The sequence below is a fragment of the Bradyrhizobium iriomotense genome, assembly GCF_018130765.1.
GTDB classification, from domain to species: domain Bacteria; phylum Pseudomonadota; class Alphaproteobacteria; order Rhizobiales; family Xanthobacteraceae; genus Bradyrhizobium; species Bradyrhizobium iriomotense_A.
Window position 1 is genome coordinate 114,676 of the sequence record NZ_JAFCJZ010000006.1, and the last position, 56,206, is coordinate 170,881.

General features: G+C 65.7%; 50 protein-coding genes (1 of these 50 cut by a window edge). 20 read left to right on the forward strand and 30 right to left on the reverse strand.

Going from position 1 to position 56,206, the window contains the following annotated elements:
• Both JQ635_RS13315 and JQ635_RS13320 read left to right on the forward strand, forming a co-directional pair.
• A protein-coding gene (locus JQ635_RS13315; RefSeq protein WP_211410323.1) for a Y-family DNA polymerase crosses the window boundary here: on the forward strand, nucleotides 1-1,081 show its 3' portion. Its footprint begins 572 nt before the window's first position; only the last 1,081 of its 1,653 coding nucleotides appear in the window; the start codon falls outside the window, past its left edge; its stop codon occupies nucleotides 1,079-1,081.
• Complete coding sequence (locus tag JQ635_RS13320) at nucleotides 1,078-4,557, forward strand: error-prone DNA polymerase (protein WP_211410324.1); 3,480 nt, start codon at nucleotides 1,078-1,080, stop codon at nucleotides 4,555-4,557. Before JQ635_RS13315 ends, JQ635_RS13320 begins: the two co-directional genes overlap by 4 nt.
• A 256-nt stretch (nucleotides 4,558-4,813) precedes the next feature.
• On the opposite strand, the gene JQ635_RS13325 is transcribed toward JQ635_RS13320, so the two are convergent.
• Together JQ635_RS13325 and JQ635_RS13330 are read right to left on the reverse strand one after the other, a co-directional pair.
• A complete protein-coding gene (locus tag JQ635_RS13325) occupies nucleotides 4,814-5,584 on the reverse strand; it encodes an SDR family NAD(P)-dependent oxidoreductase (protein ID WP_211410325.1) in 771 nt (256 codons plus the stop codon).
• 201 nt (nucleotides 5,585-5,785) lie between these two features.
• The gene (locus JQ635_RS13330) at nucleotides 5,786-6,073 is read right to left on the reverse strand and encodes a hypothetical protein (RefSeq protein WP_211410326.1); all 288 of its coding nucleotides are present in this window, start codon (nucleotides 6,071-6,073) and stop codon (nucleotides 5,786-5,788) included.
• Between the two features lie 56 nt (nucleotides 6,074-6,129).
• Between JQ635_RS13330 and JQ635_RS13335 the strand changes: the two genes are divergently transcribed.
• From JQ635_RS13335 to JQ635_RS13345, 3 genes are all read left to right on the forward strand, one after another.
• Complete coding sequence (locus JQ635_RS13335) at nucleotides 6,130-7,530, forward strand: CoA transferase (protein ID WP_211410327.1); 1,401 nt, start codon at nucleotides 6,130-6,132, stop codon at nucleotides 7,528-7,530.
• Nucleotides 7,531-7,675: 145 nt separating this feature from the next.
• On the forward strand, nucleotides 7,676-8,920 hold the full coding sequence (locus tag JQ635_RS13340) for an efflux RND transporter periplasmic adaptor subunit (protein ID WP_211410328.1): 1,245 nt from the start codon (nucleotides 7,676-7,678) through the stop codon (nucleotides 8,918-8,920).
• A 40-nt stretch (nucleotides 8,921-8,960) separates the two neighbouring features.
• Nucleotides 8,961-12,077 (forward strand): efflux RND transporter permease subunit, encoded by a 3,117-nt coding sequence (locus JQ635_RS13345; protein WP_211410329.1) that lies wholly within the window; start codon nucleotides 8,961-8,963, stop codon nucleotides 12,075-12,077.
• A gap of 20 nt (nucleotides 12,078-12,097) precedes the next feature.
• Here JQ635_RS13345 and JQ635_RS13350 read toward each other — a convergent pair whose 3' ends face one another.
• The 5 genes from JQ635_RS13350 to JQ635_RS13370 form a co-directional block, all read right to left on the reverse strand.
• Nucleotides 12,098-13,060 (reverse strand): amidohydrolase family protein, encoded by a 963-nt coding sequence (locus tag JQ635_RS13350; protein ID WP_211410330.1) that lies wholly within the window; start codon nucleotides 13,058-13,060, stop codon nucleotides 12,098-12,100.
• Nucleotides 13,061-13,113: 53 nt separating this feature from the next.
• Nucleotides 13,114-13,671 carry a hypothetical protein gene (locus tag JQ635_RS13355; protein WP_211410331.1) on the reverse strand — a complete coding sequence of 186 codons (558 nt, stop codon included), beginning with the start codon at nucleotides 13,669-13,671 and terminating at the stop codon, nucleotides 13,114-13,116.
• 26 nt (nucleotides 13,672-13,697) lie between these two features.
• Entirely contained in the window at nucleotides 13,698-15,128 is a 1,431-nt protein-coding gene (locus JQ635_RS13360) for a TolC family outer membrane protein (RefSeq protein ID WP_433996563.1), read from the reverse strand.
• A gap of 188 nt (nucleotides 15,129-15,316) precedes the next feature.
• A complete protein-coding gene (locus JQ635_RS13365; protein WP_211410333.1) occupies nucleotides 15,317-16,096 on the reverse strand; it encodes an enoyl-CoA hydratase in 780 nt (259 codons plus the stop codon).
• 160 nt (nucleotides 16,097-16,256) lie between these two features.
• Nucleotides 16,257-16,934: a hypothetical protein gene (locus tag JQ635_RS13370; RefSeq protein WP_211410334.1), complete on the reverse strand. Its 678-nt coding sequence runs from the start codon at nucleotides 16,932-16,934 to the stop codon at nucleotides 16,257-16,259.
• 291 nt (nucleotides 16,935-17,225) lie between these two features.
• On the opposite strand from JQ635_RS13370, the gene JQ635_RS13375 reads away from it, so the two are divergent.
• Nucleotides 17,226-17,771 carry a sigma-70 family RNA polymerase sigma factor gene (locus JQ635_RS13375; RefSeq protein ID WP_183240945.1) on the forward strand — a complete coding sequence of 182 codons (546 nt, stop codon included), beginning with the start codon at nucleotides 17,226-17,228 and terminating at the stop codon, nucleotides 17,769-17,771.
• A 2-nt stretch (nucleotides 17,772-17,773) separates the two neighbouring features.
• Complete coding sequence (locus JQ635_RS13380; RefSeq protein WP_211410335.1) at nucleotides 17,774-18,412, forward strand: NrsF family protein; 639 nt, start codon at nucleotides 17,774-17,776, stop codon at nucleotides 18,410-18,412.
• A 10-nt stretch (nucleotides 18,413-18,422) separates the two neighbouring features.
• Here JQ635_RS13380 and JQ635_RS13385 read toward each other — a convergent pair whose 3' ends face one another.
• Together JQ635_RS13385 and JQ635_RS13390 are read right to left on the reverse strand one after the other, a co-directional pair.
• On the reverse strand, nucleotides 18,423-19,523 hold the full coding sequence (locus JQ635_RS13385; protein WP_211410336.1) for a DUF2336 domain-containing protein: 1,101 nt from the start codon (nucleotides 19,521-19,523) through the stop codon (nucleotides 18,423-18,425).
• Nucleotides 19,524-19,585: 62 nt separating this feature from the next.
• Entirely contained in the window at nucleotides 19,586-20,743 is a 1,158-nt protein-coding gene (locus JQ635_RS13390; RefSeq protein WP_211410337.1) for a GGDEF domain-containing protein, read from the reverse strand.
• 439 nt (nucleotides 20,744-21,182) lie between these two features.
• Between JQ635_RS13390 and JQ635_RS13395 the strand changes: the two genes are divergently transcribed.
• The 4 genes from JQ635_RS13395 (at nucleotide 21,183) to JQ635_RS13410 (ending at nucleotide 25,401) form a co-directional block, all read left to right on the forward strand.
• A complete protein-coding gene (locus JQ635_RS13395; RefSeq protein ID WP_018647974.1) occupies nucleotides 21,183-21,752 on the forward strand; it encodes a sigma-70 family RNA polymerase sigma factor in 570 nt (189 codons plus the stop codon).
• Nucleotides 21,749-22,444 carry a hypothetical protein gene (locus tag JQ635_RS13400; protein WP_211410338.1) on the forward strand — a complete coding sequence of 232 codons (696 nt, stop codon included), beginning with the start codon at nucleotides 21,749-21,751 and terminating at the stop codon, nucleotides 22,442-22,444. Before JQ635_RS13395 ends, JQ635_RS13400 begins: the two co-directional genes overlap by 4 nt.
• Nucleotides 22,445-22,459: 15 nt before the next feature.
• Nucleotides 22,460-24,148: a S8 family serine peptidase gene (locus tag JQ635_RS13405; RefSeq protein ID WP_211410339.1), complete on the forward strand. Its 1,689-nt coding sequence runs from the start codon at nucleotides 22,460-22,462 to the stop codon at nucleotides 24,146-24,148.
• A gap of 485 nt (nucleotides 24,149-24,633) precedes the next feature.
• Nucleotides 24,634-25,401: a TIGR03809 family protein gene (locus JQ635_RS13410; RefSeq protein ID WP_211410340.1), complete on the forward strand. Its 768-nt coding sequence runs from the start codon at nucleotides 24,634-24,636 to the stop codon at nucleotides 25,399-25,401.
• A 31-nt stretch (nucleotides 25,402-25,432) separates the two neighbouring features.
• On the opposite strand, the gene JQ635_RS13415 is transcribed toward JQ635_RS13410, so the two are convergent.
• The 16 genes from JQ635_RS13415 to JQ635_RS13490 form a co-directional block, all read right to left on the reverse strand.
• Complete coding sequence (locus tag JQ635_RS13415) at nucleotides 25,433-26,803, reverse strand: TIGR03808 family TAT-translocated repetitive protein (RefSeq protein ID WP_211410341.1); 1,371 nt, start codon at nucleotides 26,801-26,803, stop codon at nucleotides 25,433-25,435.
• Nucleotides 26,804-27,000: 197 nt separating this feature from the next.
• Nucleotides 27,001-27,651, reverse strand: a complete 651-nt coding sequence (locus tag JQ635_RS13420) for a pyroglutamyl-peptidase I (RefSeq protein WP_211410342.1) — start codon at nucleotides 27,649-27,651, stop codon at nucleotides 27,001-27,003.
• On the reverse strand, nucleotides 27,648-28,637 hold the full coding sequence (gene meaB / locus JQ635_RS13425) for a methylmalonyl Co-A mutase-associated GTPase MeaB (RefSeq protein ID WP_211410343.1): 990 nt from the start codon (nucleotides 28,635-28,637) through the stop codon (nucleotides 27,648-27,650). The genes JQ635_RS13420 and meaB overlap by 4 nt, the downstream gene beginning before the upstream one ends.
• Nucleotides 28,638-28,688: 51 nt before the next feature.
• Nucleotides 28,689-30,200: a tripartite tricarboxylate transporter permease gene (locus JQ635_RS13430; protein WP_211410344.1), complete on the reverse strand. Its 1,512-nt coding sequence runs from the start codon at nucleotides 30,198-30,200 to the stop codon at nucleotides 28,689-28,691.
• A gap of 4 nt (nucleotides 30,201-30,204) precedes the next feature.
• Nucleotides 30,205-30,696, reverse strand: a complete 492-nt coding sequence (locus JQ635_RS13435) for a tripartite tricarboxylate transporter TctB family protein (protein ID WP_027558743.1) — start codon at nucleotides 30,694-30,696, stop codon at nucleotides 30,205-30,207.
• A 123-nt stretch (nucleotides 30,697-30,819) separates the two neighbouring features.
• The gene (locus tag JQ635_RS13440) at nucleotides 30,820-31,812 is read right to left on the reverse strand and encodes a tripartite tricarboxylate transporter substrate binding protein (RefSeq protein ID WP_211410345.1); all 993 of its coding nucleotides are present in this window, start codon (nucleotides 31,810-31,812) and stop codon (nucleotides 30,820-30,822) included.
• Nucleotides 31,813-31,943: 131 nt separating this feature from the next.
• Nucleotides 31,944-32,717 carry an RsiV family protein gene (locus JQ635_RS13445; protein ID WP_211410491.1) on the reverse strand — a complete coding sequence of 258 codons (774 nt, stop codon included), beginning with the start codon at nucleotides 32,715-32,717 and terminating at the stop codon, nucleotides 31,944-31,946.
• Nucleotides 32,718-32,748: 31 nt separating this feature from the next.
• The gene (locus JQ635_RS13450; RefSeq protein WP_211410346.1) at nucleotides 32,749-33,045 is read right to left on the reverse strand and encodes a nucleotidyltransferase family protein; all 297 of its coding nucleotides are present in this window, start codon (nucleotides 33,043-33,045) and stop codon (nucleotides 32,749-32,751) included.
• 37 nt (nucleotides 33,046-33,082) lie between these two features.
• Nucleotides 33,083-35,239 (reverse strand): methylmalonyl-CoA mutase, encoded by a 2,157-nt coding sequence (gene scpA / locus JQ635_RS13455; protein WP_211410492.1) that lies wholly within the window; start codon nucleotides 35,237-35,239, stop codon nucleotides 33,083-33,085.
• A 16-nt stretch (nucleotides 35,240-35,255) separates the two neighbouring features.
• Nucleotides 35,256-35,720 carry a GFA family protein gene (locus JQ635_RS13460; RefSeq protein ID WP_211410347.1) on the reverse strand — a complete coding sequence of 155 codons (465 nt, stop codon included), beginning with the start codon at nucleotides 35,718-35,720 and terminating at the stop codon, nucleotides 35,256-35,258.
• Nucleotides 35,717-37,588 (reverse strand): methylmalonyl-CoA mutase subunit beta, encoded by a 1,872-nt coding sequence (locus tag JQ635_RS13465; RefSeq protein WP_211410348.1) that lies wholly within the window; start codon nucleotides 37,586-37,588, stop codon nucleotides 35,717-35,719. The genes JQ635_RS13460 and JQ635_RS13465 overlap by 4 nt, the downstream gene beginning before the upstream one ends.
• Nucleotides 37,589-37,669: 81 nt before the next feature.
• The gene (folK, locus tag JQ635_RS13470) at nucleotides 37,670-38,161 is read right to left on the reverse strand and encodes a 2-amino-4-hydroxy-6-hydroxymethyldihydropteridine diphosphokinase (protein WP_211410349.1); all 492 of its coding nucleotides are present in this window, start codon (nucleotides 38,159-38,161) and stop codon (nucleotides 37,670-37,672) included.
• Between the two features lies 1 nt (nucleotide 38,162).
• Nucleotides 38,163-38,531 carry a dihydroneopterin aldolase gene (gene folB, locus JQ635_RS13475; protein WP_211410350.1) on the reverse strand — a complete coding sequence of 123 codons (369 nt, stop codon included), beginning with the start codon at nucleotides 38,529-38,531 and terminating at the stop codon, nucleotides 38,163-38,165.
• The gene (folP, locus tag JQ635_RS13480; RefSeq protein ID WP_211410351.1) at nucleotides 38,528-39,388 is read right to left on the reverse strand and encodes a dihydropteroate synthase; all 861 of its coding nucleotides are present in this window, start codon (nucleotides 39,386-39,388) and stop codon (nucleotides 38,528-38,530) included. Before folP ends, folB begins: the two co-directional genes overlap by 4 nt.
• A 212-nt stretch (nucleotides 39,389-39,600) precedes the next feature.
• Nucleotides 39,601-40,008 carry a DUF4332 domain-containing protein gene (locus JQ635_RS13485; RefSeq protein WP_211410352.1) on the reverse strand — a complete coding sequence of 136 codons (408 nt, stop codon included), beginning with the start codon at nucleotides 40,006-40,008 and terminating at the stop codon, nucleotides 39,601-39,603.
• A gap of 24 nt (nucleotides 40,009-40,032) precedes the next feature.
• The gene (locus JQ635_RS13490; RefSeq protein ID WP_211410353.1) at nucleotides 40,033-40,398 is read right to left on the reverse strand and encodes a DUF2267 domain-containing protein; all 366 of its coding nucleotides are present in this window, start codon (nucleotides 40,396-40,398) and stop codon (nucleotides 40,033-40,035) included.
• Between the two features lie 348 nt (nucleotides 40,399-40,746).
• Here JQ635_RS13490 and JQ635_RS13495 point away from each other — a divergent pair, with 348 nt between their 5' ends.
• The 3 genes from JQ635_RS13495 to JQ635_RS13505 all read left to right on the forward strand — a co-directional run bounded on the left by JQ635_RS13495 (nucleotide 40,747) and on the right by JQ635_RS13505 (nucleotide 45,250).
• Complete coding sequence (locus tag JQ635_RS13495) at nucleotides 40,747-42,369, forward strand: helicase HerA-like domain-containing protein (RefSeq protein WP_211410354.1); 1,623 nt, start codon at nucleotides 40,747-40,749, stop codon at nucleotides 42,367-42,369.
• 133 nt (nucleotides 42,370-42,502) lie between these two features.
• Nucleotides 42,503-43,831, forward strand: coding sequence for a glycosyltransferase family 87 protein (locus JQ635_RS13500; protein ID WP_211410355.1), 1,329 nt, complete (start codon nucleotides 42,503-42,505; stop codon nucleotides 43,829-43,831).
• A gap of 24 nt (nucleotides 43,832-43,855) precedes the next feature.
• Nucleotides 43,856-45,250: a M20/M25/M40 family metallo-hydrolase gene (locus JQ635_RS13505; RefSeq protein WP_211410356.1), complete on the forward strand. Its 1,395-nt coding sequence runs from the start codon at nucleotides 43,856-43,858 to the stop codon at nucleotides 45,248-45,250.
• Nucleotides 45,251-45,586: 336 nt separating this feature from the next.
• Here JQ635_RS13505 and JQ635_RS13510 read toward each other — a convergent pair whose 3' ends face one another.
• The gene (locus JQ635_RS13510) at nucleotides 45,587-46,366 is read right to left on the reverse strand and encodes a class II aldolase/adducin family protein (RefSeq protein ID WP_211410357.1); all 780 of its coding nucleotides are present in this window, start codon (nucleotides 46,364-46,366) and stop codon (nucleotides 45,587-45,589) included.
• A gap of 236 nt (nucleotides 46,367-46,602) precedes the next feature.
• The gene (locus JQ635_RS13515) at nucleotides 46,603-48,252 is read right to left on the reverse strand and encodes a glycosyltransferase family 39 protein (RefSeq protein WP_211410358.1); all 1,650 of its coding nucleotides are present in this window, start codon (nucleotides 48,250-48,252) and stop codon (nucleotides 46,603-46,605) included.
• 312 nt (nucleotides 48,253-48,564) lie between these two features.
• Between JQ635_RS13515 and JQ635_RS13520 the strand changes: the two genes are divergently transcribed.
• A complete protein-coding gene (locus tag JQ635_RS13520; RefSeq protein ID WP_211410359.1) occupies nucleotides 48,565-49,422 on the forward strand; it encodes a DUF308 domain-containing protein in 858 nt (285 codons plus the stop codon).
• 169 nt (nucleotides 49,423-49,591) lie between these two features.
• The gene (locus JQ635_RS13525; protein WP_211410360.1) at nucleotides 49,592-50,005 is read left to right on the forward strand and encodes a MucR family transcriptional regulator; all 414 of its coding nucleotides are present in this window, start codon (nucleotides 49,592-49,594) and stop codon (nucleotides 50,003-50,005) included.
• A gap of 122 nt (nucleotides 50,006-50,127) precedes the next feature.
• Here JQ635_RS13525 and JQ635_RS13530 read toward each other — a convergent pair whose 3' ends face one another.
• Entirely contained in the window at nucleotides 50,128-50,556 is a 429-nt protein-coding gene (locus JQ635_RS13530) for a SufE family protein (protein ID WP_211410361.1), read from the reverse strand.
• A gap of 69 nt (nucleotides 50,557-50,625) precedes the next feature.
• Nucleotides 50,626-51,069, reverse strand: a complete 444-nt coding sequence (locus tag JQ635_RS13535; protein ID WP_211410362.1) for a DUF5330 domain-containing protein — start codon at nucleotides 51,067-51,069, stop codon at nucleotides 50,626-50,628.
• A gap of 411 nt (nucleotides 51,070-51,480) precedes the next feature.
• Between JQ635_RS13535 and JQ635_RS13540 the strand changes: the two genes are divergently transcribed.
• The 4 genes from JQ635_RS13540 (at nucleotide 51,481) to JQ635_RS13555 (ending at nucleotide 54,821) form a co-directional block, all read left to right on the forward strand.
• The gene (locus JQ635_RS13540; RefSeq protein ID WP_211410363.1) at nucleotides 51,481-53,346 is read left to right on the forward strand and encodes a PAS domain-containing sensor histidine kinase; all 1,866 of its coding nucleotides are present in this window, start codon (nucleotides 51,481-51,483) and stop codon (nucleotides 53,344-53,346) included.
• A complete protein-coding gene (locus JQ635_RS13545; protein WP_211410364.1) occupies nucleotides 53,339-54,058 on the forward strand; it encodes a peptidoglycan-binding domain-containing protein in 720 nt (239 codons plus the stop codon). The genes JQ635_RS13540 and JQ635_RS13545 overlap by 8 nt, the downstream gene beginning before the upstream one ends.
• A 156-nt stretch (nucleotides 54,059-54,214) precedes the next feature.
• A complete protein-coding gene (locus JQ635_RS13550) occupies nucleotides 54,215-54,424 on the forward strand; it encodes a hypothetical protein (RefSeq protein WP_211410365.1) in 210 nt (69 codons plus the stop codon).
• Between the two features lie 52 nt (nucleotides 54,425-54,476).
• Nucleotides 54,477-54,821, forward strand: coding sequence for a DUF1491 family protein (locus JQ635_RS13555; protein ID WP_211410366.1), 345 nt, complete (start codon nucleotides 54,477-54,479; stop codon nucleotides 54,819-54,821).
• 181 nt (nucleotides 54,822-55,002) lie between these two features.
• On the opposite strand, the gene JQ635_RS13560 is transcribed toward JQ635_RS13555, so the two are convergent.
• The gene (locus JQ635_RS13560; protein ID WP_211410367.1) at nucleotides 55,003-55,980 is read right to left on the reverse strand and encodes a DUF2336 domain-containing protein; all 978 of its coding nucleotides are present in this window, start codon (nucleotides 55,978-55,980) and stop codon (nucleotides 55,003-55,005) included.
• Nucleotides 55,981-56,206 lie beyond the last annotated feature (226 nt).

Here is a 56,206-nt window from a genome sequence, read left to right on the forward strand (position 1 = left end):
GGCCGATGGCGGGGAGGCGGAGGCGATCAGCCCATTTCCGGTCTCCGCGCTCGGTGCGGGCGAGGCCATCACCACCGGCCTGCGCCGCGCCGGCCTGAAGACCATCGGCGATGTCGCCTCGCGCTCGCCGAGCGAAATCACGGCGCGGTTCGGTGCGCGGTTCTCGATCCTGCTCGCGCACGCGCTGGGACAGGGCGATGCGCCGATCAATCCGCGCAAGCCATTGCCCGATTACATCGTCGAGAAGCGCTTTGCCGAACCGATCGCGACCGACACCATGATTGCGATGACGCTGTCGCGTCTGGCCGATATGCTGATCGCCTCCATGGAGAAGCAGGGTAAAGGCGCGCGGCGGCTGGAGGCCGCCTTCTTCCGCACCGACGGCGTGGTGCGCGCGATCATGGTCGAGACCGGACGTCCCGTGACGCGCAGCGCGGTGATCGACCGCCTGTTCCGCGAGCGCCTCGATGCGCTCGCGGATCCCCTCGATCCCGGTTTCGGCTTCGACATGGTGCGGCTGTCGGCGAGCCGCACCGAGATCGTGGTGCAGGAGCAGCGCGACCTCGACGCCCATGTCCACGACAATGACGAGCTCGCCGCTTTGATCGACCGCATCGCCGCGCGCATCGGCGGCAAGCGCGTCGTCGTGCATCTGCCGCAGGATACCCATATCCCCGAAAGCGCGGTGCTTGCCGCGCCAGCACAGCATCATCTCGCCGCCGCTATGCAGGCCGAATGGCCTGTTCGCACCGAGAGCGAGCCGCCGCTGCGCCCCTTGCGGCTGTTCGACAAGCCTGAGCCGATCAAGGTGCCGTTCGCGACCGTGCCCGATGGCCCGCCGCATCAGTTCACCTGGCGCCGCGCGCTGCACGCGGTGGTGCGGGTGGAAGGGCCCGAGCGCATCGCCATGGAATGGTGGCGGCAGGACGGCAAGCAGCTGACGCGGGATTACTTCCGCATCGAGGATGCCGAAGGCCTCCGCTTCTGGATCTTTCGCGACGGTCTCTACGAGGGGGAGGTGTTCGACGGTGACGGCAAGCCCGCGTCTCCCGGCTGGTATGTGCACGGTCTTTTCGCATGATTACGCCTGCTTATGCCGAGATCGGCATCACCACAAACTTCTCCTTCCTGCGCGGCGGCTCGGATCCGCGCGCCTATGTGCATCAGGCAAGCCTCCTCGGCATCCCCGCGATCGGCATCGCCGATCACAACACGCTCGCCGGTGTGGTGCGGGCTTACAAAGAGCTCGACAATGACAAGGTGCTGCACAAGCCGAAACTGCTGATCGGCGCGCGCATCGTCTTCATCGACGGTACGCCCGACATTCTGGTCTATCCGCGCGATCGCGCGGCCTATGGCCGGCTCTGCCAGCTCCTGACCCGGGGCAAGCGCGGCGACGACATCACGCGGATCGAGAAGGGCGAATGCCATCTCACCTTCGCCGATCTTCTTGAGTTTTCCGAAGGCCAGCTTCTGGTGTTGACGCTGCCGCATCGCTTCGAGCCGGCGCAGGCGCTGGATGTTCTCGCCAAGCTCAAAGCCAGCCGCGCCGAGGGCGTGTGGCTGGCGGCGAGCCTGATCTATCGCGGCGACGACCGGCGGCGCCTTTCGCGGCTCGACGATCTCGCCGCAAAGGCCAAGGTGCCGCTGCTCGCGACCAACGAGGTGCTTTATCACGATCCCGGCCGCCGGCCGCTGCAGGACGTGCTGACCTGCATCCGGGAGAAGACCACGATCGAGGCTGTGGGGCGGAAGCTCGAGGCCAATGCCGAGCGCTTCCTGAAGACGCCGCGCGAGATGGCGCGGCTGTTCCGCGATTTCCCTGAAGCGATCGCGGAGACCATGCGCTTTGCGGACAAGATCGACTTTTCGCTCGACCAGCTCAAATATCAATATCCGGACGAGCCGGTGCCGCCGGGCAAGACCGCGCAGGGGCATCTGGAAGATCTGACCTGGGCAGGCGTCGATAAATACTTTGGCGGCGAGATCGACGACAAGCTGCGCGCCACCCTGAAGAAAGAGCTCGCGCTGATCGCCGAGCTGAAATATGCGCACTATTTCCTCACTGTGCACGACATCGTCCACTATGCGCGCAGCCAGAACATCCTGTGCCAGGGCCGCGGCTCGGCGGCGAACTCGGCCGTGTGTTACGTGCTCGGCATCACCTCGGTCGACCCGACCAAGGTCGACCTCTTGTTCGAGCGCTTCATCTCCAAGGAGCGGTTGGAGCCGCCCGACATCGACGTCGATTTCGAGCATTCGCGGCGCGAGGAGGTGATGCAATATGTCTACCGCCGCTACGGCCGTCACCGCGCCGCGATCATCGCCACCGTCATCCACTACCGCCCGCGCAGCGCCATCCGCGATGTCGGCAAGGCGCTAGGCCTGACCGAGGACGTCACCGCCGCGCTCGCCGATACCGTCTGGGGCAGCTGGGGCAAGGGCCTCAACGACATGCAGGTCCGGCAGGCCGGGCTCGATCCGCAAAATCCGATGATCAACCTCGCGGTCGAGCTTGCGACCGAATTGATCGAATTCCCGCGCCATCTCTCCCAGCATGTCGGCGGCTATGTGCTGACCCAGGACCGGCTCGACACCTATGTGCCGATCGGCAATGCGGCGATGGACGACCGCACCTTCATCGAATGGGACAAGGACGACGTCGACGCGCTTCATATGATGAAGGTCGACGTGCTGGCGCTGGGCATGCTGACCTGCATCAGGAAGTGTTTTGATTTGATCGCGGACCACAAGGGCGAGCGTTTTGTGCTGGCGAGCGTTCCGCAGGACGATCCCAGGGTTTACGACATGCTGTGCGCCGGGGAGTCGCTTGGCGTATTCCAGGTCGAGAGCCGCGCCCAGATGAACATGCTGCCGCGCCTGAAGCCGCGGACCTTCTACGATCTCGTCATCGAAGTCGCGATCGTGCGGCCGGGCCCGATCCAGGGCGACATGGTGCATCCGTATTTGCGGCGGCGAAACGGGCTGGAAAAGGTGAGCTATCCCTCGCCGTCGCCGGACCAAGGCGACAAGGACGAGCTTTACAATGTGCTGCACAAGACGCTCGGCGTCCCGCTGTTCCAGGAGCAGGCGATGCGCATCGCGATCGAGGCCGCACATTTTACGTCCGAGGAAGCCAACGGCCTGCGCCGCTCGATGGCGACCTTCCGCAATGTCGGTACCATAGGCCAGTACGAGGAGAAGCTGATCGGCAACATGGTGGCGCGCGGCTACGACCCCAATTTCGCCAGAAGCTGCTTTGACCAGATCAAGGGTTTTGGCTCCTACGGTTTTCCGGAGAGCCATGCCGCAAGCTTCGCGCAACTGGTCTACATTTCTTCATGGTTGAAGCACTACCATCCCGACGCCTTCTGCTGCGGCCTCCTGAACTCGCAGCCGATGGGCTTTTACGCGCCGGCGCAGATCGTCAGCGATGCCCGCAAGAACGGTGTCGAGATCCGTGACATCGACGTGTCCTTCAGCTTTGCGCAGAACACGCTGGAAAATACAGATGGCAAGTATTGCGCCGTGCGCCTCGGCTTCCGCCAGATCGACGGCTTCCATTGGCTGGATGAAGATGAGGAGAGGTTGAAACGCTCCCAGCTGTCATTCCGGGGCGACGCGTCAGCGTCGAGCCCGGAATCCATAACCACGATCGGGAGTATGGATTCTCAGATGCGCAATTGCGCATCAGAGCTCGCGCCAAGAGGCGCGCCCCGGAATGACAATGTGGAGAGAGCCGAAGACTGGGCCGACCGCATCATTGCCGCGCGCAACCGCCGGGCCTTCACCTCTCTCGAGGATTTCGCCCGTGATACCGGCCTGCCCAAGCGCGCGCTGATCCTGCTCGCGGACGCCGACGCCTTCCGTTCGCTCGGGCTCGACCGCCGCGAGGCGCTGTGGCAGGTGCGGCGGCTGCCCGACGACGTGCCGCTGCCGCTGTTCGAGGCGGCGACCGCGCGTGAGCAGCCGGACGAAGGTGCAAAGCCGCTGCCGGCGATGCCGCGCTCCGAGCAGGTGGTCGCGGACTACCAGACCATCCGGCTGTCGCTGAAGGGCCACCCGATGGAATTCTTGCGCGAGATGTTTACGCGCGAGCGGGTCGTCGCCTGCAAGGACATCAGCCATGAAAACGAGCGGCGCCGCGTTCGCTGCGCCGGCGTGGTCCTGGTGCGGCAACGGCCGGGTAGCGCCAGCGGCGTCGTGTTCATGACGCTGGAGGACGAAACCGGCATCGCCAATGTCGTGGTCTGGCCCAAGATCATGGAGCAGTACCGCAAAGAAGTGATGGGCGCACGGCTCATCCTGGTCGAGGGCTATATCCAGAGCAGTCCCGAAAAGGTGACGCATCTCATCGCCCAGCGCATGGTCGACCGCTCGCATGATCTGGTCGGCCTCGCCAACGATGCGCTCAGCGGCAAGCATCCGGTGCCGTCAGGTGCGACCGTCGTCGAACCGCTCAACGAAGACCCCCGCGCCCTCGCGGACATGCCAGCCCAAAAAATCCGCCACCCCCGCAACGTCCGCATCCTGCCGCCGTCGCGGGATTTTCATTGAGCGTCGTAAGGCGGGCTGCCCACTACGTCGTCATTGCGAGCGCAGCGAAGCAATCCAGACTGTTCCCGCGGAAAGATTCTGGATTGCTTTGCTGCGCTCGCAATGACGAGTTTGTCGAGCGATCGCGCGCCACACTCTCAGTCGTCATACCCCGCGAAAGCGGGGTATCCAGTACGCCGCGGCTTCTCGATTCAATCACAGCCGCCTCTAGAATACTGGATCGCCCGGTCGAAGCCGGGCGATGACAGCGTGCCCCCTAAAAATTCACCCGGTTCGAGATCGCGCCGTCAACGACGAGGTTCGATCCAGTCGTGAAGGCCGACACCGGGCTCGCCAGAAACACCGCTGCACTGGCGATCTCCTGCGGCGTTGCCATGCGGCCCGTCGGGTTGCGCTTCATTGCGTCCTGGTACCGCTCGGGCATGTTCTTCTCGACCATCTCCCAGACGCCGCCCTTGAAATAGACGGTGCCGGGCGAGACCACGTTGACCCGGATCTTCCTCTTCGCGTATTGCCGTGCCAATCCCTTGGCCATGTGGATCAGCGCCGCCTTGATCGGGCCGTAGGAGCTGGCCGTGTCCGCCTGCGCGGCGGAGATCGACGAGATGATCACGAAGGCGGCGTCGCCGCTGCCGGCGCCGCTTGCTTCGAGGAACGGCCGCGCGGCGTCGAAGGCGTGCACGGCACCGAGCACGTCGAGCCGGAAATTCTGCTCCCATGATGCGGGATCGCCGCCCTGCGCCATCGCGCCGGCATTGGAGAACAGCATGTCGATGCTGCCGAGCTCTTTTGCGGCACTCTCGATCCAGCTCTTCAACGCCGCGCCGTCGGTCACATCGACCGGGCTGCCGGTGGCGCGGATTCCGCTCGCCTTCAGTTCGGCGACGGTGGCCGCAACCTGATCCGCATTGCGTGCGCACACCGCGACATTGCTGCCTTCACCGGCCAGCGTCGCCGCAATCGCCCGCCCGATGCCGCGCGTGCCGCCGAGGACGATGGCGTTCCTGCCTTTGAGACCGAGATCCATTGTTGGTTTTCCTTGTTGTTGGTCGTGCGGAGTTTGGTTGTTTGAGCGAAGATATCGAATTCGTTCTCGCTGTCATACCCCGCGAAAGCGGGGTATCCAGTACGCCGTGACGTCTCGGCTCTATCATCAGCGTCTCTGGGATACTGGATCATCCGCCTTCGCGGATGATGACACCGTGTGAGATGGCCCAGAGCATCGCCCTCACTCCGGCGACGCTCCCACCGGCGGGCCGCCGGGCGGGCGGTGGAGGAAGGTCAGTGATGCATAGGCGCCGACCCAGGAGCCGATCGCGGCGAAGGCAACATAGAAGGCGTTCTCGGTGTAGCTGATCACGGCATAGGAGGAGAGCAGGTACCAGATCGCGCTCCACGTCGCCGCAGGCACGCGCTTGCGCGCGACCACGGCGGAGGTGAACATCACATAGACCGCGTCGGTCGCCGCCGTGGCGATGAACACGGCACCCGCGGTGAGGGGATCGATGGCGGCCATTGCAATCCTTTCCGTGCTAATGAATGGTTGTAAAAAATTACGGGAGAGAAGCGGTCATGCAAAGCCCCGCCGACATTCTCAGCAACATCTGGACCTCCGTCTGCGGCGACAAAGCCGCGCTCGCGCGCGTGCGGCTGACAGGCGAGGAGCCGCAGATCCCGTCCTCGTTTCGCGTCGCCGTCGCCGGCCAGACCACGATCGCCGCAGCCGGCCTCGCCGCTGCCGAGATCTGGCGGCTGCGCAGCGGCGAGGCGCAGGACGTCTCCGTCGACATGCGTCACGCCGTCGCCGAATGCCGCTCCGAGCGCTATTTGCGCCTCGACGACAAGCCGCCGCCACCGGCCTGGGATGCCATCGCCGGCGTCTACAGGACGGGCGATGGCCGCTTCGTTCGCTGCCACACCAATTTCCCGCATCACCGCGATGCCGTTTGCAAGGTGCTTGCTTGCGAGCCGGAACGCGAGAAGGTGCAGGCTGCGCTGATGCAGTGGAAGGGCGAGGATTTCGAGACTGCGGCCTACGCAGCGGGCGGCGTTGTCGCCTTGATGCGCTCTCACGACGAGTGGTCGGCGCTGCCGCAGGCGCGTGCGCTCGCGGAGTTGCCGCTGCTCTCGATCGAGAAGATCGGCGATGCTTCGCGAAGGCCGTGGCCGAAAGGCGATCGTCCGCTCGCTGGGCTCCGCGTGCTCGATCTCTCCCGCGTCATCGCAGGTCCCGTCGCCGGCCGCACGCTCGCAGCACACGGCGCCGATGTGCTGCTGGTGTCGGGGCCCGAGTTGCCCGCCATTCCCTGGCTCACCATCGATACCGGTCGCGGCAAGCTCACCACCTTCCTCGAGCTCAAGAGCGAGAAGGGCAGGGCGCAGTTGCGCGACCTGCTGAAGGACGCCGACATCTTCTCGCAGGGCTATCGTCCGCGCGCGCTCGCCGCCCTCGGCTTTGCGCCCGAAGAGGTCGCTACGATCAGTCCTGGCATCGTCTATGTCACGCTGTCGGCCTATGGCCATGTCGGCCCCTGGGCCGAGCGGCGCGGCTTCGACTCGCTGGTGCAGACCACGACCGGCTTCAACCACGCCGAGGGAGAGGCCGCCGGCATCGACGGTCCCAAGGAATTGCCGGCGCAGATGCTCGACCACGCCACCGGCTATCTGATGGCGTTCGGCGCGATGATGGCCAAGGCACGCCAGGCGTGCGAAGGCGGCAGCTGGCACGTCCGCGTGTCGCTGGCGCAGACCGGCCGCTGGCTGTGGAATCTCGGCCGGCTCGACGGCGGACTGAACGCCCCGGATCTTACGGGGGCAGCTGTACATGCTGCGTTCATCGAGCGCATGCCATCTGGCTTCGGCACGTTGAAGGCGGTGCAGCATTCGGCGCTGCTCTCGAAGACGCCGGCGCAATGGAGCCGTCCGGCGATGCCGCTCGGCAGCCATCCGGCACAGTGGCCGCCTCGAAGCTGACGTGGGGCTGACGCGTCGCAAAATTTTAACGCAAACGGAAAGGCGCGACGCGTTTTTTAGGTTGTTTGAACTCTCAATTCGGCACTATTAGCGCGACCGATGAGGCTATCGTTTGCCGACATCGTCGCAAACAAGACCGGGCCCTATGGTAGTTGAAAATACCAAGCGATTGCAGGCGCTTACAAAACGGCGGGTGGTCACATCCGTAGTTTTACTAGCTCTTGCCGCCGGCGGGGCCTATGGGTTTCTCCGTGCGGGCGCCAAGGAGAAGAGCCACTCCGAGATTTCCAGCCAGTCGCGCAGGAATGCGCAGAACTTCACGCCGACGCCGTCCGAGTGGGCGACACTGACGATCGAGCCGGTCAAGGCCAAGACCTTCCGGGCCGAATATGTCACCGAAGGCAAGGTCGCGGTCGACGAGGATCGCTCGACGCCAGTGTTCTCGCCTTATGCGGGCAGGGTCACCAAGCTGCTCGCCAAGCCCGGCGAGACCCTGACGCAAGGTCAACCGCTGTTCACAATCGAAGCCGCCGACACCGTGCAGGCCCAGAACGATTTCATCGCGGCGATGACCGCGCAGAACAAGGCGAAGTCGGCGATCGATCTCGCCGACATCCAGTTCAAGCGCGCCAAGGATCTCTATGAGGGCCACGCCATTCCGCTGAAGGACTACCAGCAGGCGGAAGCGACGCAGGTCCAGGCGCAGAACGACATGCGCTCCTCGGTGACGGCGCTGGAGGCTGCACGCAACAAGCTGCGCATCCTCGGCTTCACCGACGACACCATCAAGGCGTTCCAGGACAAGGGCACGATCAATCGGGAGATCACGATCTACTCGCCGATCTCCGGCACGGTCGTGCAGCGCAAGATCGGCCCGGGCCAGTACGTCAATTCCGGTGCCAGCGATCCGGTCTTCGTGATCGGCGATCTCTCGACGGTCTGGCTCACCGCCTTCGTGCGCGAGAGCGATGCGGCCGCGGTGTGCATCGGCCAGGACATCACCGTCAACGTGATGGCGCTGCCGGGCCGCCCGCTGACCGCGAAGATCAACTACGTGGCCGCCGCGATCGATCCGAGCACCCGCCGCCTCTTGGTCCGCGCCACCATCGACAACAAGGATGGCCTGCTCAAGCCGGAGATGTTCGCCAACGTCACCATCTATTCGGCCGGCGATCGCGCCGCGCCGGCGGTACCCAAGCAGGCCCTGATCTACGAAGCCGACAAGGTCCGTCTCTGGGTCGCGCGCGAGGACAAGTCGGTCGAGCTGCGCGAGATCAAGATCGGCCTCATCAACGGGAATCTCGTCGAAGTCACGAGCAACCTGAAACCCGGCGAGCAGATCGTCACCAAGGGCAGCCTGTTCATCGACCGCGCGGCGTCCGGCAGCTGATCGACGACCCAAAAAAACTGAAGACAAGCTGAAGACCTGAATGGATCGCCTCGTCGCCCTTGCCGTCAACCGGCGCTTCCTGATGGTCGGCATGTTCGTCGCCGTGCTGATCGGCGGCCTGATCGCGTTCAACCAGCTCAACATCGAGGCCTATCCCGATCCGACCCCGCCGATGGTCGATATCGTGACGCAGAGCCCGGGCCTTTCGGCCGAGGAGATCGAGCGTTACATCACGATCCCGATCGAGACCCAGGTTGCGGGTCTGAAGAACCTCACGACCATCCGCACCATCTCGCTCTACGGCCTCTCCGACATCAAGCTCCAGTTCTCCTTCGCCTATACCTATGACGAGGCGTTGCAGCAGGTCCTGAACCGCCTGGCGCAGCTCGCGCCGCTGCCGGGCAACGTGCAGCCGCAGATCTCGCCGCTCAGCCCGATCGGCGAAATCTTCCGCTACCGCCTGGTCGGCCCGCCGAACTACAGCGTGCTCGATCTCAAGACCATCCAGGACTGGATCCTCCAGCGCCGCTTCCGCGCCGTGCCCGGCGTGATCGACGTCACCGGATGGGGCGGCAAGAGCAAGACCTACGAGCTCCAGGTCGATTTCAACAAGCTGGTCGCCAACGGCCTGACGCTGCCGCAACTGCTCCAGGCGGTCGGCAATGCGAACGTCAATGTCGGCGGCAACACCGTCAATATCGGCCAGCAGTCGGCCGTGGTGCGCGGCGTCGGCCTGATCCGCTCCATCGACGATCTCGCCAACACCATGGTGTCGCAGACCAACGGCAACCCGGTGCTGGTCAAGGACGTCGCCACCGTCACCGTGGGGCAACGGCCCCGTCTCGGCATCGCCGGCCTCGATGATTCCGACGACATCGTGCAGGGCATCGTCCTGATGCGCCGCGGCGAGCAGAGCTCGCCGACCATCAAGCGCGTCCACCAGCTCGTTCAGACCATCAACAACTCCAGCATCCTGCCGCCCGGCGTGCGCATCGAGCGCATCTATGACCGCGGCGACCTGATCGAGCTCACCACCCACACCGTGCTGCACAACATGGTGGTCGGCATCCTGCTGATCGTGCTGCTGCAGTGGATCTTCCTCGGTGACCTCCGCAGTGCGCTGATCGTCGGCGCCACCATTCCATTCGCGCTGTTCTTCGCCGTCATCATCCTGGTGCTGCGCGGGGAATCGGCGAACCTGCTGTCGGTCGGCGCGATCGATTTCGGCCTGATCGTCGATGCCACCGTCATCATGGTGGAGGCGATCTTCCGCCGCCTGACGCAGACGACGCCGGTGTCGGAAACCGAGCATATGTCGAACGAGACGCTGTTCGGCATGAAGAGCCACGCCATCCTCAGCGCCGCCGCCGACGTCTCGCGTTCGATCTTCTTCGCCGCCGCGATAATCATCGCGGCCTTCCTGCCGCTGTTCACGCTCTCCGGCGTCGAAGGCAACATCTTCGGGCCGATGGCGCGCACCTATGCCTACGCGCTGGCCGGCGGCCTGCTTGCCACCTTTACCGTCACGCCGGCGCTGTCCGCCATCATCCTGCCCGCGCATGTCGAGGAGACCGAGACCAAGGTGATGCTGATCCTGCACCGGATCTACATGCCGGTGCTGAACTGGGCCGTGGCCAACCGCAACATCGTGCTCGGCGGCGCGATCGGCCTCGTGGTGATGACGGTGGCGCTGGGCCGGCTGCTCGGCCTCGAATTCCTGCCGAAGCTGGAAGAGGGCAATCTCTGGATCCGCGCCACGCTGCCGCCGACCATCTCACTCCAGGAAGGCAACAGCTACGTCAACGAGATGCGCAAGGTGATCCGGGCCCGGCCCGAGGTGGAATCCGTGGTCTCGCAGCACGGCCGCCCCGACGACGGCACTGACGCCGCCGGCTTCTTCAACGCCGAGTTCTTCGCGCCGCTCAAGCCCGCCAGCCAATGGCCCGGCACGCGCGACAAGGAAGAGCTGACCGCGGAACTGCTCAAGCAGCTCGACGACCGCTTCCCCGGTGTCGAGTTCAACTTCTCGCAATATCTGCAGGACAACGTCTCCGAAGCCGTCTCCGGCGTGAAGGGCGAGAATTCGATCAAGCTGTTCGGCAGTGATCTGCAGGCGCTCACCGACACCGCCAACAAGATCAAGCAGGTGCTGTCGACCGTGCAGGGCGTCACTGACCTTGCGGTGTTCACCTCGCTCGGCCAACCGACGGTCCAGATCGACATCGACCGCGCCAAGGCCGCGCGCTACGGGCTCGCTCCCGGCGACATCAACGCCACCATCAAGGTCGCGATCGGCGGTGACACTGCGGGCGATCTCTACGAGCCGGGAAGCGACCGCCACTTCCCGATCATCGTTCGCCTTGCGCCGGAATTCCGCAGGAGTGCCGAGGCGATCCAGAATCTGCGCATCGGTGCGCCCGGGCCGAACGGTACCGTGACGCAGATCCCGCTCAGCGAGGTCGCCACCATCAGCCTCGTGTCGGGCGCGGCCTACATCTATCGCGAGCAGCAGGAACGCTATTTGCCGATCAAGTTCTCGGTGCGCGAGCGCGACCTCGGCAGCGCGATCCGCGAGGCGCAGCAGAAGATCGCCACCCAGGTGCAGTTGCCGCCGGGCTCGCACATGGAATGGGTGGGCGAGTTCGGCAATCTCCAGGACGCGATCCGGCGGCTGTCGATCGTGGTGCCGATCTCGCTAGCGCTGATCGGCGTCCTGCTCTGGTTCAATTTCGGCTCGATGACCGACACGCTGCTGGCGATGAGCGTGATCCCGATGGCGATCTTCGGCGGCGTGCTGGGGCTATTGATCACCGGCACCGCCTTCAGCGTGTCCGCGGCGATCGGCTTCATCGCGCTGTTCGGCATCGCCGTGATGGACGGCATCATCATCCTGTCGCAGTTCAACCAGCTGATCGAAGAGGGCATGGACCGCATGAGCGCAGTGATCCGCACCGGCGAGCTGCAGCTCCGGCCCGTGCTAATGACCTGCGTGGTCGCCGGCGTCGGCCTGCTGCCGGCGGCGCTGTCTGAAGGCATCGGCTCCCAGGTGCAGAAGCCGCTCGCGGTCGTCGTCGTCACCGGCATGATGCTGGCGCCCGTCGTGATCCTGGTCACCCTGCCGGTGCTGATCTCCTTCTTCTCCCGCCGCGCGCGCTGAGCGCCGGCGCCGGCTGCGACTCAAAATCCGTAGAGTCGCGCCGGATTGTCGACCAGGATCTTCTTGCGCACACCCGCATCCGGCGCCCACACCGGAAGCTGGTTGAGCAGGCGGGCGTCATCGATCTGGTAGAGCGGCGCGATGTCGGTGGCTTTGCGTCCCTCGACACGGTTCGAATCCGGATGCGGCCAGTCGGTGCCCCAGACGATGCGATCCGGATTCGCCGCGATCAGCGCCCGCGCGAACGGCACCATGTCCTGGTAGTCCGGCGCGAGCTTTGACGAGCGATAGGCGCCGGAGATCTTCACATAGGCCTTGCCGGACTTCACCAGCGCAACGAGATCGGAGAAACCCTGCTGCTCCAGGCCCAGCGAGGCTTCCAGGCCGCCGAAATGGTCGAACACGACGGGGACCGGCGCGCTCTCGACGAGGTCATTGATCGCCGAGATCATGGCCAGCGTGGTGTAGAGCTGCACGTGCCAGCCGCGCGCCTTCATGCGCTCGACGCCGGCGGTGAAGCGTGACCTGCCGACGTTGGGGTCGTTGACGCCGCCGGTCGCGAGATTGAGGCGCATGCCGCGGAAGCCGTCCGCCTGCATCGCATCGAGCTGCGCCTCGGTCGTCTTGTCGTCGATCACGGCGACACCGCGCGCATTGGCGCCGCGGGCTTTCATGCCGAACAAGGTCGACGAATTGTCGGTGCCGTAGACGCTGGGGGTGACGATGACCACGCGTTCCATGTGCAGCGCCTTGTGCAGCGCGGCCATCTCCTCCGGGGAGGCCGGCTCGGGCGTGTAGACGCGCCCGGCGAAGAACGGGAACTTCTCGACGTCGCCATGAATGTGAGTGTGGCAGTCGCAGGCATGCGCGGGGACGTCGAAATTGACCGGCGTCGCAGGCTGCGCCGCGCGGGCGTGGGCTCTGTTGGTCATGGCTACTCCGGCGGCAAGGGAGGCAAGCAGGACGCTGCGTCGGTTGAGCACGGTTTCTCTCCCTGGTTTTTATTATTTGGCAGTGGTGCCGGGAGAGTATCACATCAGCCCGGCAACCGCTGCGCGTCCTTGCATAGCTGCTCGACAAGGTCCGCAAGCGAGCGTGAGCCGTCAACGCGCACGACCGGGCAGGGCAGGGCCGCGAGCCAGGCCTCATCCTTTGCGAGACTGCGGCCCTCGCGATCGCCGGCTTCGTAGCGCGAGGCCCATTCGACGAACGACTCCGTCTCCCCATGACGCCAACCGCCCTGTGCGACGGCATCAGCCCCGAAATGCGCAGCCTCGCGGCCACGCAGGCGCTGCAAGCGAAGCTCGCGCGGCGTCGTCACAAAGACGACGAGATCGAAGAACGGGACGAGCTCATTGCCCCAACCGGTGACGGTTCCGCTCAGCACCCAATCGAGACGTGGCAGAAACATCTCGTGCATCAGGCGCAGCCGCTCGGCGGCGGGGCGCGTCGTCTGGTAGGGCGGCACGGTCGGCAGCCAGAAATAATCGTCGGTGTCGTGATGCGGCAGCGCAAGCCGGCCGGCGAGCGCGCGCCCGAGCGTCGTTACGCCGGAGCCCGAAGCTCCCATCAGATGGATGCGGAGGCTTTTCATCGGCAACCGACCGAGGAGATTTGAGGTTACTGCCCGGACGGCGTGCGCAGGCCGTGCCAGGCGTCGCGGACCTGCTGGTAGTGCACCTCGGGCAGGTAGTCCGGCGTGTTCAGGCTCAAGGTCTTGACGTCGAGATGGCCGACGGCGCTGAGCAGGGTGTAGGACGCGATCACGCGGTCGCGCAGCGCGCCGATCAGGCGGGCCTTGGCCTGGATCAGATCGGCCTGCGAGTTCAGCACGTCCACCGTCGTGCGCTGTCCGCCGGCGGCCTCGCGCTGCACGCCCTGGAGCGCGACGGTTGCCGCTTTCACCTCGGACTCCGAGGCCGAGACCGCGATCTTGGCGCCTTCATTGGCGACCCAGGCGCTGACCGCTGCCGTGCGCGCCTGGTTGCGCACCTGGTCGAGCACGAGCCGGCTCTGCGCCGTGATCTCCTTGGCCTGCCGGGTCTGCGCGGCGGCCTGGCCGCCGTCATAGATCGGCACTGTGACATTGGCGACAACCGAGGCCTGGTCCTCGGCGAAGGTGCCGAGTGTCGGGTCGTTGTTGCGGCTCTTGCTGGCGCTGCCCTGGACGCTGGCGCTCGGCAGCAGTGCGCCTTCGGCGACGCGAATGTTGGTGGAGGCGACATCGACGTCGAAGCCGGCCGCCATCACCGCCGGATGCTGACGGATCGCCATCGTCAGCGCATCCTCGCGGCTCTTCGGCAGATAGCGGTCGACCACTTCGGCGGGCTTGAGCTGCGACGGCGCGTTGCCGATCACCTGGGCGTAGGTCGCCTGGCTCACCGCAAGCGCGACCTCGGCGGCGTTGAGATCGGAGAGACCGCGGTTGAGGCGGGCCTCGGCCTGGGCGCTGTCGGTCGGCGTCACGTCGCCGGCATTGAGGCGGCGCTGGGTGACGGCGAGGGTCTCGCGCAGGAAGGCGACGTTGGAGCGCTGCGCCTCGACCAGCGACTGGTTCGCCAGCACGTTGGTATAGGCGGTGACCGCGTCGAGCAGCACGCCCTGGCCGACATTGCGCAGCGCCTCGCGGCCCGACTGGACCTGGAGCTCGGCGGCCCGCACGTTGTTGGCGGTACGGAAGCCGTTGAACAGGGTCTGCGTCACGGTGACGCCGATGACCCAGGGCTTCAGGTTTGCAGTCTGGATGGTGTTGTCAGGCAATAGGTTCCGCACCGATTGCAGGCCGGCGCTGAGGCTCGCCACGATCTGCGGCCGGTAGCCGGCCAGCGCCTGCGGCACGTTTTCGTCGGTGGCGCGCTGGCGCGCGCGCTCGGCATTGAGCTGCGGGTTGGTCTGGTAGGCTTTTGCCAATGCCTCCGGCAGGGCTTCGGCCCATGCCTGGGAGGGCAGGGCGCACGAGAGCGCCAGCGTGGTCCATGTCGCAAGCACAGGACCCACGCCCGATCGATGCCGCGTCATCACGCGACCAGCTCTGGCGGCACGCCCAATCATGTAATCCCGCTAAACCCCGGCTGTCCGCCCCCGCCGACGGTGGCCTCTTAACTGTTTAACCAGCCGGGGTCGCGCAGGCAAACTGCCGCGGGGAAAACCCCCATGTATTCCGTGCTTGTTGCAGGTCCGTCACAGCATTTTTGGAGGGAGACGCCAGAGCCTTACATCAGCCTGACCGCTTGCTGGCCTTACCGGTTCTTGTTCACCGGCTTGCGCTTCTCGATGAACGCGGCCATGCCCTCGGAGCGGTCTTCCAGCGCGAAGGTCGAATGGAACAGGTTGCGCTCGACGCTCATGCCCTCGGCGAGCGTGGTTTCGAAGGCGCGGTTCACCGCCTCCTTGGCCATTGCGGCTGCCGGGCGCGACATCGACGCGATCTTCTCGGCCGCGGCCATGACTTCGTCCATCAGCTTGTCGGCGGGCACGATGCGGCTGACGAGGCCCGAGCGCTCGGCTTCGGCTGCATCCATCATCCGGCCGGTGAGGCAGAGGTCCATCGCCTTGGACTTGCCGATGGCGCGGGTCAGGCGCTGGGTGCCGCCGATGCCGGGAATGGTGCCGAGCGTGATCTCGGGCTGGCCGAACTTGGCGGTGTCGGCGGCGATGATGAAGTCACACATCATGGCGAGCTCGCAGCCGCCGCCGAGTGCGTAGCCTGCGACCGCGGCGATGGTCGGCTTGCGGCAGCGGGCGACGCGGTCGCCGCCGATCGCGGCGAAGTCTTCGGAGAACATGTCGATGAAGCCCTTCGGCTGCATCTCCTTGATGTCGGCGCCGGCGGCAAAGGCCTTCTCGCTGCCGGTCACGACGATGCAGCCGATGGCGTCATCGGCCTCGAGATCGTCGACCGCCGCGGCGATCTCGCGGAAGACGCCGAAGGAGAGCGCGTTGAGCATCTTCGGCCGGTTCAGCTTGACGATGCCGACTGCGCCTTTGCTTTCGACGATGATGTGTTCGAACGTGCTCATGCTCCACCCACGCTTTTGATTGGCCGGGCAATGTGCCCGCTGGCGCGGTGAGCTTCAAGAGCCCAGGAAGGCTTCGGAACAAGGCGGCCCGGAACACGCGGCACGTCGCGCGTTCCGGACGGGATTTCTTCAAATCAGGCCAAGAAATCAGACCAAGAAATCAGGCCATGAACATGCGCGCGGCGGAGGCCAGCGTCAGCAGCGTGCCGACGCCGATGAAGATCTTGCCGATCAGGGAGCTCTGGTCCCAGGCCGAACTCTGCTGGCTGCTGGCCATCACCGGCGCGGGACGCGGCTGCGCCTCGGTCGCGGCAATCACCGCCTTCTGGCCGGGCGGATTGTCCTGTTGCGCGGCGCGGTCGAGATCGTTGGGCTGGTCGGGGGCGACGATCTGGCCCTCGGCGTTCGGGGTAGCGGTATTATCGGCCGCGGCCTGGACGTTGTCGTTGGCGCGGCCGGTCAAGGCGGAGGCCGCAGCCGCGGGCGGCGTATCGGCGGCGGCAAGCTGCGCATTGGCGTTGGCGACCTCCGGAGGCATCTGGCTCGAGGCGGACAGGCCGCTGTCGCCGGTCTTGTCGCCGGTCTTGGCCTCGCTGGCCTTTGCCGCGGTGTCCTTGCTGTTGGCCTTGTCGTCGGAGGACTTTTGCGCCGTCTTGCTGCTGGAGCGGCGAGAAGATTGGTGCCGGTGCTTGCCCGGCTTGACCGTATCGGCCTGTTTGCCCGCGCTGTCCGATTGGCTGCCCGCAGCCGAGGCTGGAGCCGCCCGTGCAGCGCCTCCGAACAGCAGGAAAAGTCCGGCAAGAAGAATCAGGGCAGCGCGCCCGCTGGCTTTCATCATGTTGACGATCTCCCCAATTCACCCATCCCGGGACCGAACAGAGACGCCGCGAGGTGACGACAGCGGGGCAGAAAAAGGGAATCTTCGGGCCAGACCGGGCAAAAGCGGGGCAAGGCGTCCCGTCGCGGCCGGCCGCCGGGTGCGGACGGGAACGATCGGTGTTATGAGCCGTCGCGAGTTCTTGCGGCCGCATCGGAGCACCGGCACCTAGTATTGATCACGAATTCGTGATTGCGCTGGGCCGGCGTAACAAATTGAAAGAGCGGCCGAATTGCATGGTGAGGGGCGCGCGTGCGCGGACGTGAGGACGAATGGACCGGCCTGATGCGGTCGGCCATGGCCGGCGATGATGCGGCGTATCATCGCCTGCTGAAGGCGGTCACACCGGTGCTGCGCGCTGCCGCGAGGCGAGGCCTGGCGCGGGCCGGGCAGCCTCCCGACCAGGCCGAGGATATCGTGCAGGAGATTTTGTTGGCGGTGCACCTGAAGCGGCACACCTGGGACAGCGAAGCCCCCTTCGCGCCCTGGCTGTTCGCGATCGCCCGCAACAAGCTGATCGATGCCCTGCGGCGGCGCGGCAGGCGCGTCTTCGTCAACATCGACGATTTCGCCGAGACGCTGCCGGGCGAGGCGCCGCAGGAGACGGCTTCGGCGGGCGAGGTTGCGGCGCAGCTGGGCACGCTGCCGCAGCGCCAGCGCGACGTGTTGCAGTCGATCGCGGTCGAGGCCGCCTCGATCAAGGACACGGCGGCGAAGTTTTCGATGAGCGAAGGCGCGGTGCGGGTCGCGCTGCATCGCGGCCTTGCCGCACTGACGGCCAAACTGCGGGACCACTAGTCATGGATACCGATCAACTCATTCGCACGCTCGCGGCCGACAACGCCCACCGCGCGCCCCGCGTCGGCGCCGTGCTGACCATGGCGCTGCTGGTGGCCGCACCGCTGTCGATCCTGATCTTCGCGACTTTTCTCGGCGTGCGCGCCGACGTGATGAGCGCGATGGGCAATCCGTTCTTCGACATGAAGTTCGCGGTGACGCTGTCGCTCGCGATTCCCGCGATCATCGTCAGCCTGCATCTGTCGCGGCCGGAAGCCCTGCTGCGCGGCTGGGGCTGGCTGCTGCTGCTCCCCGTCGGCCTGCTTGCAGTTGCGATCGGCAGCGAGGCGATGATGGCCCCGGCCATGCCGATGACGATGCGCTTGATGGGCAAGAACTCCAGGACTTGCCTGATGGCGATTCCCGCGATGTCGCTGCCGCTGCTCGCGGGGGCGCTGTTCGGCCTGCGCCACGGTGCACCCTCGCGTCCCGCGCTTGCCGGTGCACTCGCAGGCCTGGTCTCGGCCGGACTTGCCGCGACGCTCTATGCCTCGCACTGCACCGACGATTCACCGCTGTTCGTCGCGACCTGGTACACGATCGCGACCGCGGTGGTGACCGTGATCGGTGCGGCGGTCGGCTCGAGGGTGCTGCGGTATTAGACCGGGCGCGTCACGCCGCCGGCGTCGCGCTCTGCATGCGGTGGAAGCGTAGCACCTGCTGCGCGGTCGATGAGCGCAGGGCCTCGTAGCTGTCGCGCAGCGCTAGCATGTCGGCCGTCGCGCCGCCTGACAGCTTTTCGCGCATCGCGATGATCGCGCGCACGCTCGACCATTGCATGCCCGCGACCTTGGCGAGGATCATCACGCCCTCGGTGCGGCTTTCGATCATCATGGTCTCGGCGGTCTCGACCGCAACGCCCGCGAGCGCGGCGAGCCCCGCATTGGTCTCGTCGAACTTGCCCTGCTCGGCGAAGGCGGTGACCTGGAATTCGTTGAGGCGGCCGTCCTCGTGCAGCGACTTCACCAGCGCGCGCGCCATCTCGGTCTGCCTGGTCATGGCGGCGGCGCGGACCCGCTGGGCCGCTTCCTGCACCGCGCTCGACACCTCGTCCGCGAGCTCGGGATGCGCGGCCTCCAGCTTCCGGCGTACGCTCAAGGACGCCTTCGCAACCAGCTTCAGGTAGTGATGGCGCGGCAGGCTGGGCCGCAGGCCGATGCAGGTGGCGAGGCCGTCGTCGCGCTCGGCGCGCGTGACGAGGTCGGTGAGACTTTCCTCGGAGAGCCGCGCGCCCGGATTGCTGACGGTTGATTGCACCACGTCCTCGTTGCCGCGTGTCACCAGCACCTCGGTCAGGGCTTCCGACAGCACCCGCCGCAGCGAGATCGCCTTCAGATGGGCCTGGCCGCGCGTGCGCGCGATCTCGATCAGGGTGGCCTCGTCCAGCCGTTCCGATTTCGTCAGCACGGGTCCTGCGACCTCGATGACCTCGTCAAGCGCGAGCGTGCGGATGATCTTCGGCGGCGCGGCCGCGATCGGTGCGAGGCGGTCGGCAAGCAGCGCCCTGGCGGACGTCTCGATCTGCTCGATCAGGCACTCGAACACGTCGTCGAACACGCGGATGTGGTCGTCGGAATAATCCACCGCGTTGCCCACGAAGAGATCGGTGACGCGGCGCAGTGTCTCGACCCGGCGCGCAACGGTGCCGTGCGAGAGCGCGGCCTGCAATTCTTCAAGCAAATTCTCGGATGATTTCTCGGATTTGGATCTCATTGCCCTGTCCTGGAGCGTTCGGTCCGGCGGCGCCTCTGGCGCCCCGGGAGAAAATGGTTTGGTCAGTTCGTTACGATGCGGTTGCGGCCTTGCGCCTTGGCGGAATAAAGCGCGCTGTCGGCGCGCGCGAGAAACGTGTCGGCAGTATCAACATCGCGAAGCGTCACGACGCCCGCTGAAATCGTCACGCGCATGCCCGGAGAGAACGAGCTCCAGTCGAGGTCGGCGACGACGCGGCGCAGGCGCTCGAGCGTGCGCGAGGCGGCGTCGCCTTCGGTATCCGGCAGCAGCAGTAGGAATTCCTCGCCGCCGTAGCGGCCGAAGCTGTCGGCCGGGCGGATGTTGGCGAACATCGTGATCGCGAAGGTGCGCAGCACCTCGTCGCCGATGGGATGGCCGTGGGCGTCGTTGATACGCTTGAACCAGTCGAGGTCGATCAGCGCGATCGCACAAGGCCTCGATGTCCGCCGCGAGTTTTCGATCTCGGCGTCGAGCAGACGCATGATGCAGCGGCGGTTGTAGGAGCCGGTCAGCTCGTCGAGCTCGGCCAGTTCCTCGATGCGCTGATAGGCGGCCTTCAGCTCGATGCTGCGCTGATACAGGATCTTGCGCAGCGTGGCGCCGAACAGGCCGAGGAAGGCGCACTGGCCGATCACCAGCACGAAGCACAGCATCGAGGCGGTCCGCTGCAGCCTGGTCGCGACGGGCATGCCGATCGGCAGGTCGGAGGCGAGGAACACGGCGGCAAGGCCGGCGGTCGCGAGCGCCCAGGTCAGCATCGCCTGGGTCGAGGTCATGCGCAGCGTGCCGAAGGCGAAGATCAGGAACAGCACGCTGATGAAGGCGATGCCGATGGTCGGGGCCGACAGCAGGAACACGAATTGCAGCGCCATATGCGCCGAGATCTGGAAGACGGTGAGATAATGGTCGGTGAATTTGTCGCCGACGCCGGCCTCCGACAGCACGGTGAAGGTGCCGATGATCAGGAGGCCGCCGACCCAGAACAGCGAGGCAATGTCGATCGGGATCACGCCGTCATAGGCGTAGAGCAGCAGGACGGAGGCGCCGAGCGAGTAGCTCGCCACCTGGCCGATATACATCTGGCGGCGCTGCCAGGCCCGGCGTGCCCGGACCTCCGGCGCCGCCGCCCCGGGCGTGAGGACGAGATCCGCGACCTCAGCGGCATTCCTCTCGGGAAGCGACGTCGCGGCCGTGTTCATGGTCCCGCCAATGGTGGATGTCAGCCCAAAAATCTACGTGGCAAGCCTTTAGGTTTGGTATCCTTGGAAATCGAATCCGAAGCGTGCAGCGCGGAACAGGATGACCTTGGCCGGACGGGGGAATTTGCCGGCGATTAGGCATCGTTTGCGATGCGGTCGAGCCAAAGCAGGGGTTCGTGAGACATACGTCGTGCAGGACTGCTATGGAACCGGACTTGATCGGCCCGCCCGTGCCGGGCAGGCCATCCGCAGGAAAGTGTTTCAGTATCATGTTACCGATCTGGATTGAGGCGGGCGCCCGCTACGGGCGGAGCAGGAAAAGCGCATGTATGTGGGGCAGATCACACGGGTCCCCGTACGACTGCGGTAGGTTGAACAATTTTGCACCTCCCGTCGAACCCTCCGCCGCATCGATCCGACCAACCTTGCGAGACGAGCTTTGAGCGTGACACAGGCGGCTTCGGACGAGGTCCTGATCGCCAGGATCGCTCAGGGCGACCGGCTCGCCATGCAGGTGCTGTACGGGCGGCACCATGTCAGGGTCTACAGGTTCGGGCTGAGGCTCGTGCGGGACGAGCAGGCGGCGGAAGACCTCATCAGCGAGGTGTTTCTCGACGTCTGGCGTCAAGCCGGCAAGTTTGAAGGCCGATCCGCCGTTTCCACCTGGCTGCTGGCAATCACCCGATTCAAGGCCCTCTCGGCGCTTCGCCGCAGGAAGGATTTTGAACTGGACGAAGACGCCGCGAACGCGATCGAGGACCAGTCCGATGATCCGGAAACGGTGGTGCAGAAAAAGGATACCAGTGCTGCGTTGCGGGAGTGTCTGACGGGCCTCTCGCCGGAACATCGGGAAATCGTCGATCTCGTCTACTACCACGAGAAGTCCGTGGAAGAAGTCGCCGAAATCGTCGGGATCCCGGAGAACACTGTGAAGACGCGCTTGTTCTACGCGCGCAAGAAACTGGCCGAACTGCTGAAGGCAGCCGGCGTTGAGCGAGGCTGGCCATGATGGCTTTGAGCAAGAAGATGCTGGAGCAAGAGCCCAGTGAAATTGAACTGCTGCTGCCCTGGCACGCCGCCGGCACGCTGAACGCGCGCGATGCCCGCCGCGTCGAGGACGCGCTGGCGCGTGATCCGGAGCTCGCCAGGCAGTATGCCGCGATCCGCGGCGAGTACGAAGAGACCATTCATCTGAACGAGAGCCTGGGCGCTCCGTCGGCGCGCGCGATGCAGAAGCTGTTCGCCGCGATCGATGCCGAGCCGGCGCGGGCTGTCGGTTCGCTGCCGCTGTCGGCGCGCATCGCGACCTTCTTCGCGGGCCTGTCGCCGCGGACGCTGGCCTGGTCGGCGAGCTTGGGCGCCATCGCGCTGCTGCTGCAGGCCGGCATCATCGGCGCGGTGCTGATGAAGACCCAGACCGCGACCTTCCAGACCGCCTCGCTCTCGACCGGTGCGCCGATCACGCGCGAACTCGGTGCATCCGCAGCACCGGCCCGTGCGCTGGTGCGCTTCACGCCCGAGGCGCGTGTTGCCGACATCACCGCATTGCTCGACAGCTACCAGGCGTCGATCATCGGCGATGCCAAGGGCGGCATGTTCCGCCTCCAGTTCGACAAGGCGATGAGCCAGGACGAACTCGCCGCGCTGCTCGCCAGGATGCAGCGCGAGAAGGTCGTCAACCTCGCCGTTGCGGCGCCGTAGGGCGCCTCTAAACCGATGACGCGCAAGTCCGAGAGTAAGTTGCGAGCCGCGGCCTACGCCTCGTCGGTCGGCGCTGCGCTGTTGCTCGCCGCCTGCCTCGGCGTCGAGGTCGCGCAGGCGCAGGCGATCATGCGTACGCCCACCATCAGCGTCCCCTCGCGCACGCCCACGATCTCTCCCAGCATCGCCGCGCGAGCGGTGAGCATCGACCGCGGCCCGCGCCCGATCACGACGACCGCCCGGATCCCTTCGACGCGGATCAGGTCGACGCCGGTGCTGCCCTATGCGCGCTACTCGCCCAACCTCTACCCGGCCTGCACGGCGCCTTATCGCGATGCCGACGGCGAATGCCTGGCGCAGCCCAATGCGGGTGGCGAGGGTACTGGCAAATCGGGCAAGAAGGCTGCCAGCAAGGGACGCGGCAACAACACGCCGGTTGCGGTGAACCAGCGCATCTTCGGAGGCGAATTCGTCGCCGAGATCGACGGCGCCCTGTCGGTGACGGAGGCCGATGAGCTCGCGCGCCGCCACGGCCTTGCGCGCGTCGCATCCGAGAATTTTCCGCTGATCGGGGCGACCTTCGGCCTGTTCCGGATCACCGACGGCCGGCCCTTCGAGACGGTGCGGCGCGAATTCGCCGCCGACGGCAGCGTGCGCTCGGTCCAGCCGAACTTCCGCTACGCGCTCCAGGACCAGAAATCCGCCGTGCCGGTTGAGGGCGACCCCGCGCAATACGCGCTGGCAAAGCTTCGCCTGCCGCAGGCGCACACGCTGGCGCACGGCGCCAATGTGACGGTTGCGGTGATCGACTCCGGCATCGACGCCAAGCACCCCGAACTCGCCAATTCCATCTCCGATAGTTTCGATGCGCTCGGCAGCGCCGAAGGCCCGCATGTTCACGGCACCGGCATCGCCGGCGCCATCGTGGCGCATGCCAAGCTGATGGGCAGCGCGCCCGAGGCGCGCATCATCGCCATCCGCGCCTTCGGAGGCACCACGGGCGGCGCCGAGAGCTCGTCCTACATCATTCTGCGCTCGCTGAACTACGCCGCCGAGCACGGTGCGCAGATCGTCAATATGAGCTTTGCAGGTCCCAAGGACGCCGTGATCGAGCGCGCCATTGCGGCGACCGCCGCGCGCGGCCTCGTGCTGATCGCGGCCGCCGGCAATGCCGGCGCGAAATCGCCGCCGCTTTATCCCGCGGCCAATCCCAACGTGATCGCGGTCAGCGCGACCGACCAGCAGGACAAGCTGTTTTCCGCGTCCAACCGCGGCAACTACATCGCGCTGGCCGCGCCCGGCGTCGACATCTTCCTGCCGGCGCCCGACGGCAAATACCAGATGACCTCGGGAACCTCGTTCTCGGCCGCCTATGTCTCCGGCGTCGCGGCGCTGCTGCTCGAGCGGAACTACACGCTCAAGCCGGAAGCGCTGCGCATGACGCTGGCGAAGACCGCGCGCGATCTCGGCTCACCCGGGCGTGATGATCTCTTCGGCGACGGCGAGGCCGACGCGTTTGCCGCGGTGATGGCTGTTCCCGCCGACAGCACGACTCCGGTTGCGGCTGCGTCCGGTACAACAAAACGTGAAGACGCCGACAAGCGTCGCGACGAGCCCGGCGTCCGCGCGATCGAGCAGCCCTCGCTGTCGAGCGCAGGCGATAAAGCCGCGATTTCTCAGGCGGATAGGCCGGCGACGCGATAGCATCTGCGACAGGATTGCGCGCGCGCCGAAGGTTAAAAATTCAAACCCCGCATTTGAACGTTCAGCCGGCTAGCACGACCAAATTATGTGGGAGCGGTCATCCCTCCCCATCAGTCATATCAGGCGCGAGCGCCCATCCACCCCAAGCGCCCATATGGCTCGACCCGTCCGGTTGTCCCCCCGGACGGGTCTTTTCTTTTGGGCATCCGGTTCCTTGAAGCGATATCTGAGATCAGCTTCCGGTTGAGCGACCGCGATGGCGCTGATCGCCGGCGTCCATCGAGTGCAGCGCACCTCCGCCATGCTTGTGCGAAGCTTGACTCGAAATCACAGCAAATCTCCGCGCGACTACGGTCTTTCATGACGGACGGCGTGTCGTTGCTGGACAAGTCAAAACTTTTCCACAAAATATTCATGTCGCGTCTAAATTGATTCGTGTGCGTTGCGTCCCCCGCGTCCGTGCCTTTTTCTCAACGGGCTGGTTCATGACACATCGCCAAGAGTCTTTCCGCGCCGCGGGGTGCAGCCGCGAGGTCGCAGCACGCTGGTGCGCTCTCGCCGAGCAGCGGCTGGAGCATCTCTCCGAAATGTTCGAGACCGGACGCTGGCGCCGCTATCACTCCGAGCTCGCCTTTCTCGAAAACATCCAGGAAGCCAAGCGCGCCGTCCAGACCTGGCGCGCCATCGCCACGGGCGGGGATGTCGCGGCGGCAGCCGCGAGCGTCACCTCCGCATTCGGCTGGTCGCCGGCGACCATGCCTCGCGTGTTTCCGCGCGAGCAGCAGGTGCAGACCGTGCAGCCCAAGACCTTGCAGCCAAAGGCCGTGCACATCGCCCCCGAGACCGCCGTGCCGGTCAGGCTCGAGCCCAAGCCGGACGTTCTCGCTGAAGTGACCGAAGCCCCGCTTGTGCCGCTGGCTGCGCCCGTTGCGATGGCGTCGTTCACTGCGCCCGCCGAGATGCCGCCGCTCAGGGCTCCCGCTGCGAGGGCGCCGTCAACCGCACCCGCTGTGAAGCCGCCGGTCGCCGTGCCCGCTGCACTGGCCCCGCGCACCGCGCCTGCCGCAATGGCGCCATTCACAGTGCCCGCTGTGAAGCCGCCGGTCGCCACGCCTGTTGCAATGGCAACGCTGCTGCCGCAGTTCGCTCCGCCAGCCGCCGAAATCGTCGCAGCCCCCGAGCGCGTCGTCGAATTCACCCTCAGCCTCGACGGCATCGAAGCGAAGTACCCGCTGCTCAGGAACGCGTTCTAGCGCCTGGAAGCTGGAGGCGAGGGGACGGCGCCTAGCGCCGTACCGCATTCCCGCCGATCACCACCTGCGCAAAGCGTTGCGCGCCGTCGGCGGACAGGTCCGCCGTCACCGCGCGCGCGTGATCGAGGCCGACGACGGCGCCGCGCGGGGTTTCCGAGATCATGTTGTTGTTGACGAGCGCGGTGCCGGCGCCGGGCACCACGGAAACGCCGACGCCGACCAGCGCTTTGCGGATCACATTGCCCGTGATTGCGACGTCGCGCAGATATTTGCCCCAGCCGGCCACGATGCCGTAGGACGGCGCGTTCTCGATGACGTTGCCGGTCACCGACGTGTCCGCCTCGATGTAGATGCCGACGCCGGCGTCGTCGTCCGGCGCGGTGCCGATGGGGCGCTTTGGGATCAGGTTGCGGATGATGTTGCCCTGGACCACGGCGATGCGGCCGCCCTCGTTGAAATTGCAGACGGAGACGCCGACGGCGGCGCCGTCCACGGTGTTGTTGGCAATCACGGCGGCCTCGAACGCGAACTCGGAATAGAGCGCGACCTCGCGCACGTCGCTGATGCTGTTGCCTGATATGTGGATGTTGGAGGCCGAATTGCCGCGCACCGCGGAATAGTCGCAGTTTTTGATGCGATTGCCGCGCACGATCACATTGCCGGCGCGGAAGGCGTTGATGGCGTTGCCGTACTGGCCGGAGCCGCCGGGTCCGGCCTTGATGTTCTCGATGCGGTTGTCGGCCACCAGCGTGCCGTCATCGCCGATTGCCGTGCGCAGGATCTCGATGCCGTTGTCGTTGGTGCCGAGGATCGTGTTGCGGGAGACGCCGAGGCCCCTGGCGTCGAACGAGACCACCGCCGTCACCGCGATATCAGTGAAGATGTTGCCGGAGATGTCGCCCGCGACTTGCTCGAGCCAGATGCCGCTGCCGCCCGAGTTCGTGATCTCGCAATCGGTGATGCGCACATCGCGCCCGCCGAGCACATGGATCAGTCCGCGCCGCGTCGGCAGCGCAATGCCGGCGCCGTCGAAGGTGATGCCGGTGAGGCCGATGGCATCGGAGCCGTCGCTCTGGATCGCCGAGGCCCCGCCGGTGAAGATGAATTTCGTCGCGCCGCGCGCGCCGATCAGTTGCGCGCCGTTCGGCAGCCGCAGCAATCCGCAGCGGTAGATGCCGGGTGGCAAGGCGAGCGGCATCTGTGCCCGCGCGGCCTCGTCGATCGCGCGCTGCAGCGCGCGAGTCTGGTCCTCGCTGCTACCGGGCCGTACGCCATATTGGGTGGCATCGCGGCCGAGCAGCGACGTCAGCGGCGCCGCGCGCGCGGCGTCGGCCGGCATGGCGAGCGCGCCGGCGATGCCAGCGGTCGAGGCTCCAATGAGGTGACGGCGATTGAGGTCCATGACGCGTCCTCCGGCGGACGCGGGGGTCCGCGCCGGATTAGGTAGCGCAGCGTGGCCGGTGGCGTGAGGATTGTTCGCGGTAGGGTTAAATGTTTACCCCGGCAGAGGTGCTGTAGGGTGGGCAAAGCGTAGCGTGCCCACGTTATGGCAGATCGGAACGAGATGGTGGGCACGGCGCAAGTGCGCCTTTGCCCACCCTACGAGACCGGCGTGTTCTTCCTTGCCAATTGCACCATCTCCATCAGCATAGCTTCCCCCGCATCCACCAGCTCATCCAGCGTGATGCGCGGCGCCCCCTTGCGCCGCACCGCGCCACTGCGGGCCAGCAGGGGAATATGGATGAACGCGGCGAGCTTCGGTCCGCCCGCCCTGACGTTCTCGATCGCACGCCAGCTCAGGTAGTTGCAGAGATAGGCGCCGGCATCGCGCGAGGGGCGCGCGTCGATCCCGGTGAGGCGCGCGGCCCGCAGCAGCCTTGCCGTGTGCGGGCCGAACATCATCGCGTCCGCATGGCCGGCGATGCCGCGCTTGCTCGAACGGGTGTTGGCGGCATCGGGCCAGAGCATGGTGACGGCGTTGCGCGCGCGGGTCTCGATGCGCAGGTACGGCGTGCGTGCGGCGAGGCCGAACATCAGGAGCGCGTCGGGCCTTTGTGCAGTGAGCACGTCAGGCAATTGCCGGTCGACCGCGGCATAGGTCACCGGAAAGACGTGGCTCGTGATCGCGACATCGTCGAGTGCGGGTCGGCGAAGTTGGGCCAGCCGCGCCACTAGCGGCTGGGTCGGATTGTAAGGTGCGCCGGGAAACGGTCCGAAGCCGGTGAGGAGAATGCGGAGCTTTTCGCTCATTCCAGCAGCTCCAGAATCTGCTCGGCGGCGAGCGCCGGCGTGAGATGCCCATCGGCGACTTCCGCCTCGATCTTGCGGACCTTGGTCCGCACCGAGGCCTCGCTGCGCAGCCGCGCCAGCATGCGCTGCTCCAGCATCGACCACATCCACTTCACCTGCTGCTCGCGCCGCCGTGCAGCGAATTCGCCGGATGCGCTCATCGCCTTGCGGTGATCCAGAACCTTCTGCCAAAGCTCGGCAATTCCGGTGCCGGCCAGCGCCGAATAGGTGACAACGGGCGGATGCCAATGCTCGGACCTCGGCGCCAGAATGTGCAGCGCCCCGCGATAGTCGGCGGCGGTGATGTTGGCGCGCTTGAGGTTGTCGCCGTCGGCCTTGTTGATCGCGATCATGTCGGCGAGCTCGACCAGGCCCTTCTTGATGCCTTGAAGCTCGTCGCCGCCGCCCGGCAGCATCAGGGCAAGGAAAAAGTCGGTCATGTCGCAGACCGCGGTCTCGGACTGGCCAATGCCGACGGTCTCGACCAGCACGACGCCGAAGCCGGCTGCCTCGCACAGCAGCATCGCCTCGCGTGTCTTGGCGGCGACGCCGCCGAGCGTGCCTGAGGACGGCGAGGGGCGGATGAAGGCGTCGGCGGAGGCCGACAGGCGCGCCATCCGCGTCTTGTCGCCGAGGATCGAGCCGCCACTGCGCGCCGAGGACGGGTCGACCGCGAGCACCGCGACCTTGTGGCCCTGCTCGATCAGATAGGTCCCGAGCGCATCGATGGTGGTGGATTTGCCGACGCCGGGCGAGCCGGTGATGCCGACACGAAACGCCTTGCCGGTGTCGGGCAGAAGCTTCTGCACCAGCTCCCGCGCCAGCGCCTGGTGGTCGCTGCGACGGCTCTCCACCAGCGTGATGGCCCGGGCGAGCGCCGCGCGACTGCCGGCGCGGAGGTCGCGGGCGAGGGATTTGATGTCGAGCGAGGCCTTCTTCTCAGTCATGCCCTGCTTTACAACGCCCGGACGGGGCAAGCGAGAGCCGCCCGCCCGATATCACCGGGTCGTTGCCGCGACCGTCTGCGCCGGCTTTACCTTCCGCCACACCCACACCATCACCGGCCAGAGCAGGGCCCCGATCGCCATGGCGGCGAGGATCGCAGCCACCGGACGCTCGAAGAACGGCAAAATGCTGCCGTCGGATTTGATCAGCGAGGTGACAAAGGCCTGCTCGACCATGGTGCCCATGACGATGCCGAGCACCATCGCGGCGACCGGATAGCCGTTGGCTTCCATGACGTAGCCGATCACGCCGAAGGCGGCGACAGTGACGACGCCGAACATGTTGTTGCCGATCGCGAACGAGCCGACGGCACAGCACAGCATGATGATCGGCATCACGGTCGAGCGCGGCGCCAGCAGGATGTAGGCGGCGACCCGGATCATGGCGATGCCGAGCGGGATCATCAGGATGTTCGCGATGATGAACATCAGATAGATCGCGTACATGCTCGACGCCTTCTCGGTGAACAGCGTCGGGCCGGGATTAAGGCCCTTCATGTAGAGCACGCCGATCGCGATCGCGGCGATGGTGTCGCCGGGAATGCCGAACAGCAGCGAGGGCACCCAGCCCGAGGCGATGCTGGCATTGTTGCTGGCGCCGGCCTCGACCAGGCCCTCGACATGGCCGGTGCCGAACTTTTCCTTCTCCTTGGAGAAGCGCTTCGACATCGCGTAGGAGACCCACGCCGCCATGTCTGCGCCGGCGCCGGGCAGCACGCCGATGATGATGCCGACGATGTTCCCGCGCGTCATCTGCCAGTGATAGAGCTTGGTCAGCTTCCACTGGCCGGCCATGATGCTTCCGAATTTTCGACGCGGCAGCGGCGGTGGTTCCGGCGTCAGCATTGCGCGCATCACCTGCGCCACCGCGAACACGCCGACAAGGGCCGGGATCGGCTCGATGCCGCCGAACAGATCGGTGATCCCGAAGGTGAAGCGCGGCACGCCGCCGGGATTCTCGATGCCGATGCAGGAGACCAGCAGGCCGAGGAACATGCCGGCGATCGCCTTCACCGGCGAGGAGCGCGCGACCAGCGTGGCGCACATCAGGCCGAGCAGCGCCAGCCAGAAATATTCGAAGGTCGAGAACGACAGCGCGATCTCGGCGAGCGGCGGCGCCAAAATCATCAGCGACAGCACGCCGGCGATGCCGCCGACCGCGGAGAACCAGACGCCGGCGCCCAATGCGAGCTCGGCCTGTCCTTTGCGCGTCATGGCGTAGGCTTCGTCTGCATAGGCGGCGGAGGCGGGCGTGCCGGGAATGCGCAGCAGCGCGCCGGGAATGTCGCCGGAGAAGATCGCCATCGAGGATGCCGCCACGATGGTCGCGATCGCCGCGATCGGCGACAGGTAGAAGGTCACGGGGACGAGCAGGGCGGTCGCCATCGTCGCCGACAGGCCCGGCAGCGAGCCGATGACGAGGCCGTACACGGAGGCTGCGAACATCGCGATGATGACCTCCCAGGTGGAGATCAGCGCGAAGGCGTCAAGCAGGGTTTTCAGCATGGGATTACCAGGGCGTCGGCAACAGGCCGGCGGGCAGCGGCACGCGCAAGAGCTTGCCGAAGATAAGATGGATGGCGAAGGGCGACAGCGCCGCGAGCGGCAGCGCCAGCTTCCATTTCGCCCCGAGCGCGGTCGAGGTGACGTAGACCATGATCGCGGCCGTGATGATGAAGCCGAGCCGGTCGGCGGCAAAGACGTAGAACAGCAGCAGCGCCGGCGGCAGCAAGGCGCGCAGGCCGTAGAGCTTGCTCTGCGGCGGCGGGGCAGCGGCCTGGCCGTCCTCGAGCGGGACCAGCTCTTCCTCCTCCTCGAAGGAATGCCCGATGCCGAACACGATCGCGAGGCCGCACAGCGCCAACCCCGTGCCGATCACCAGCGGAAACACGTTGGGGCCGACCGGCTGCCCTGGCACCGGCGGCAGGATGTAGCCGCCATAGGCGGCAGCCGCGCCGAGCACGACGAGAAACGATCCCGTGACGGAGTCGGGAAGACGCATGACGAGGGGTCCTGTGGAGTTTCTTTTCCCTCTCCCCGTTTTTACGGGGAGAGGGTTGGGGCGAGGGGACTTTCCGCGCGGACGGTGAGAGTTGGATTCGCGGAGATCCCCCTCACCCGAACATCACGCCTTGCTCAGGCCCGCGGCCTTCATCGCCTCGCCCATCTGGGCGTCGCCCTTGTCCATGAAGCTGGCAAACTGGCCGGCATCGCCCCAGACGGTGCCGAAGCCGCGATTGCTCATGAAGTCCTTGAACTCGGCGGAGTCGTAGACCTTCTTCAGCGCCGCGGTGAGCTTGGTGGCGATCTCCGGCGGCAGGTTCTTGGGCGCGCCGATGCCGCGCCAGGCGCCGGTGGCGTAGTCGATGCCCATCGCCTCCTTCAGCGTCGGCACGTCCTTGAAGATCGGGTTGCGCGCGGGCGCCATGATGGCGAGGCTCCTGGCCTTGCCGGCCTCGATGATGGCGCGCGCCTCCGGCACCGAGCAGGTGGTGAGGTCGAGGCCGCCGGCGGCGAGATCCTGCATCGCCGGTGCCGCGCCGTTCGAGGGCACCCAGGCGACCTGGTTGGCGGGCAGGCCCATCGCCTGCATCCAGCCGACCAGCGCCAGGTGCCAGATGCCGCCCTGGCCGGTGCCGGAGGCCTTGAACTTGCCGGGAGGCGCCGCCTTGATCGCCTCGGCCAGCTCCTTCACCGTCTTGTAGGGCGAAGAGGAGGAGACCTGGATGCCGGGCGGATCCTCGTTCATCAGCGCCAGCGGCGTGTAGCTCTTCGGCGTCAGCTCGGTGAGGCCCTGCCAGTGCATCATCGAAATCTCGACCGTGAGCATGCCGATGGTGTAGCCGTCGGGCTGCGCGGTCGCGATCGCGCTATGGCCGACCACGCCGGAGCCGCCGGTGCGGTTGACCACGTTGAAGGGCTGGCCGAGGTCCTTTTCGAGCAGCGCTGCGACGATGCGCGCGGTGGCGTCGGTGCCGCCGCCCGCGCCCCAGGGCACGATCACGGTGACCGGCCGGGCCGGATAGGCTTGCGCGAGTGCGGGCTTGAAGCCGAACGCGGCGGATGCCGCAACAACAGCGGTCGAGGCCGCAAACGTGCGGCGCGAAATCTTGGACATGAATGCCTCCCAGCGGCGCCCGTAACACCGGGCGCTCTTGTCAATGGCGGCATTCTAGTCGGCTTTGCAGCGGGGCTGCAAGGTAGCGCTACCACAGCGCTGTGAGCAACGCGATGCTGCTCAAAACATGATCATTGCGGCTCGTCCGCATCGCCCTTCGGCCGTGCGCCACCGAAGATGCGTGCGCCTTCCGTGGTGAGGTAAGGCTTCAGCGTCTCCCAGGGCACGAACGCGACATATTCGCCCTCGGCGTAGGGGCCGACCGCGTAAGGCGGATAGTGGAAGGTGAGCCCGGAGCTCTTGCCCGCTTCGGTTGACGGGGCGAGCGTCACCGCGCCGATCTTGAGCAGGCTCGGCTCCACGCCCTTGAACCATTCGTCGGTCGCGGTCTCGCTGGTGTCGCGCTTCTTCTTCTCGGCCTTGAGCGAGGCGATCACGGCCTTGACCATCGCCTTCATGGTGGGGCCGCCATCGGCGGTCTCGGTGAAGAACGGGCGGATCGCGATGCGCTTGTTCGCCGTCCTGTCCCAGAGGATCGTGTTCACGTCCGAGTTGGGGTGGGCGCCGTGGGTGTCCATGTAGTCGTTGCGCAGGACGCTGACATAGCGGTCAGTGACCACCGAGCGGATCGTATATTTGCGCTCGAAATCCCAGCCGCCGTCCCTGAAGAACTGCGGATCCTGCTTGCGCGAGGCCGCAGCCTCCGCCGCATTCTTGTCGAGCCACTTTTTGCCCTCAGTGAGGCAATCCGCCGCCAACGCCGCATCCGCCTTGATCCTGTCGTCGAGGAAGATGCGCGCTTCGATGTTTCTGTTCTTGATGACTGCGTCGGGTTTTGGATCGGCGGCGAGGGCGGAGAACACGCACGTTGCGCCAAGCGCCAAGGCGACGCTCAAACCGGTCATGAACTTCAAGGGGAGTGCTCCTGCGTGAGCGTCAGAATACTTCGAGAACGTCGCCCGCAATGCGCTCCACAAAGAGAGGTGAAATGGAGTGCCGGACGGTCGCCTGCGTCTGCAAGCCAGTCGCATCCTCGATGATCTGCTCGACATCGATCAGGTTGAGCAGCGAGAAAGATGTCTCCGGTTCGACCTCGACAAGGACGTCGATGTCATCGTCCGGGCGGTAATCCTCATTGGCGCGTAAACCCAATATGGCGAGCTTCGACACGCCCTTGCCCTTGATGGCATCCGCGTTCTTGCGTATCGCCGCGATGATTTCGTCACGTGTCATGGACACAATCTGGCCGGTTGCCGGACCAGTCTATCATCTACTCCGCTGCCTCGCTATGCCCGAGCCGGGCATTCAGCTTGCGGATCAACTCCTCGGCGGCGTCCGCGATCACGGTGCCGGGCGGGAAGATCGCTTCGGCGCCGGCCGCGTAGAGTGCGTCGTAATCCTGCGGCGGCACCACGCCGCCGACGATGATCATGATGTCGTCGCGGCCCTGCTTCTTCAGCGCGGCCTTCAATTCGGGCACCGCGGTGAGGTGGGCGGCGGCCAGCGAAGAGACGCCGAGGATGTGCACGTCGTTCTCGACCGCCTGCCGCGCGGCTTCATCGGCGGTCGCAAACAGCGGTCCGATGTCGACGTCGAAGCCGATATCGGCAAACGCCGATGCGATTACCTTCTGGCCGCGATCGTGGCCGTCCTGGCCGATCTTGGCGACCAGGATGCGCGGGCGGCGGCCCTCGGCCTCCTCGAAGGCGTCGATCAGCGCCTGAACCTTCTCGACCTGGTTGCCCATGCTGGACGCCTCCCGCTTGTAGACGCCGGTGATGGACCTGATCTCGGCGCGGTGCCGGCCGAACACCTTCTCCATCGCGTCCGAAATTTCGCCGACGGTTGCCTTCGCGCGCGCCGCGTCGATCGCGAGCGCGAGCAAATTGCCGTTGCCTTCGCCGGCCGAACGCGTCAGCGCGGCGAGCGCGGCATCGACGTCCGTCTGGTTGCGTTCGGACTTCAGCCGCGTCAGCTTGTCGATCTGGAGCCGGCGAACGTTGGTGTTGTCGACCTTCAGGATCTCGATCGGGACCTCGTCGGTCGGCTTGTACTTGTTGACGCCGATCACCGCCTGCTTGCCGGCATCGATGCGGGCCTGGGTCTTGGCCGAGGCCTCCTCGATGCGCAGCTTGGGCACGCCGGCCTCGATCGCCTTCGCCATGCCGCCGAGCTCCTCGACCTCCTGGATGTGGCCCCACGCCTTCGCAGCGAGGTCGCGCGTGAGACGCTCGACATAATACGAGCCGCCCCAGGGATCGATGATGCGGGTGGTGCCGCTTTCCTGCTGCAGGAAGAGCTGGGTGTTGCGGGCGATGCGCGCCGAGAAATCCGTCGGCAGCGCCAGCGCTTCGTCGAGCGCGTTGGTGTGCAGCGACTGGGTGTGGCCTTGCGTCGCTGCCATCGCCTCCACCGTCGTGCGCATCACGTTGTTGAAGACATCCTGCGCGGTCAGCGACCAGCCCGAGGTCTGGCTGTGCGTGCGCAGCGACAGCGAGCGCGGATCCCTAGGATTGAACGGCTTCAGGAGCTTGGCCCAGAGCAGGCGCGCCGCGCGCATCTTGGCGACTTCCATGAAGAAGTTCATGCCGATCGCCCAGAAGAACGACAGCCGCGGCGCGAAGCGGTCGACATCTAAGCCCGCGGCAAGACCGGCGCGAAGATATTCGACGCCGTCGGCGAGCGTATAGGCGAGCTCGAGGTCCTGCGTCGCGCCGGCCTCCTGCATGTGGTAGCCGGAGATCGAGATGGAATTGTACTTTGGCATCCTCGTGGAGGTGTAGGCGAAGATGTCCGAGATGATCCGCATCGAAGGCGCGGGCGGGTAGATGTAGGTGTTGCGCACCATGAACTCTTTCAGAATGTCATTCTGAATCGTCCCTGAGAGTTTCTCCGGCGGTACGCCCTGTTCCCCGGCGGCCGCGACATAGAGCGCGAGGATCGGCAGCACCGCGCCGTTCATGGTCATGGACACGCTCATCTGGTCGAGCGGAATCCCCGCGAACAGCGTGCGCATGTCGTAGATGGAATCGATGGCGACGCCGGCCATGCCGACGTCGCCGCCGACGCGTGGGTGGTCGCTGTCATAGCCGCGATGGGTGGCGAGATCGAAGGCGACGGAAAGTCCCTTCTGTCCGGCCGCGAGGTTGCGGCGGTAGAACGCGTTGGAATCCTCCGCCGTGGAGAAGCCGGCATATTGCCTGACGGTCCAGGGCTGGTTGACATACATCGTCGGGTAGGGGCCGCGCAGATAGGGCGCGATGCCCGGATAGGTCTCGAGGAAATCGAGCCCGGCCAGATCCGCCTCGCCATAAGCGGGCTTCACCAGAATGCCCTCGGGCGTCAGCCACGGCTCGGCGCTGCCGGTTGGCGCTGTGGTCGCGGTCCGCTCGAAAGCGACGTCGGCGAAATTGGGAATGCGGGTCATGGCTTCAACCATATCCTCAATCATGGTCCGGATGCTGATGGCTGACGATGGTCGCCATCTTCTCCGGTCCGTAATTCTGCTGCGTGGTCTGGCTCGGCAGGTTGGCGATGCCGACCACCCAGCCGAGGCGGGATTCCGTTCCGTACTGCCGCGTCGGCACCACGTGGTCCGGACGGTCGAAGGCGCCGGTCATGATCTCGATGCGCGGGCCATCGATGCGGCGGAAGCTCAGGGGCGTGCCGCAGGCGGCGCAGAAATCGCGCATCGCGATCGACGAGGATTGGAACGCCGCTGGCGTACCCTTGGTCCAGGCAAAGTCCGTCTTCTCGATATCGGCGAAGGAGGCAAACGGCGCGCCGCTGGCCTTCTGGCACATACGGCAGTGGCAGATCGAAATCTTGTTCGGCGTCGCCGTCAGCGCAAAGCGCACCGCGCCGCATTGGCAGCCACCGGTGAGAACGGGTTTGCTGGCGTCTGTCATGCCTTCTCCATCCGTCGATAGGCGTCTTGCAGCGTCGCAAGCGCATCGCCTCCGGCGAAGACAAAACCCGTGACGCCGGCGGCCCGTAAGCCCGCCTCGGCCTCAGCCGGGCGGCCTGCCAGATAGATATGTCGCCCGCCGGCCGATTGCAGGGCCTTCGCCGCAGCTTCGGCGTGTTCCGCATAGACCTTGTCGCTGGAACAAAGGCAGGCAAGCGCGGCGCCGGAGGCCTTGAAGGCGGCCGCCAGCTTGGCCGGATCGGCAAAACCCTCACTCTCGACAGCCTGGATGCCGCCGGCCTCGAAGAAGCTCTTCGCAAAGGTCGCGCGCGCGGTGAAATCGGCGGGCGTGCCGAGATTGGCCAAGAACACCGTTGGCCGCGCCCCGCGCGCCTTGAGTGCCGCATCGGATTTGTTGCGCAGTGTCTCGAACGGCTCTGCCAGCCGGATCGGCGGCAGCGCCTCGAACTTGTATTTCTGTTCCCCGTAAGGGGCGAGCGTAACAGGCGTTGCCTTCAGCACCGCCGTTTCGCTCTCCTGCAGGTTCGGAAACTCGCTGGCGCCGGTCAGAACGTCGCGTCGCTTGGCGATGTTGGCATCGCGCGCCTTGCGCGTGGCCGCGACCTTGCTCTGGAACAGGCCCTGCTGGAGCGCGGCAAAGGCGCCGCCGGCTTTTTCGCTCTCCTGGAACAGCGCCCAGGCGGCTTCGCACAGCTGCGCCGTCAGCGTCTCGATGCCGCCGGCGCCTGCCGCGGGATCGGTGACCTTGGCGAGATTGCTCTCCTCCAGCAGCAGGGCTTGCGTGTTGCGCGCCACGCGCCGCGCGAATGGATCGGGCAGGCCGAGTGCCAGCGTGTGCGGCAGCACGGTGATGGCGTTGGCGCCGGCAAGTCCAGCCGCGAACGTCGCCATGGTTGCGCGCAGCATGTTCACATAGGGGTCGCGCTGCGTCAGCATGCGCCAGGCCGTATCGGCGGCAATGAACAGCGGTTTTGGCGCGAGCCCGCAAGCGGTCTCGATGCGCGCCCAGAGCAGCCGCAGAGCGCGGAATTTGGCCATGGTCAGGAACTGGTCGGCATCCGCGGCAAGCCGCGCATAGACCATGCCTTGTGCCTGCTCGAGGGGGACGCCGGCACCTTCGATCGCGCGCAGATAAGCGACGCCGCAGGCGAGCACGAAGGCGAGCTCCTGCACTTCCGATCCGCCGGCATCGTGGATCACGCGTCCGTCGGCGGAGGCAAACGGCCCCTTGAAGCCGAGCGCGGCGAGACCCTTGATGGCGCCGATGACGGCGGGCGCGATTTCCTCCCACGTATAAGGGCTGTGGCCCCACACCGCGCCGGCCGCGAGCGGATCGAGCCCGAAGCGGATGTTGCAGGCCGCGGGATCGAGACCAGCGCTCTTCACATATTCCGCGACATGGATCGCCGCCATCCGCGATTGCGGGCCGATCTCGAGCTCGATACCGATCCCCGCGTCGAGATGAATGTCCTTCAAGACCTTTGCGACTGCATCCGCCGTCGGTTCCAGACCGAAGCCATGGGCACCGGTGCCGCCGGCGAACACCAGCGCGAGTCCCGTCGCGCCGTTCTCCAGATCCTGCAAGGCCTGAGTATTCGCGGCCGCTGCGTCGGGATGGTCGATCCGCTGCACGATCTGCCACGGCGCCGCCGCCGGCCGGCCCACCACGGGCGCAACGCCCTTGGCGCGCGGATAGAGCGGATCGATCTTCAGGCCATCATAGGTCTTGCCGACCAGCTTCTCGAACGGCGCGCCCTTCAGCACGCCGTCGACCAGCTTGCGCCAGTCCTCAGCCGATGCCTTGGGAAAATCCGCCGCCAGCGGCAGGTCGTCAGTCACGGAGGTCATGCGGCGAGGGGCTCCCGAAAATCTTGTTATTCGCAGGCGAAATTGCCACGGCAGACCGTCCCTGCAAACGGTTGTTTTTGGTTAACCGGTATCCGGAAGCCGCTCAATGCCTTGCGTCGAGACGCTGGCAAGCCCGTCACGCACACGAATGCCCGAGATCACGCGGTCCGGCGCGATTTCGGCCAGCGGCACCAGCACGAAGGCGCGCTCGAACAGGCGCGGATGCGGCAGCGTCAGGTCGGGCTTCTGCAATGACACATCGTCATAGGCGATCATGTCGAGATCGAGCGTGCGCGGGCCCCAGCGCCGCTCCTTGTCCCGCGTGCGGCCGAATTTCTGCTCGACCTTCTGCAGCACGAACAGCAGCGCGTGCGGATCGAGGCTGGTCTCGATCTCGACGCAGGCATTGATGAAAGGCGCCTGATCCTCGTCGCCCCAGGGCGGCGTCGCATAGTCCGAGGAGCGCGCGATCAGTGCGGCTTGCGCCATGCCGCAGACGTGCGAGATCGCCTTGCGGAACGTCGCGCGGACATCACCGACATTGCCGCCCAGTGCGATCAGCACGCTCGCCATGTCACGGGTGCCGCGAGCGCGTCAGCATGATGCCGACGTCGTCGAAGATCGCGGCGATCGGTGCATGCGGCTTGTGCACGGTGATCTTCACCGCACGGATGCGCGGGAAGTGCGACAGGATGGCGTCGGCGACCGCACCGGCCGCGCGTTCCAGCAGCTTGTAATTGGTGTTCTTGAACGCCGCCGTCGTGGTCGCCACGACCTCGGCGTAGGACACCGTGTCGGCGAGCCGGTCGGTGCGCGCAGGCTCCGACAGGTCGGTGTAGAGTTCGAGGTCGATGACGAAGCGCTGGCCGACTTCGGTTTCGTGATCCATCACGCCGTGGCGGGCATGGATCGACAGGCCGGTCACGAAGATCGTATCGGTCATTGCTTGCTCTCGATTGCGTGTGCCACCCGCAGGGCCTGCAAGGTCTCGGCGACGTCATGGGTCCGGATGATCCTGGCGCCGCGCTGCGCGGCGATCAGATGCGCGGCGATCGAGCCGGCGAGCCGCTCCGATGGCTCCGACGGCGACACCGAGGCGATGAAGCGTTTTCGCGAGGCCCCAACCAGGATCGGCAGGTCGAACATGTCGAGCTCGCGCAGCCGCGCCAGCGCGATCATGCTCTGCTCGGCGGTCTTGCCGAAGCCGATGCCGGGATCGAGCACGATTTTTTCGCGCGCGATGCCTGCTTTTGCGGCGATATCCAGTGAGCGCAGGAAGAATGCTTTCATGTCCGCGACGATGTCGATGGCGGGATCGACGCTGTCGCGGTTATGCATGACGATGACGGGGACGCCTCTTGCGGCGATCAACGGCGCCATGCCGGCGTCGCGTTGCAGACCCCAGACGTCGTTGGCGATCAGCGCGCCCTGGTCGAGCGCGAATTTCACCACCTCCGCCTTCATGCTGTCGATCGAGACGGGGGCGCCGAGCGCGACGACGCTTGGCAGCACCGGTTTCAGGCGGGCGAGCTCGTCCTCGGCCGTGACGGCCTTGGCGCCGGTGTAGGGCCGGGTGGATTCGGCGCCGATATCGATGATGTCGACGCCAGCGGCGATCATCGCCCGCGCGCGCTCAAGCGCCTGCTCGGGCGCGATGAACTTGCCGCCGTCGGAGAAGGAATCCGGGGTGACGTTGAGCACGCCCATCACCGCCGGGATCGGTCGTTGCAGCAGCGTCCGCAGCGCATCAAGCCCGGCCGAGCCGGCCGGCGGGACGGATGGGGAGGGCGAGGCATTCATGCGGCCCGCTTTAGCGGTCGGGGAGGGGGGATTCAAGGCGGGATTGGCGGCAACACGTGCCGCTCTATCACCGTCACCCTGCGGTGGCCGCTGCCCTCGAAGGGCGACGGCCCGGCTCTCGCGGCGTGGCCGCTCATCCTTCGAGGCTCCCCGCGCGACGCTACGCGCCGCACGTCTCGCACCTCAGGATGACGGGGATGGAGCGTAGCCGATCAATACGTGATCTTCGGCGGCAGCTTCTTGGCCTTGGCGATGATGTCGCCGACCGACTTCTCCGACGGCAGGATGCGGACGAGCTTCCTCTTCTCGTTGGCCTCGCGCATGCTCTGCGCCAACCTTGCCGGGTTTCGATAGGCGAGCTCGCGCACGGTGGTGACGCCGGCGGCGCGGACCAGGCCGACCTTGGCCCTGCCCATGCCGGGGATGCGCATGTAGTCGGAGACGTTGGCCCATTCCAGCAGCAATTGCTCGCTGATGCCGGTCTTGGCGGACAGCGCCTTGCGACCCTTCACGGTCGAGGCGGCCTCGAGCAGCGCCTCGGTCGTGCGGATGCCCTGCGCCTTCAGCTTGTTGGCGGCAAAGGCAGGCAGGCCCTCAATCTCGGAGATCGGATATGTCATGATACTCGATATGAAAAGCGTCGCTCAGGCGAATTGGCTGAGGCCCGGCGTCCCCGCGATGATCTTGCCCATCTGATCCGCTCCGATTTTGTCTCGGCCGTAGCGGAAAAGTTCACGGGCAATGGTCTGAATCTCGGACATGCCAAGTCCCAGCCCCATCAGACGCGTGCCGACCGCCATCAGGCCGCCGCCCATCAGCCGCGACAGTCCGCCGCCGCTCTTGGACGCCTCGATCGCCGCTTCCGCACCGGGAATCTGATTGATCAGGGCTTCGACGTTCTCGGAAGGGCCTTCGTTGCGCAGAAAGCCCAGGATAATGCCGACGGTCTTTTCGGCGACAGCACTATCTATGCTGGCGTTCGCCGCCAGCCGTCCGATCAGCTCGTCCATATGGCCTGCCCCTCAGCCGGTTCACATGCCGGAGTATTGTTTTCGAAAATGATCTTGAGCCGGTGCGATGTGAAATACAAGCGATGAACGCGACCAACGTCCGATTCACTCCCGAACGCGCGAAAAGTGTTGCAGCGATGCAAGAGCGGAGATGGAATCAGCAAGAAATTACCGCGGTGCGAACGCCTCGTTCCAACTTTCGGCTGATGTCGCCTGCATGTTTCCGACAATGTCGCATGCTCAGGCCGCGTTGAACGGTTTTAATCGGCGCGCGACATGCGTTAAACTAGGGAACTGGCGGATTTGGGTTTCGATACGCGAAACACCGCAGAGAGATCAGAGAGAATAATGACGGCACAGGACAGCAAGCTCGGCGACACTGACGACAAGATCTTCGTCGGCAAGGGAGACGAGCAGGCATGGCTGACGCTGGCGCTGGCCAATCGCCATGGCCTTGTCACCGGCGCAACCGGAACCGGCAAGACGGTGTCGCTGCAAGTCATGGCGGAAGGATTTGCGCGCGCCGGCGTCCCGGTCTTCGCCGCCGACATCAAGGGCGACCTCTCCGGCATCTCCGAGATCGGCGTACCGGCGGACTTCATCGTCAAGCGCGCCTCCGAGATGGGGCTGAAATTCCAGCCCGACCAGTTCTCGACGGTGTTCTGGGACGTGTTCGGCGAGCAGGGCCACCCGGTGCGGGCGACCGTCACCGAGATGGGGCCGCTGCTGCTCGCGCGCATGCTCGACCTCAACGATGTGCAGGAAGGCGTGCTTAACGTCGCCTTCCGCGTCGCCGACGACAACGGGCTGACCCTCATCGACATGAAGGATCTGCGCGCGCTGCTCGATGCCATCGTGCCGGAGGCCGGCAAGAAGGGGGCGGATGCCGAGGACAGCCCGCTGGGCGACATCAAGAAGGAGGCGCAGGGCTTCGGCAACGTCACCAAGGCTACCGTCGGCACCATCCAGCGCCAGCTCCTGGTGCTAGAGAATCAGGGCGGCACCAAGTTCTTCGGCGAGCCGGCGCTGGCGCTGAAGGACTTCATGAAGACCGATCGCGACGGCCGCGGCATGGTCAACATCCTGGTCGCCGACAAGCTGCTGCAGAGCCCGCGGCTTTACGCGACATTCCTGTTGTGGATGCTGTCCGAGCTGTTCGAGGAGCTGCCCGAGGCCGGCGACCTGCCGAAGCCGAAGCTGGTGTTCTTCTTCGACGAGGCGCATCTGTTGTTCAACGACGCGCCCAAGGCGCTGATGGACAAGATCGAGCAGGTGGTGCGGCTGATCCGCTCCAAGGGCGTGGGCGTCTACTTCGTGACGCAGAACCCGGTCGACGTGCCGGACCGCGTGCTCGGCCAGCTGGGCAATCGCGTGCAGCATGCGCTGCGCGCCTTCACCCCGCGCGACCAGAAGGCGGTCGCGGCCGCAGCCCAGACCTTCCGTCCCAACCCGAAGCTCGACACCGCCAAGGTGATCACGGAGCTCGGCAAGGGCGAGGCGCTGGTGTCCTTCCTCGAGGGCAACGGCACGCCGACGATGGTCGAGCGGGTGATGATCCGGCCGCCATCGGCCCGGATCGGGCCGATCACGCCGGAAGAGCGCAAGGCGATCATGGATGCAAGCCCGGTGAACGGCAAATATGACACCGCCGTCGATGCCGAATCCGCCTACGAGATGCTTCAGAAGCGCATCGCGGGCACCGCGGCCACGGCTGACGGTCCGGCCGGCGAAAGCGGCGGCGGCATCCTCGGCCAGATCGGCTCGATCGTCGGCACCATTTTCGGCACCAACGTCAAGCGTGGTCGCCTCTCGACCGGCCAGGTCATTGCGCGCGACGTGACGCGATCGGTCACCAACCAGGTGATCGGCGGGCTGGCCGCCAATGTCGGCAAGTCGATCGGCGGCCAGCTCGGCGGCTCGATCGGCCGCACCCTGGTGCGCGGTGCGCTCGGCGGGTTGCTGCGGAGATAGGCAAGAGGCCCGATTGGAAGCCATCCGCGGTCGAAAGCGGCCGCTTCACAGCGTGCACAAATTCAGGTGAGGGGGCTCTCCAAGTCTTCCGCGGTCTGCTACGTCCTGTGCCTTCGCCGGACCGGACCGCATTGTGACCTTGACCGACTCATTCCCCAAGCCTGATGCGCCGAGGCGCCTGTCGCTGCGTGCGCCGCTGGACCTGCTTTTCCTGTTCTGCTGCTTCATCCTGACCGCCGACGTCCTCGGGCCCGAGATCTTCGGCCACGGCAAGACCAAGGATTATGCGCTGTGGTATTGGGCCGGGCAGCAGGTGCTGCACGGCGGCTCGCTTTATCCCAGCGAGCTCAATCACCAGTTCGAATTCATCTATCCGCCGCTTCCTGCGATCCTGCTCGCGATCCCGAGCTGGTTCGGCAAGATCCCGCTCTACCTCGTGCTGTCGATCCTGAATGTGCTGGCGTGGTGGTACACCGGGACATTGTCCAACGCGATGACCGGCTCGGGCCGCATGGCTGGCCCCTGGCTTGAGGCACTGCCCGCTTTTGTCACCGTGACGTTCGTGTTCGACATGTTCGATCTCGGCCAGCCCAATCTCGTCCTGCTGGCGATGATGCTCTACGGTTTCTGGAGCCTGCAGCATCAGCGGGCCTGGCTTGCAGGCTTCATGTTTGCGCTCGCCACCGCCATCAAGGTGTTTCCGATCGCCGTGCTGCCTTATCTGGTCTGGCGGAGGAAGTGGGCTGCCGTCGCCGCGACGGTCGCCTTCACCGGCATCCTTCTTTATGTCGTGCCGGCCCCGATCCGCGGTTTCGAGCGCAATGCGGCCGAGCTCAAGACCTGGTATCAGGGCATGGTTGGGGCGAGCTCTGAAAAAGGCTTTGGCCAGCGCGATGAGCAGAACTGGTCGTGGGTCAACCAGTCGCTCATTGCCGTGACGCATCGCCTGGTCCGCCCGATCAACTATAATCAGGAGGATCCGAACAAGCCGCCGCGCACGATGAATGTCATCGACGTCGATTACAAAACGGCGAACCTGATCGTGCTGGCGGTCTCAGTCTTGCTCGGGCTCGGCTTCGTTGCGGTCATGCCGCCGCAACGACTGCGGACGGCGCGTTCGGACGCCGAGGAGCTCGGCATTCTATTCTGCCTGATGACGGTGGCATCGCCGCTGGCGCGGCAATACTACTTCATGTGGCTGTTCTTCCCGATGACGGTGCTGATGCATCGCGCCGCCTTCGACGAGCGGGCGAATGTGCGCCTGGGAACCTGGCTTGCGCTCGGCGCCGCCGGCATTCTCATGCTGCTGGCGCTGCCGTGGTTTCCCAATGTCATCCAGGCCTGGGGCAACAACCTCCTCGCGACCGCCGTTCTTGCCGGTACGCTCGCATGGCACATCCGGCATCCGCCGGTTGCTGCTGGCTCCGAGCCTGCGACAGCGCTAAAAGCGCAAGCACCTTGAGACTCAAAAGTCAGGAATCCGACCATGGCCAATGCGCAGCTTCAATCCGTGCTCGACCACATCGACAAGGATTTTGACAACAGCCTGGAGCGCCTGTTCTCGCTGTTGCGGATCAAGTCGATCTCCGCGGACCCGGCCTTTGCCGCCGATTGCAAGGCAGCGGCCGAGCATCTGGCCAAGGACATCGCAAGCCTCGGTGTTGCGACCGAAGTGAGGCCGACCGCCGGTCATCCCGCCATCGTCGGCAAAACCAAGGCAGGCGGACGGCCGCATGTGATCTTCTACGGTCATTACGACGTGCAGCCGGTCGATCCGCTCGATCTCTGGCACCGTCCGCCGTTCGAACCCGTCGTCACCGATCACGCCGACGGCCGCAAGATCATCGTCGCGCGCGGCGCCGAGGACGACAAGGGCCAGGTGATGACCTTCGTCGAGGCCTGCCGCGCCTGGAAGAAGGTGACGGGCTCGCTGCCGATCGACATCACTTTCCTGATCGAAGGCGAGGAGGAGGTCGGCTCGAAGAATTTCGTGCCGTTCATCGAGGCCAACAAGGACGAGTTTAGGGCGGACTACGTGCTGGTCTGCGATACCGGCATGTGGGACCGCAACACGCCGGCGATCACGACCTCGCTGCGCGGCCTGCTCTATGAGGAGCTGAAGATCACCGCCGCCAATCGCGATCTGCATTCCGGCGTGTTCGGCGGCAGCGCGATGAACCCGATCCGGGTGCTCACCAAGATTCTCGGCGGCCTGTTCGACGACGACAACCGCATCACCATTCCCGGCTTCTATGACGGGGTGAAGGACCTGCCGCCCGATATCCTGGAGCAGTGGAAGAAGCTCAATTTGACGCCGGAGATGTTCTTGAAGCCGATCGGCCTGTCGATCCCGGCGGGCGAGAAGGGCCGGCTGCTGATCGAGCAGGCCTCCTCGCGTCCGACCTGCGACGTCAACGGCATCCGGGGCGGCTATATCGGCGAGGGCTCCAAGACGGTGATCCCCTCGCATGCTTCCGCCAAGGTCTCGTTCCGCCTGGTCGAAGGACAGGACCCCGCGAAGATCCGCAAGGCCTTCCGCGACTATGTGACGGCGCGGCTTCCCGGCGACTGCAAGGTCGAGTTCGGCGACCACTCCGCTGCGCCCGCGGTCGCGCTCGACTGGAACATGAAGCCGCTCGCCGCGGCCAGCAAGGCGCTGGCGGAGGAATGGGGCAAGGAGACCGTGCTGATGGGCTCCGGCGCCTCGATCCCGATCGTCGCCGACTTCAAGCGCACGCTGGGCCTGGACTCGCTGCTGGTCGGCTTTGGCCTGGACGACGACAACATCCACTCGCCGAACGAGAAGTACGACCTCCGCAGCTTCCAGAAGGGCATCCGCTCCTGGGCCCGCATCCTCGCCGCGCTGGCGGAGGTGAAGTAAGGCGAGCTGCCGTAAGCACCAGTGCAGTGCCGTAGGGTGGGCAAAGGCGCAAAGCGCCGTGCCCACCATCACTCAGTGATTACGACGGAAGAAGACGTGGGCACGCTTCGCTTTGCCCACCCTACGAGACCTATCCCCGTCATTGCGAGCGCAGCGAAGCAATCCAGAAATCCCTCCGCGGAAACACTCTGGATTGCTTCGTCGCTTCGCTCCTCGCGATGACGAATGTGGCGACACCGCCGCACAAATAAAAACGCCGCCCGGAATTGGGCGGCGTTTCATTCCAAAAGGCGTAGAGGTTCGTTGAGCGCTACCCTACACCAAATCCGGAAAATCTCAAGACCGGTAGCCCGGATTGACGCGGTCGAGCTTGCGCAGCAGCGGCGGCCACACGAGGTTGTTCGCGCGCAGCTCGGCGCGGTCGCGGTTGGCGAGCAGCTCGGTGTTCTTCTCGATCGCGATCTCCTCGACCGGGTAGACCGGCGTGCCCAGCGCGCGCGTGCGCACCTGCATCGAGCAGGCGCGCTCGAGGTGGTACATGCGCTCGAAGGCCGAGGCGACCGAGCGGCCGACGGTCAGCGTGCCGTGGTTGCGCAGGACCATGTGGTTGTGGTCGCCGAGATCCTTCTGCAGCCGCGGCCGCTCGTCGTGGTCGAGCGCGATGCCTTCATAGTCGTGATAGGCGAGATCGTGGGTGACGAGCTGGGCGGTCTGGTTCAGCGGCAGGAGGCCTTCGGCGCTGCTCGACACCGCGGTTCCATCGAGCGTGTGGAGATGCAGCACGCAGATCGCGTCCTCGCGGACCTCGTGGATCGCCGAATGGATGGTGAAGCCGGCGGGGTTGATGCTGTACTCGCTCTCGGAGAGCTGGTTGCCGTGCAGGTCGACCTTGACGAGGCTCGAGGCCGTGATCTCCTCGAACATCAGCCCGTAGGGGTTGATGAGGAAGTGATGGTCGGGGCCGGGCACGCGCGCGGAGATGTGGGTGTCGACCAGATCATCCCAGCCATACAGCGCGATGAGGCGATAGCAGGCGGCAAGGTTGACCCGTTGCTGCCACTCGGCCTCCGTCATGTTGGAGGGCACTTCCCTCAGGCGGGTCTCTGCTGGTGACATGGCAATTCTCTCCGAACCTCGACGTTGCGGGAAGCGAGCCTAGTCTTGGGTGAGGCTGGCAGCAAGGCGGTCAAATCGCAGCAGCCAAGCGTCGCCCGCATGAGCGTAGCGATATGCGGGATTCATCGAGATCCCGGATGTCGCGGAGCCTGTCATCGGGCGGCGCTTCGCGCCGACCCGTTGGCTCATCCGAGCTACGCGACTGTCCCGAATTTTGGAACTGCAGGAGAAGAATCTTACGGCGCCGGGATCGACAGCAGGCTGGAAATGCTGCGGCCGCGGATGTCGTAGACGCGGGCGAACACCACGTCGTCGCGCTTGATCTCGACCAGGACGGGCGCGGTGAGGCCCTTGCAGTAGAACTCGCCGAGCGTCATGGCGAAATCAGCCGCGTTGGAATCCCAGCCGATGGTGAAGTCGGGGCCGAGCGCGACCTGCGCCGGGCGCTGCGGACCGCACACCGCGACCTTCCATTTGCGATTGACTGGCGGCACTTCCTGGCGCTCGACCAGCTGCTCGCGCAGCTCGTCGGAGGCCTGCTTCAGCGCGAGGCCCCAATAGTCCAGCATGAAGCGGTCGTCGGCGGCGCGCACGGTGCCGGCGATGTGGTTGAAGTGCGTGTACTGGTAGGGGTGCAGCCGGATCATCTCGGCGAGCGAGAGCGCAAGGCCGAAGCAGAAGGTGGCGAGCACCACCGGCTGCCAGGTGCGGTGGTTGGCGCGCAGGCGCTCCATGGTCCAGGCGAAGGCGACGCCGCCCAGCACCGCCATCGGCGGGATCACGAAGACGAAATGGCGGATGCCGTTGTAGAGCGCCGGACGCTTCACCATCGCGATCGCGAGCGGCAGGGTCGCAGCCAGCGTCAACATCAGCAGGATGGTCTTGCGGCGGGCCGGAACGTCGCCGCGCGGCAGCAGCGCGAAGGTGCTGACCACGGCGCCGCCCATCAGTACCAGCATCACCTCGGGCAGCTGCAGCGCGAACAGTGTCGGCAGATAGGACCAGGGCATGTCGGGCACGGACACGATCGCGCCGTCGAACATCTCCTTCCACGGCTTCTCGAAGAAGTGCGAGAAGTAGGTCAGCGCCTCGAAGGGATTGCCGGGCTCCATAATCGACCATGGCCAGATCAGCCCCATCACGAGATAGCCGACCACGAGGCCGGGCAGCAGCACATAGACGACATGGGCGAAGCGGCGGACCGACTCGCGCAGGCCTTCGGTGCGCAGTTCCTCCAGGAACAGCGGCACGAAGCCGAGGATGGCGTAGACCAGTGCGAGCCCGCCGAGAACGCGGCAGCCGAGCGAAAGACCGGCACCCAAGCCGACGATGAGGATCGTGCGCGGCGACGGCTGCGGATATTCCTCGGCGAGCCGGACCAGGCCCAGCATCAGGATGATCATGGCTACCGCGAAGGGCGCATCCTTCGGGTTCATGAACATGTGGCCGTAGAAGATCGGGCACAGCGCGAGCAGCAGGAGCGCGGCAAGGCCCGCAAGGGGGCCGCCGACGCGGCGGCCGAGCCGCCAGGTCACGGCAAGTCCGATCACCCCGACGATCGCACCGACCAGACGGCGCGTCTCGAACAGTTCGAGCGGGAGCACCTTGTGCAAGAGGGCCGCGACCATGTCGAAGCCGCCGCCATACATGTAGAGATTGGCGAAGGAGAGCGCCGCGGTGTCCTTGAAGCCGGAACCAAACATGCGCAGCAGCAGGTCGGCATATTCAGCGTGGGTGTAATCGTCCCAGCCGAGCCCGTAGTCGCGGAAGGTCAAGCCTGCAATCACGGCGACCGCGGCCAGCACCAGCATGGCGAGATCGTCGCAAGTCCGTTCGACCGAGCGCCGTAGAGGCGTGTCGATCGCCGAAGTCGTGATGGATGTCATGGCTATTGGTGACCCGGAATCCCCTCTTGGCCCTGCTGGTGCGCGTGGGCCACTTCCCCGGTCTCCCTATAGCGCAGTTCCATTACCAAGTAATTGGGCATTATGGCTAAATTCCTGATGCGACGCAGCAAATCCTTGCAACCGGGAGCAGACTAGCAATAGCGATCCGTAGCTGAAGGGAATGTGAATAAGTCCCTGATTTCCTTCTCTTTAGGAACGCTGACCACAATTCGCCGTTGGCGTGGAACGCCGTATGACGGTATCGTGGCGTGACGGGTGTCGCGTGTGGATGCGCGGCCGGGGGTGAGTTCAATGACCTTGGCAATGTTGATCGTGGGGATTGTCGCCGTGGTGGCGGGCCTCCTTGCGATCCTGTTTGGCTTCACCGTCAGGGAATTCAGTCTCGGCAGTACACTCATAATCTCCGGCACGATCGGCGTCTGCTCCGGGATGTTACTGGCCGGACTCCATCTGGTGCTGCTGGAGCTGAAGGGCATCGCCCGTCGGCTCGCGGGCGCACCATCCGAGGTGCGGGTCAGGCCGGTGCTGCCGGGCCTCGCGGTGCCGGGCGCGCCTTCGCCCGAGCCGGCGCCTGCTCCCGCCCTGCGGGCCGAACCGACGCCTCCGCCACCGCCGGCAACGGCGCCGCCATGGCTGGGCGAAGCACCAGCGCGGGAGCGTCCACGCGTCGAGCCGCCGCCGGAGCCGGTCGCCCCGACGCCTCCTGCGGCGCCGGAACCGCCGCGCCGTCGCAACCTGATGTTCGCCTCGACCTCGCGCAAGGAGCGCGAGCGCGCGGAGGCCAAGGCCGCCGAGGGCGCACCGTCGCCTGCGGAGCCCGCAGCGCCTGCGGCGCCGGACACCCCGCCTGCGAGCTTCGATGATGCCTGGCCGAAGCCGGATCGCATGCGCCCGCCGGAACCGCCGGCCGCCGCACGCCGTCCGCCCCCGCGCTCGCCCTCGACCTTCACCGAGGCTGCCCCGCCGCCTGCACCCGAGCCGGAGTCGGCGGCCGAGCAGCCGCCGGTGACGGTGCTCAAATCCGGTATCGTCGACGGCATGGCCTATTCGCTCTATTCCGACGGCTCGATCGAAGCGCAGATGCCGGAGGGCATGATGCGCTTTGCTTCGATCGACGAGTTGCGCGCGCATCTCGACCAGCGGTCCTGAGACCTGGTCCCGAGACCTGGGCTACGCAAGTAAAGCGCGACCGTTCTTGTCACGTCGTCAGTCGTCAGCCCATATTCGCCAGTCGTCGTATTTTCGCCGAACGTATTGTTGACACGGAATACTTTGGCGTCGTCAATCCCGCGCGGCGCAACAGGGAAGGGGCAAGCCCATGTCGGATGCCGGGGCTAAGAATTTCATCGAGCTGACGGCGAGCATCGTGTCGGCCTATCTCGGCAACAACCCGACGCCGGCCGCCGAGATTCCGAACCTGATCAGCCAGGTCCATGGCGCCCTGGTGCGGGTTTCGACGGGGCGCAGCGAGGCGGCGCCGCTCGAGCCGGCAAAGCCGGCGGTCTCGCTGAAGAAGTCGATCGCGCCCGACTATCTCGTCTGTCTGGAAGACGGCAAGCGCTTCAAGTCGCTGAAGCGCCATCTGCGCACCCAGTACAACATGACGCCGGAGCAGTATCGCGAGAAATGGGGTCTGCCGGCCGACTATCCCATGGTCGCGCCGAACTATGCGGTGGCGCGCTCGCAACTGGCCAAGCAGATGGGATTAGGGCAGCAGCGGAAGCGGAAGTAGTCCGTCCGCTCGGTCAGCTCTCGTAGGGTGGGCAAAGGCGCGAAGCGCCGTGCCCACCATCTTTCTCCAATCGCGTTGGAAACGTGGGCACGTTCCGATTTGCCCACCCTACGGCAGCGGCGTCACGTAGCTTCCGCCAGCGCCTCTTTCGCGTCGGTCTTGATGCGCTCGACCATCGAGCGCAGGCCGTTGGAACGCTGCGGCGTCAGATGATCGCGGAAGCCGAATTCGTTGAACACGGCGATCGCATCGGTCGCGAGGATTTCCTGCGGCGTGCGGCCGGAATAGAGCGAGAGCACGATCGCGACCAGCCCGCGCACGATATGGGCGTCGCTGTCGCCGCGATATTTCAGGATCGGAGCGCCATTGCTGCGGTCGATCAGCTTCTGCAGCCAGACCTGGCTGACGCAGCCCTGCACCTTGTTCTCGGCGGAGTGCTCGGCCTCCGGCATCGGTTCCAGGGTGCGGCCAAGCTCGATGACGTACCGGTAGCGGTCGTCCCACTCGTCCAGAAGCTCGAAATTGTCTCTGATTTCGTTGATCGTCGTCATATTGGCCCAAAGTTCCCGCTTACCGCCAATATAGGGACGCGAAGCCGTGAAATCGATAGGGTATGGGCCCTAATTCGCTGCCTGAGGGCCGCGCCATTCCAGCGCGAGGTCGTCCTGGGTCAGGGTGTCGCGCGGGCCCTCGCTCGCGGCCGCGTCGCCTTCGCCGGCCATCGCGATCGAGCCGGTGTGGTCGGGTGCCTTCTTATGGTCGTTCTTGGTGCCGTCGTTCTTGTCGTTGGTGATCTGCTCCTTCTTGTCGTTGATGATCTGATAGATCTTCTTCGCGCCGTCCTGGGCGCGCTGGCCGATGATGGTCGCGGCCTGGCCGCCGACCTCGCAGGCCGCCGGCTGGCGCTTGCAGAACTGGGTCACGTCGGAGACGGCCGCGGTCGCAGCCTGCACCGCGTCGGCGGCGCCGATCTGCGGCAGCTTCTCCGATTCGGGCGTCTTGTCCCTGGGCAGGAGCACCAGCACCAGCCCGAGCCAGAATGTGATGCGGAGCAGAAAGCGCATCTTGTCGACCTGTACGTTAGATCCCGCCGCGGCGATGTCCGCAGGGCGCGTCGGACCTAGCAACTCTCGATAAATCGCAAGTGATTGCCTTGAGCTTAATTCGCGGAAAATTGACGCAAAAAACTTTGCACACCCAGGTCTCGTAAATTTTCCATTGATGCCGGGGCCCCGTGACCTTCCGGGGCCGCGCGTCCACCATTTCGAAACCATGAGGCGGACGGCGAAACCCTGTGTTCACCATCCTCACGGAAGACGTCGTCAAATCGTCTAAAAAGCCCCGCGATGACACGGTGTCCGGCTGCACGCGTTGCCGCCTTAGCACTCGTTTAAGGTCGCTCTGACAGGTTGGCTCAACGATAAGGAGGCGTTCCGGCGCGTCTTCTCAGACGATTGAGCCGAAGCGCGAGACCCGTGACAGTTTTGAGTATCATCCGCGATTGTCTCGATGCGCTGCTGCATCCCTCCGCGCGTTACGATGCGCTGACGCGAGCACGCCATCGTGCCTTCATGGCGCCGCGCCTCTTGGGCAGCCTGGCAGCGTTTGCCGCATTCCCTGTCTATCTTGCCATGCGTGGCGCGCCGAGCGCGGTCGAGGTTGCGGCCTTTGCCTGGCTGATCGCGCCGATCATGCTGTCCTGGTTCCTGTCGCGGACCGGCCGTTACGAGGGCGCGCATGTGCTGTCCTCGCTGGCGCTCGCCGGCCTCATCATGGCGGTCGCCGTCACGACGGGCGGGATCGAATCATTTGCCGCGGTCTGGCTGGTCGTGGTTCCCCTCGAAGCTGCGCTGTCGGCCTCGCGGCGCGTCGCGGCCTTTGCCTCGCTGCTCGCACTGTCCTGCGCCGGGATGCTGATCCTGGTCAGCCAGCTCGGCTGGTTGCCGGTGGATGAGCCGAGCGCTGCGCAGCGCGGCGTGCTGATGGCCTTCGGCGTCGCCTCGGCCACTCTCTATGCTGCGGGCCTTGCCTTCGGCGCGGAATCGCTCGCACGCACCAGCGTCGCGCTGCTGTCGCGCGAGGAGGAGCGTTATCGCCTGCTCGCGCGCAACATGAGCGACGTCATCTCCCGGCATCAGCGCAACGGCGCGGTGCAGTTCATCTCGCCGGCCGCCGAGGCCATGCTCGGCCTATCAGTGACGCAGCTGCACGGCCACGGCCTGTTCGACCGCGTCCATGTCGCCGACCGTCCGGCCTATCTCACCGCGTTGTCGGATGCCGCGCGCGGCGACGTGCGCAGCGTCGAGTTCCGGTTGCGGCGCGAGCCTGCCAACTCGGAGCGCGGCCAAGTTGATTTCATCTGGGTGGAGATGCGATGCCGGCCGCTCGACCAGGATCGCGGCCGCGATCCCGCGCGCGAGGCCGAGGTCGTTGCCGTGATGCGCGACGTCACCGATCGCAAGCATTCCGAGCAGGCGCTCGATCAGGCCCGCAGCGCGGCGGAAGCCGCCGATGCCGCCAAGACGCGCTTCCTCGCCACCATGAGCCACGAGCTGCGCACGCCGCTCAATGCCATCATCGGCTTCTCCGAGATGATCGCGCAAGAGCAGACCCTGATGCTGGGTGCGGCCCAGCGCAGGGAATATGCCCAGCTCATCAACGATTCCGGCCAGCATCTGTTGTCGGTCGTCAACGGCATCCTCGACATGTCCAAGATGGAATCGGGCAACTTCGAGATTGCGTCGGAACCGTTCGCGCCGCGTGCCTCGCTGCTGCATTGCTGCAACCTGCTGGCGCTGAAGGCGCGGGAGAACGGCATCGACCTCGTCACCGACGCGCCGCAGGACCTGCCGGTCATGACCGGCGATCCGCGCGCCTTCAAGCAGATCGTGCTCAACCTCGTCGCCAACGCCATCAAGTTCACCGAGCGCGGCGGTCAGGTCTCCGTATCAGCCGCGGTGACCGGATCGCAGCTCACGCTGCGCATCAGCGACACCGGCGTCGGCATCGCACCCGACGATCTCAAGCGCATCGGCGCGCCGTTCTTCCAGGCCGGCAAGACCTATCAGCGCCGTCACGAAGGAACCGGCCTCGGGCTGTCCATCGTGAAGAGTCTCGTGGCATTGCATCTCGGCGAATTGACGGTACAAAGCCGGCTCGGTGAGGGCACCGCCGTCACCGTCAAGCTGCCGCTCGTCTATACGCCGCCGCAAGTCAAACCGGTCGAGAGCAAAGTCACGACCTTGACGCCGGTGTCGCGCCAAGAACTTCACAGAGAATCTCGCGAAGAACTCAACGATCAACGTCACGACCAACCCGCTCCGGTGAAGAAAAGTGCCTAAGAAGTCTGCCAAGGACGAAGCTGCTCCGCGCCGCCGTGGCGCCAAGGCCGGGGCTAAGGCTGCGGTCATCGATGTCGAGACCGAGCGTAACCTCGTGATGCGCGTGCTGCTGCACAGCCCCAAGGACACGATGGCCGGCCTCGTCGCCGTCGCCGCCATCGGTGCGATCGTCGCCAATGCGCTGTTCCTGCAGACCGGCCGGCACCCGGCGCCGATGTTCGGCACTGTGATCAATCTTCCCGCGCCGTCCTCGGTGCCGCTGTCCAATCCCATGCCGCGTCCGCGCCCGGTCGGCGCCGATACTTCGCCGCTCGAGCCGAGGGCGACCGAGTTTCGTGTCGAACCGAAACCGGCCGAGCGCGCCGCCGAGAAACCGGCGGAGAAGCCGGTCGAGGCGACCGCATCGACGCCGCGCCCGGGCAATGATCCCATGACCAATCTGGTCAAGGCGACGACCTCGACGCCGCCGTCTGCGATCCGTCCGCCGGCGCCGATCCCGCAGCAGAGCCCGGCCGCGCGGCGCATCGCCGGCGTGCAGCGCGCGCTGTCCGAATACGGCTATGGCAATCTGAAGATCACGGGCACGATGGGCGGCGAGACCCAGTCCGCGATCCAGAAGTTCGAGCGCGAGCACAAGATGCCGGTCACCGGCCAGGTCTCCGACCGCCTGCTGCGCGAGCTCGCCGCCGCAATCGGCCATCCCGTCGAATAGCTGCATTTGCAGTCGTCATTGACGCGGATCAATTGTCCGCGCAGCACCCGGCAGGTGCACGCCAGCCCTGCGCCGGCGTGATTTGTCCGGGATCAATGACTGTCGGTGCTATCAGGGAAGACGATCGCTCATCCTCATCAAGGAAGAGAGGTCATCATGTTCAAGGTCTCGATTCTCGTCTGGATCATGCTGGGCACCACGCTGGCGGGCGTCAGCCTGATCGTGGTGCTGATGGTGCCGAGCCTGGCCGCGGAGGCGATCAAGAACATCCCCTTTGCCGTCGCCTCGGGATTTGCGCTCGCAATGCCGCTGTCATACCTCGTCGCCCGCCAGATCGAGGGTGGGTCGGGCGCACGCAAGGCGTAACAAGCATAAGCCAGACTGGCGGTGCGCTTCGCGCTGGCCTATCGTCCGACTCATGCGTTTGAAATCCAACATATGGGTCGCGGCCTATTTGCGCCGCTGCCAGACCGAGGGCGTGTTCGGCGCGGTGCGCCGTCGCGGCGCCGAGGAGGCGGGTGCGGTGTTTGTGAAAGTGTCGCTGCTCGACGGCCATGCGATGCTCTACGTGCCGGCGCCGCAGACCGTCTATGACGACGGCCGCCCGGTCGATCGCTTCTTCGTGCCGGTTGCGCCGCAGCCGCTGCCGGAGCACGCGATCGAGGAACGGCTGACCAAGGAGCTTCGCTTCGATCCGGACGCCTGGATCGTCGAGACGGAGGACCGCGCGGGGCGGCACTTTCTGGAATTGGCGAAGGCCTGACTGCTGCTCCACCGTCATTGCGAGCGTAACGACTTGTCCGCCGAAGCTTTAGCGAAGGCGGAAGCAATCCAGGATCTTTCCGCAGAGGGACTCTGGATTGCTTCGTCGCAAGAGCTCCTCGCAATGACGAGCTTGAGGCACGTCCGCGCCCAACACTCAGCCGCGCGCGAGCGCGAGCCGATCAGTGCTCCGACGATCCGCCAGTCCCCGTCCGCACCGCAGGCGCGGAGCCGGGCTGCACGCCCGGCCGCGTCTGGCTTGCGCCCGCGCGGGCGCGCTGGCGTTCGCCGTCATGCAGGGATGACTGGTACTTTGCCCGCGTCACCGCGAGCGTCGAGCCGCGCCAGGCGGCGAGCATGACCAGCGCGGATCGGTCGTCGAGGCGGTCGTAGAGCCGCGACAGCCGGTACACCTCGTTCACGGAATTGCCGATCTCCGGCTTGAAGAACAGCAGGATGCGTTGGAAGTTCGGGCTCGGCATGTCGAGCGCGCGCGCAGCGACCGCGAGCGCTTCGCCGCCGGCATCGTCGACGATCTGCGCGGCGACGCGCGAGGGCAGGATCAGGCTGTCGCCGAGCTCGAGAGTGAAGTTCTCGACATCATTGGCGATCGCCGCCATCTCCAGGATATGGATCGCGCGCTTGGCGCGCACGGTCGGAATCCGCGGCGCGGCCTTCAGTGGCGTCTGCGCCAGATTGTGCAGGATCAGCGCGCGCTCGGAGGCGTCGGCACGGAAGAACATGTCGTGGATCTCGGCGGCGTCCTTCGGCTGCATCGCCATGTTCGCGGCCATGCGCTGCTCGGCCTCGGTCGGGGCGCGGACCGGGGAGGGGGCCGGCGCGGGTGCGGGGATTTCGCGCGCCAGCGGAACCCTGCGGCCTTCCTGGGCCGCGACCAGCCCGAGCTTCTGCAGCACCGGGACCGGCGTCTGCGGATAGACCGCGAGCTTCGCCTTGATGGCCGCGCGCGTCGCATCGTCGACCTGGTCGATCAGCCGCGTCGCAAGCTCGATGAACTGACGCTGTTCGTCGTCGCTATGGACGCGCGTCTGGACATAGAGGTCGGTCAGCACGCGCAGCAGCGTCGGCCGAACATCGACGCCTTCGCGACGGGAGAGGCTCATCAGCCCGTCGAATCCGGGAAACAGCGACTTGGTCATGGAGGCGTACGCAACTCGAAGAAGATACTTGCTGGGGGAGCCTAGCGCAGGTTCCTTTAAAGCCTCGTTAAGGAAAATGAGGCGTGAAGCCGGCCCTTAAATTTGAAGCTTTCTCGTGCCGCAACGGGACGGCGCGGCCGGCCCGTGCGGTTACGGTCCAAAGGGCATGTTTACACCCCGTTAACCATGAGCTGATCTTAATGATCGCCATGTTGCAGGGGCGTAT

What these genes read in the sequence shown, in the direction of transcription:
- JQ635_RS13415 (WP_211410341.1), bottom strand. Translation starts at nt 26,803, where the DNA reads ATGGACCTCAATCGCCGTCACCTCATTGGAGCCTCGACCGCTGGCATC.
- JQ635_RS13530 (WP_211410361.1), bottom strand. Translation starts at nt 50,556, where the DNA reads ATGACGACGATCAACGAAATCAGAGACAATTTCGAGCTTCTGGACGAG.
- JQ635_RS13370 (WP_211410334.1), bottom strand. Translation starts at nt 16,934, where the DNA reads ATGATGAAAGCCAGCGGGCGCGCTGCCCTGATTCTTCTTGCCGGACTT.
- JQ635_RS13355 (WP_211410331.1), bottom strand. Translation starts at nt 13,671, where the DNA reads ATGAAAAGCCTCCGCATCCATCTGATGGGAGCTTCGGGCTCCGGCGTA.
- JQ635_RS13335 (WP_211410327.1), top strand. Translation starts at nt 6,130, where the DNA reads ATGCAAAGCCCCGCCGACATTCTCAGCAACATCTGGACCTCCGTCTGC.
- JQ635_RS13465 (WP_211410348.1), bottom strand. Translation starts at nt 37,588, where the DNA reads ATGACCTCCGTGACTGACGACCTGCCGCTGGCGGCGGATTTTCCCAAG.
- JQ635_RS13345 (WP_211410329.1), top strand. Translation starts at nt 8,961, where the DNA reads ATGGATCGCCTCGTCGCCCTTGCCGTCAACCGGCGCTTCCTGATGGTC.
- JQ635_RS13435 (WP_027558743.1), bottom strand. Translation starts at nt 30,696, where the DNA reads ATGCGTCTTCCCGACTCCGTCACGGGATCGTTTCTCGTCGTGCTCGGC.
- JQ635_RS13490 (WP_211410353.1), bottom strand. Translation starts at nt 40,398, where the DNA reads ATGGACGAGCTGATCGGACGGCTGGCGGCGAACGCCAGCATAGATAGT.
- JQ635_RS13445 (WP_211410491.1), bottom strand. Translation starts at nt 32,717, where the DNA reads ATGACCGGTTTGAGCGTCGCCTTGGCGCTTGGCGCAACGTGCGTGTTC.
- JQ635_RS13440 (WP_211410345.1), bottom strand. Translation starts at nt 31,812, where the DNA reads ATGTCCAAGATTTCGCGCCGCACGTTTGCGGCCTCGACCGCTGTTGTT.
- folB (WP_211410350.1), bottom strand. Translation starts at nt 38,531, where the DNA reads ATGACCGATACGATCTTCGTGACCGGCCTGTCGATCCATGCCCGCCAC.
- JQ635_RS13365 (WP_211410333.1), bottom strand. Translation starts at nt 16,096, where the DNA reads ATGAGCACGTTCGAACACATCATCGTCGAAAGCAAAGGCGCAGTCGGC.
- JQ635_RS13390 (WP_211410337.1), bottom strand. Translation starts at nt 20,743, where the DNA reads ATGAACACGGCCGCGACGTCGCTTCCCGAGAGGAATGCCGCTGAGGTC.
- JQ635_RS13430 (WP_211410344.1), bottom strand. Translation starts at nt 30,200, where the DNA reads ATGCTGAAAACCCTGCTTGACGCCTTCGCGCTGATCTCCACCTGGGAG.
- JQ635_RS13330 (WP_211410326.1), bottom strand. Translation starts at nt 6,073, where the DNA reads ATGGCCGCCATCGATCCCCTCACCGCGGGTGCCGTGTTCATCGCCACG.
- scpA (WP_211410492.1), bottom strand. Translation starts at nt 35,239, where the DNA reads ATGACCCGCATTCCCAATTTCGCCGACGTCGCTTTCGAGCGGACCGCG.
- JQ635_RS13510 (WP_211410357.1), bottom strand. Translation starts at nt 46,366, where the DNA reads ATGTCACCAGCAGAGACCCGCCTGAGGGAAGTGCCCTCCAACATGACG.
- JQ635_RS13450 (WP_211410346.1), bottom strand. Translation starts at nt 33,045, where the DNA reads ATGACACGTGACGAAATCATCGCGGCGATACGCAAGAACGCGGATGCC.
- JQ635_RS13405 (WP_211410339.1), top strand. Translation starts at nt 22,460, where the DNA reads ATGACGCGCAAGTCCGAGAGTAAGTTGCGAGCCGCGGCCTACGCCTCG.
- JQ635_RS13550 (WP_211410365.1), top strand. Translation starts at nt 54,215, where the DNA reads ATGTTCAAGGTCTCGATTCTCGTCTGGATCATGCTGGGCACCACGCTG.
- JQ635_RS13520 (WP_211410359.1), top strand. Translation starts at nt 48,565, where the DNA reads ATGACCTTGGCAATGTTGATCGTGGGGATTGTCGCCGTGGTGGCGGGC.
- JQ635_RS13340 (WP_211410328.1), top strand. Translation starts at nt 7,676, where the DNA reads ATGGTAGTTGAAAATACCAAGCGATTGCAGGCGCTTACAAAACGGCGG.
- folP (WP_211410351.1), bottom strand. Translation starts at nt 39,388, where the DNA reads ATGAATGCCTCGCCCTCCCCATCCGTCCCGCCGGCCGGCTCGGCCGGG.
- meaB (WP_211410343.1), bottom strand. Translation starts at nt 28,637, where the DNA reads ATGACTGAGAAGAAGGCCTCGCTCGACATCAAATCCCTCGCCCGCGAC.
- JQ635_RS13360 (WP_433996563.1), bottom strand. Translation starts at nt 15,128, where the DNA reads ATGATTGGGCGTGCCGCCAGAGCTGGTCGCGTGATGACGCGGCATCGA.
- JQ635_RS13400 (WP_211410338.1), top strand. Translation starts at nt 21,749, where the DNA reads ATGATGGCTTTGAGCAAGAAGATGCTGGAGCAAGAGCCCAGTGAAATT.
- JQ635_RS13325 (WP_211410325.1), bottom strand. Translation starts at nt 5,584, where the DNA reads ATGGATCTCGGTCTCAAAGGCAGGAACGCCATCGTCCTCGGCGGCACG.
- JQ635_RS13320 (WP_211410324.1), top strand. Translation starts at nt 1,078, where the DNA reads ATGATTACGCCTGCTTATGCCGAGATCGGCATCACCACAAACTTCTCC.
- JQ635_RS13560 (WP_211410367.1), bottom strand. Translation starts at nt 55,980, where the DNA reads ATGACCAAGTCGCTGTTTCCCGGATTCGACGGGCTGATGAGCCTCTCC.
- JQ635_RS13505 (WP_211410356.1), top strand. Translation starts at nt 43,856, where the DNA reads ATGGCCAATGCGCAGCTTCAATCCGTGCTCGACCACATCGACAAGGAT.
- JQ635_RS13525 (WP_211410360.1), top strand. Translation starts at nt 49,592, where the DNA reads ATGTCGGATGCCGGGGCTAAGAATTTCATCGAGCTGACGGCGAGCATC.
- JQ635_RS13380 (WP_211410335.1), top strand. Translation starts at nt 17,774, where the DNA reads ATGGATACCGATCAACTCATTCGCACGCTCGCGGCCGACAACGCCCAC.
- JQ635_RS13485 (WP_211410352.1), bottom strand. Translation starts at nt 40,008, where the DNA reads ATGACATATCCGATCTCCGAGATTGAGGGCCTGCCTGCCTTTGCCGCC.
- JQ635_RS13410 (WP_211410340.1), top strand. Translation starts at nt 24,634, where the DNA reads ATGACACATCGCCAAGAGTCTTTCCGCGCCGCGGGGTGCAGCCGCGAG.
- JQ635_RS13495 (WP_211410354.1), top strand. Translation starts at nt 40,747, where the DNA reads ATGACGGCACAGGACAGCAAGCTCGGCGACACTGACGACAAGATCTTC.
- JQ635_RS13420 (WP_211410342.1), bottom strand. Translation starts at nt 27,651, where the DNA reads ATGAGCGAAAAGCTCCGCATTCTCCTCACCGGCTTCGGACCGTTTCCC.
- JQ635_RS13460 (WP_211410347.1), bottom strand. Translation starts at nt 35,720, where the DNA reads ATGACAGACGCCAGCAAACCCGTTCTCACCGGTGGCTGCCAATGCGGC.
- JQ635_RS13515 (WP_211410358.1), bottom strand. Translation starts at nt 48,252, where the DNA reads ATGACATCCATCACGACTTCGGCGATCGACACGCCTCTACGGCGCTCG.
- folK (WP_211410349.1), bottom strand. Translation starts at nt 38,161, where the DNA reads ATGGCGAGCGTGCTGATCGCACTGGGCGGCAATGTCGGTGATGTCCGC.
- JQ635_RS13385 (WP_211410336.1), bottom strand. Translation starts at nt 19,523, where the DNA reads ATGAGATCCAAATCCGAGAAATCATCCGAGAATTTGCTTGAAGAATTG.
- JQ635_RS13535 (WP_211410362.1), bottom strand. Translation starts at nt 51,069, where the DNA reads ATGCGCTTTCTGCTCCGCATCACATTCTGGCTCGGGCTGGTGCTGGTG.
- JQ635_RS13555 (WP_211410366.1), top strand. Translation starts at nt 54,477, where the DNA reads ATGCGTTTGAAATCCAACATATGGGTCGCGGCCTATTTGCGCCGCTGC.